The 57,671-nt window shown below is 65.0% G+C and carries 24 protein-coding genes (2 of these 24 running past the window's edge); 13 read left to right on the forward strand and 11 right to left on the reverse strand.

Annotated features, from left to right (window positions below; genetic code table 11):
- On the forward strand, positions 1–355 hold the 3' end of the coding sequence (locus ACQPYR_RS12590; RefSeq protein ID WP_433631426.1) for a tetratricopeptide repeat protein. Its footprint begins 2,066 nt before the window's first position; the window shows 355 of its 2,421 coding nt (coding positions 2,067–2,421); its start codon lies beyond the left edge, outside the window; its stop codon occupies positions 353–355.
- Positions 356–365: 10 nt separating this feature from the next.
- Here the strand turns inward: ACQPYR_RS12590 and ACQPYR_RS12595 are convergent, their stop codons facing one another.
- Complete coding sequence (locus ACQPYR_RS12595; RefSeq protein ID WP_433631429.1) at positions 366–722, reverse strand: DUF1707 SHOCT-like domain-containing protein; 357 nt, start codon at positions 720–722, stop codon at positions 366–368.
- A 168-nt stretch (positions 723–890) separates the two neighbouring features.
- Here ACQPYR_RS12595 and ACQPYR_RS12600 point away from each other — a divergent pair, with 168 nt between their 5' ends.
- Together ACQPYR_RS12600 and ACQPYR_RS12605 are read left to right on the forward strand one after the other, a co-directional pair.
- Positions 891–1,625 (forward strand): MerR family transcriptional regulator, encoded by a 735-nt coding sequence (locus ACQPYR_RS12600; RefSeq protein WP_433631432.1) that lies wholly within the window; start codon positions 891–893, stop codon positions 1,623–1,625.
- Between the two features lie 228 nt (positions 1,626–1,853).
- Positions 1,854–2,435, forward strand: a complete 582-nt coding sequence (locus tag ACQPYR_RS12605; RefSeq protein WP_433631434.1) for a hypothetical protein — start codon at positions 1,854–1,856, stop codon at positions 2,433–2,435.
- Positions 2,436–2,685: 250 nt separating this feature from the next.
- On the opposite strand, the gene ACQPYR_RS12610 is transcribed toward ACQPYR_RS12605, so the two are convergent.
- The 4 genes from ACQPYR_RS12610 to ACQPYR_RS12625 form a co-directional block, all read right to left on the reverse strand.
- The gene (locus ACQPYR_RS12610; protein ID WP_433631437.1) at positions 2,686–2,973 is read right to left on the reverse strand and encodes a hypothetical protein; all 288 of its coding nucleotides are present in this window, start codon (positions 2,971–2,973) and stop codon (positions 2,686–2,688) included.
- 296 nt (positions 2,974–3,269) lie between these two features.
- Complete coding sequence (locus ACQPYR_RS12615; RefSeq protein WP_433631439.1) at positions 3,270–3,689, reverse strand: threonyl-tRNA synthetase editing domain-containing protein; 420 nt, start codon at positions 3,687–3,689, stop codon at positions 3,270–3,272.
- Between the two features lie 9 nt (positions 3,690–3,698).
- Entirely contained in the window at positions 3,699–4,232 is a 534-nt protein-coding gene (locus tag ACQPYR_RS12620) for a hypothetical protein (RefSeq protein WP_433631442.1), read from the reverse strand.
- Between the two features lie 60 nt (positions 4,233–4,292).
- Positions 4,293–5,570: an aminoglycoside phosphotransferase family protein gene (locus tag ACQPYR_RS12625; protein ID WP_433631445.1), complete on the reverse strand. Its 1,278-nt coding sequence runs from the start codon at positions 5,568–5,570 to the stop codon at positions 4,293–4,295.
- Between the two features lie 138 nt (positions 5,571–5,708).
- On the opposite strand from ACQPYR_RS12625, the gene ACQPYR_RS12630 reads away from it, so the two are divergent.
- Complete coding sequence (locus ACQPYR_RS12630; protein ID WP_433631447.1) at positions 5,709–8,480, forward strand: ATP-binding protein; 2,772 nt, start codon at positions 5,709–5,711, stop codon at positions 8,478–8,480.
- A gap of 564 nt (positions 8,481–9,044) precedes the next feature.
- Here ACQPYR_RS12630 and ACQPYR_RS12635 read toward each other — a convergent pair.
- Complete coding sequence (locus ACQPYR_RS12635; protein ID WP_433635112.1) at positions 9,045–9,635, reverse strand: class I SAM-dependent methyltransferase; 591 nt, start codon at positions 9,633–9,635, stop codon at positions 9,045–9,047.
- A 185-nt stretch (positions 9,636–9,820) separates the two neighbouring features.
- Here ACQPYR_RS12635 and ACQPYR_RS12640 point away from each other — a divergent pair, with 185 nt between their 5' ends.
- Entirely contained in the window at positions 9,821–11,110 is a 1,290-nt protein-coding gene (locus ACQPYR_RS12640) for an IS256 family transposase (RefSeq protein WP_433624106.1), read from the forward strand.
- A gap of 161 nt (positions 11,111–11,271) precedes the next feature.
- On the opposite strand, the gene ACQPYR_RS12645 is transcribed toward ACQPYR_RS12640, so the two are convergent.
- Positions 11,272–12,165, reverse strand: a complete 894-nt coding sequence (locus ACQPYR_RS12645; RefSeq protein WP_433631450.1) for an alpha/beta hydrolase — start codon at positions 12,163–12,165, stop codon at positions 11,272–11,274.
- A 13-nt stretch (positions 12,166–12,178) separates the two neighbouring features.
- Positions 12,179–13,069, reverse strand: a complete 891-nt coding sequence (locus tag ACQPYR_RS12650) for a helix-turn-helix domain-containing protein (RefSeq protein WP_433631453.1) — start codon at positions 13,067–13,069, stop codon at positions 12,179–12,181.
- Between the two features lie 74 nt (positions 13,070–13,143).
- Here ACQPYR_RS12650 and ACQPYR_RS12655 point away from each other — a divergent pair, with 74 nt between their 5' ends.
- From ACQPYR_RS12655 to ACQPYR_RS12675, 5 genes are all read left to right on the forward strand, one after another.
- Entirely contained in the window at positions 13,144–13,296 is a 153-nt protein-coding gene (locus tag ACQPYR_RS12655; RefSeq protein ID WP_433631456.1) for a hypothetical protein, read from the forward strand.
- A gap of 44 nt (positions 13,297–13,340) precedes the next feature.
- Positions 13,341–16,067 carry a helix-turn-helix transcriptional regulator gene (locus tag ACQPYR_RS12660; protein WP_433631459.1) on the forward strand — a complete coding sequence of 909 codons (2,727 nt, stop codon included), beginning with the start codon at positions 13,341–13,343 and terminating at the stop codon, positions 16,065–16,067.
- Positions 16,068–16,202: 135 nt separating this feature from the next.
- A complete protein-coding gene (locus ACQPYR_RS12665; RefSeq protein ID WP_433631461.1) occupies positions 16,203–17,387 on the forward strand; it encodes an FAD-dependent monooxygenase in 1,185 nt (394 codons plus the stop codon).
- Positions 17,388–17,518: 131 nt separating this feature from the next.
- Positions 17,519–18,496, forward strand: a complete 978-nt coding sequence (gene egtD, locus ACQPYR_RS12670) for an L-histidine N(alpha)-methyltransferase (protein ID WP_433631464.1) — start codon at positions 17,519–17,521, stop codon at positions 18,494–18,496.
- Positions 18,493–19,899: an MFS transporter gene (locus ACQPYR_RS12675; RefSeq protein WP_433631467.1), complete on the forward strand. Its 1,407-nt coding sequence runs from the start codon at positions 18,493–18,495 to the stop codon at positions 19,897–19,899. Before egtD ends, ACQPYR_RS12675 begins: the two co-directional genes overlap by 4 nt.
- Before the next feature lie 439 nt (positions 19,900–20,338).
- Here ACQPYR_RS12675 and ACQPYR_RS12680 read toward each other — a convergent pair whose 3' ends face one another.
- Positions 20,339–21,073 carry a response regulator transcription factor gene (locus ACQPYR_RS12680; RefSeq protein WP_433631470.1) on the reverse strand — a complete coding sequence of 245 codons (735 nt, stop codon included), beginning with the start codon at positions 21,071–21,073 and terminating at the stop codon, positions 20,339–20,341.
- A 531-nt stretch (positions 21,074–21,604) separates the two neighbouring features.
- Here ACQPYR_RS12680 and ACQPYR_RS12685 point away from each other — a divergent pair.
- Genes ACQPYR_RS12685 through ACQPYR_RS12695 form a run of 3 tightly spaced genes read left to right on the forward strand, consistent with a single transcriptional unit; the run spans position 21,605 to position 23,650 of the window.
- Positions 21,605–22,057, forward strand: a complete 453-nt coding sequence (locus ACQPYR_RS12685; RefSeq protein WP_433631473.1) for a cupin domain-containing protein — start codon at positions 21,605–21,607, stop codon at positions 22,055–22,057.
- Positions 22,054–23,229 carry a PLP-dependent aminotransferase family protein gene (locus ACQPYR_RS12690; RefSeq protein WP_433631475.1) on the forward strand — a complete coding sequence of 392 codons (1,176 nt, stop codon included), beginning with the start codon at positions 22,054–22,056 and terminating at the stop codon, positions 23,227–23,229. Before ACQPYR_RS12685 ends, ACQPYR_RS12690 begins: the two co-directional genes overlap by 4 nt.
- Before the next feature lie 46 nt (positions 23,230–23,275).
- Positions 23,276–23,650, forward strand: coding sequence for a hypothetical protein (locus ACQPYR_RS12695; protein ID WP_433631478.1), 375 nt, complete (start codon positions 23,276–23,278; stop codon positions 23,648–23,650).
- A gap of 169 nt (positions 23,651–23,819) precedes the next feature.
- Here the strand turns inward: ACQPYR_RS12695 and ACQPYR_RS12700 are convergent, their stop codons facing one another.
- Positions 23,820–24,473 (reverse strand): Uma2 family endonuclease, encoded by a 654-nt coding sequence (locus ACQPYR_RS12700; RefSeq protein WP_433631481.1) that lies wholly within the window; start codon positions 24,471–24,473, stop codon positions 23,820–23,822.
- Positions 24,474–24,537: 64 nt separating this feature from the next.
- Positions 24,538–57,671, reverse strand: the 3' portion of a protein-coding gene (locus ACQPYR_RS12705) for an MFS transporter (RefSeq protein ID WP_433631484.1). 23,065 nt of this gene lie beyond the right edge of the window; the window shows 33,134 of its 56,199 coding nt (coding positions 23,066–56,199); its start codon lies beyond the right edge, outside the window — the gene reads right to left on this strand; it ends in the stop codon at positions 24,538–24,540.

Raw genomic sequence — 57,671 nt, forward strand, 5'->3', positions numbered from 1 at the left:
ACATCACGGCGTGGCGCATACGACAGGCTGCCTGCTGCTGGTCTCGCGGCCGATCGCCGATATCACCGAGGAAGATATCTGCACGGCGGCGGGTCGGTTGGAGGCGCTGCCCGACGATGCGCGAACGCTGCAATTGCAGGTCATCGTGGTCGGTGCGGCCTTGGAATGGCTGCGGGTCGGCGGGCGGCCGCGGAATCCGAACCGGACGATCCTCGGCTTCCCGGTGACCTCGGCCGGGCTGCGGCAGGGGCTCGAAACCAGCCTGCGCGCCCTGGCGAGAACGGCGCCGGATCGCTGGCACCGCTATCGGCTGGTCGATCTGGCGAATTCCATTCGGCCACGCACCCGCTGGTAGGTCGGACGGCTCAACGCAGCTGCTGCACCACGAAGGCGACGATGGTTCCGGTGCCCGCCAGCAGCCACAGCCAGTTGCCGGTGGCGACCGCCAGCACGACCGCGATGATCGAGATCACCGCGGCGATCGTCCGAAGTCGCTGCAGCGCACTACTGCCGGTGGGCGGGGGCGGTGCGGCCGGAGTAGCGCCGGGCAGGTCGGCGAATAATTCCGCCAATTGTGCTTTGGTGGTTGCCGCCGCGGCAACGGCGCTGCGTTCGTCGAACTCGGTGAGGCTCAATCGTCCGGTGCCGAGATGGTGCGACAGTTGTTCGAGCGCCCGTTCCCGTTCTGTCACGGTAATTCGGGAAGCCTGCGCCTCGGTCATATCCGAAGGATAAGCCCGCCGTCGCCGGTTCGGCGGATCGAATTGCCAACGGCGGGAATAGTTAGGGGGTGTCTTTGGGGGTTGACGGCGGGCCGCGAACCATAGGTGCCCGACATCACTGACGTATGCTTACCTACGGGTAATGTTTCTGTGTGGTTTCCTAGACATATGGCAGGGGACGTGGAGTACACGATCGATGAGCTGGCGCGCCAGGCTGGTACGACCGTGCGCAGCCTGCGGGTTTACGCCGAGCGCGGCATCCTGCCCCCACCACAGGTGAAGGGCCGCACCGGTTTTTACGGACCGGATCACCTCAATCGGGTCCAGACGATCAGCCGTTTGCTGGACCGGGGGATCAAGCTCAACGGGATCAGGGAACTGCTGGAGGCGTGGGATCGCGGTGACGATCTCGGTGACATCCTCGGCGTCGCGGAGCCCGGTGCGACGCAGTCCACCGCGCCGCCGGCCGGTGACACGATCGCGGCAACCGAACTCGAGCAGCGCTATCGCGACGTGCCCCATGGTTTGGCCCGCGTGGTCTCGGTCGGCCTGTACGAACCGGTCGACGCCGCGACCTACCGCATCGCCGATCCGCAGCTGATCCGCATCTTCGATCAGTTGGAGGGCGCGGGCATGCCGGTCGATGCGCTGCTCGGCGAATTGGAGCGGCTGCGCGCGGACTGCGATCGGATCGCCCGCCGCTTCGTCGATCTGTTCCATCGGTCGGCGTGGGAGCCGTATCAGCACTCCGAGCGCACCCCGGCGGATAGGGCGGTACTCGCGGACCGGGTGGCCGAGACGCGGATCCGCCCGGGGCAGGCAACCGCCGAGCTCGTGAACCGCTTTGTCGCGAAGTACCTCGAACAGGACAGCGAACTCACCGAGGCGCTGCCCGACGCCTGACGCGCTTTCGACTTGCGCCGACGCGTGCAATTTCTTGCTCGACATGCGGCCGATCCTTCGGTTACGCGCGTCGCTGGCCAGGCCTTTCCTTTTTCATCGTTCCCACAGTTGGCGATACTTCGCTCAACGTGCCGTTAAATAGCGTTACATTAGACAGCGGGAACAGCACCTCCCTCCGGTCCGTATCGACGTCGGCCGGCGGGCGAGACAATGATGAAGGAGACGTCGATGATCAACGTCAGCCAACTGCGCGACGCACCCAGACCTACGGAATGTCCCGACCAGGCTCGTAATGCCAGGGGACGCAACAAGATCCGAGCACTGTCCTTGCTTGCAGCGGTCGCGGCAGGCATCGGTGGATTCGGTGTCGGCATCGAAACGCCAGCGGCCAATGCCGATATCGGGGTGCGCTGCCTGTGGGCCGGTGAAGCCATTCCGCAGGGCGTGGCGATCTCCGCGGGCGGCTGGACATACCGGTGCGAGTCCGATTTCTTCGGCTTCGCGCGGTGGTCCCGTGAGGGCTACGCCCGCGGCCGCAGCTCCGTGTACAACCCGGGTACCAATGGCAATCCGGCCGGCAAGTTCAGCCCGGGGGCGCAGCAGCCGGGCACCGACTACATGGACTACTGCGTCGGCAGTCAGCTGATCGAGGGTCGCGAAGACATGTACGAGGCCGTTGCCGACGGCCGCGGCGGGCTGTATTGGCGTGCGGCCGGACCGATTTCGAACTGGACCTTCGATATGGCCGCAAACCGGCCGGGACCGTCCTGGCGGTCGTCGAGCCTGTGCGTCGACGGCAGTTTGACCTGAGTCGCCAACCGCGAATCTTTCTACCGCTGATGCCCTTTCGGGCGGCCGTGCAATTTCGCGCACGCCGCCCGGGAGGGCATCGGTCTTTGTCAACGGTCGATCGGCCACTGGTGGAGTGCAATTGACTGCCGGTGTGAGTCTGCGTCTCGAGGGGTACGACGCATCGGTCCAGTGCGCATACGAATACGACCGCCGCTCCTTTCGGAGCGGCGGTCGTATTCGTAATATGAAGAGCCGCAGGGGGAGTGGGTCAGCGGCTGCCCTCGGCGGGCACCCAGACCCAGCGGCCGCTGTCGCCGCCGCTTTCGTACGAGCCCCGGCTCGAGTTGTTGCCGGAGGCGGCGTGATCCTGATCGGCGACACGGCGGCTGCCCGAGTTGCCGTTGCTGTACCCGCCACCCCGGGCGCCGCCGCCATTGCTGTTGCTGTGGTTACCGGGCGCCGCGATGGTCGACTGAATCGCCATGGCGGCCGGTGTGATCACCAGTGCACCGGCGACCGCGCCGGCTATGACGACCTTCTTCGACTTGAGGTTCATGGTTACCGATATCTCCTTCGTCCCGCCGAGCCCGGACTTGGTCGGTAGTGGGTGTGCCGGGGATGCAGGTTGTCTGAGATCTATTGTGCCGCTATTTAGCGGCACAATCAATAGTGACCCGTTAGGAAAATTTCCACATTTACGGTAAATTTTCCCGCTTCTGCGGGCAGAGCTGGAGATTCCCGCGCACGGCGCTTCGGGCGCACCTGTGATCAAGTGCGGGAAGTGGATTCGGCCACGCACGGACAGTAGTGGGCCCGGTACCGGGATGCTTCTCAGGAGCGGGGACAGCCGCGTCAGGACAGGTGGACGACGCGCTGTTCCCATTCGCCGTCGAGGACGTCGGCCTGCCAGCGCTTATTCCAGCCGAACGGCATGAGATGGACGCGGGCGCCGCGGGCCTCGAGGGATTCGGCCAGATGCGCCAGTACGCGCAAAGCCGTCGGGATATCGGATCGTTCACCAGGGGTTGCCAGATGGGAGAACCCGTTGATGACGATATGCGACGCATCGGTTTTGGACGCGATGCGCCGCACGATCTTCGCGGCCGCCATCGACGAGGGCGAATCGCCGCGCTCCACGCCGACCATGAGCAGCAGGCAGTCGGAGAAGGCATTGGGCACCCCGATTGCAGCCGATTCGAGATCGACGGCGGCCGGACTTGCGGTGGTGACGGTGTATTCGAAAGTGCGGCAACGACTACTGAAGATCTTCATGCTCGGTGTTCAGCGTCGCCCACGCTCAGGGGTGACGCAGACTTTCCTTACCCGTACGGCCGGCGCGGTGTGCGCCAGGAACTGTGAACGCGGACCGGGCCAGCGCAGCACCGGCTCGCACTGCCGATTGTCGTCGGCCGACATATGGATCACCTGTTGTCTCCGGACCCCATCGAGCGGGTCGACACGGCAATTCTTGTACCAGCCGAACGGCATCAGATGAACCTGTTCACCACGTTCCTCCAGTCGCTCGGTGAGCTCGGTCAGGACGTCGAGTGCCTCGGCGAGTTCGGAGAGCACATCGAATCCCGTCGGGGTGCTGTTCCTTTTGTCGGGACGGGGCAGGCATGCGAAGCCCTCGACGACGATCGGTCCGGCATCGGATTCGCTGACGATGCGCCGGACCAGCCGTATGACGGCGCCCGCCAGCGCCCGGTCGCCGCGATCGACCCCGATCGTCAGCAGCAGGCAGTCGTGGAAGCATCTGCGTGCCCCGATCGCCGACGGTTCGATACTGATGGCGCACGGGCTCGCTGTCGTCACGGTGTATTCGATCGTGCGGCAACGATTACTGACGATGCGCATCGGCTACATCTGGTCCTTTCATCCGGCCGCCTCGACGGCTCCGGCCGCATCGAGGTCGAGTACGGCGGTGGCGGTTCGCTCGATGATGCCGAGGCAGACCTCATCGGGCTGATACTTGGGCTGAATGGCGCTGTGGCCGATGGTCGAGAGCCAGATGAAATACGGATACAGCGCCTGCCGGCGGTATGCGAGCCAGGCCGTGTCGAAGTCGGGCGCCGGCGCACCGCAGTCTGCCAGCCGTTCCAGATATCCGGTTAGTAGCTCGCGTTCCCAGGCCCGCCGGTCGGCCATGTCCAGCCCCGAGGTGACGACATACGCGAAGTCGTAGGCCCAGCTGCCGCGCAGCACGACCTGCCAGTCGGTGAAACCCATCCGGCCCGCGGGCGTGACGTAGGTATTGCCGATATGGCTGTCGCCGTGCAGGAAGGTCTGCGGTCCGGTGCTGGCGATCTCGAGCGAACGCTCCAAGGCGCGGTACAACCGATCATGTTGGGCGGGAAGTGCTTCGGGGACTACCGAGGCCGCGCGCCGAGCTCCGACCCTGGCCCGCGTGGACATGCCGATCAACCGGTCGAGATTGGCGAAATGTGCCCGCGGCGCCTTGAGCCACGTGTGCAGGCGGAGTCCTTCGTCGTTCCAGTAGCGAGCGTGCCAGGTCGCCATGGTGCGCAGCAGGTCCTCGATCTGCTCGCGTCCGATCGGGGTACCTGGCGTGCAGAAGCTGGCGCCCTTGGTGCTGACGATGTCCTCGAGCAGCGAAATCGAGCGTCCCGAGCGGCTGTCGACCGCGCTGTGATAGCCGCGCGGCGCCTCGATATCCAGATTGGGCCGTACATGTTTGAAGAAGCCGGGTTCGCCGTGCAGGATACCGGCCAAGTCGAGGGTCAACCGCTGTTTGAAATCCGCGGTCGTCTTTGCGAACAGGTTTTCTGGTAGACCCGCGACCCGGCCGATCTCGTTGTAGCCGACGGTGAGTTTCCACCGCGTCGAAGTACCGCTGCTCTTGTCCGCGATATCGAACGCCTCGACCACCGCACCCGGATGGTTGTAGCACAGCACGGCGGTCAGCCAATCGGTGGTCAATTCTCGACCGGTCACCGGCACGTCGGCCGCACGCAGGGCCTGTGGACGGGTGACCGCTTCCCGCGCGAGATGACCACCGACGCGGGTGATTCCGCGCACAACCGTGAGTGCGGGGTGCCGGGTAGGTGCCTCGGACTGCATCGGTTCTCCTCTGGTCGGCGGCCGATCGGATGCGCTGTACCCGGCCGGTTCCGGGTTGCGGGCGGCCGTCATCGGCGAACCCTAGGGCAGCCCCGTTTCGGGAACATCCGTCATAGCGGGTGGGAATATCCGCACCGGACGGCGAGATATTGCGCTGAGCGGGGGATGTGCATTCTGCACAACGGCGCGCAGAAGCATAGGATCCTCTGCGTGCAGGGTCCCCTTACCTCCGTGTTCGTCGGTCGCGATGCCGAGGTCGAGCGTGCGGTTTCGCTAGGTCGGCGCGCCGTCGCGGGAGAGGGGACGGTGGTGCTCGTCGAGGGCGAGCCGGGTATCGGTAAGACCGCGCTACTGGATGCGGCTGTTGATCGATTCACGGCCGATGGCCTGAGTGTGCGCCGCGGAGCCGCGAAGGAGTTGCAGCGGCAGGTGCCGTTCGCGGCGGTGTGTTCGTGGCTGGACAGTGATCGGGGTTCGGATCCGGTGCGTGCGCTGCTGCGCAGTGGGGATCGGGCCGGTGACGGGGCGGCGACGCACGAGTTCGCGATCACCGAGGCGATCCTGGATCTGGTCGATACCTGGTGTGCCGCAGGTCCGGTCGCGTTGATCATCGACGATGTGCATTGGGCCGATCGGCAGAGTCTGGCGGTGCTGAACCGGCTGTGCGGGGTCGTCGGCGTTCTGCCGCTGCTGTTGGTGCTGGCAGCGCGTCCGCTGCCGCGGGACACCGGATTTGTCGCTTTGACGGCCGAACTGGTGGAACGCCGTGCGCCGATGATTCGACTCGGCGCGCTGCCGGAACCGGCGGCGGCGGAACTGGTTCGGCATATGGTCGGTGCGGCTCCGGGGCCGGGTTTGATGCGGCAGGTGGTCGGTGCGGGCGGAAATCCGCTCTACATCACGGAATTGGTGGCCTCGCTGTTGCGTGACGAGGCGATCACGGTGGTCGCCGATACCGCTGATCCGACCGACCTGGCCGATGGTCCCTCCGCGTCGTTGGCGGGGGCGATCACGCAGCGGCTGGAGTTCCTGTCCCGGTCGGCGCGCCAGGTTCTTCCGATGGCCGCCGCACTCGGGCCGACCGTGTACGTCGCGGAATTGGCTGCGGTACTGGACAGTCCGATCCTCGAGATCTGGAATGTGGTCACCGAGGCGACCGACGGTGGATTGCTCACCCGCGCCGATTCGGAGTTGGTTTTCCGCCACGACCTGATCCGTCAGGTACTCGCCGATCAGCTGCCCGATTCGCTGCGTGCGGGATTGCTGCGCCGGGCCGGGCAGATCCTGCTGGCCACCGACGCACCCATCGAACGGATCGCCTACTACTTGCTGGCGGGAGAGAACGAACTCGACACCCCGACACTGGACTGGCTGGTCGCGACGGCCGACAAGCTGATCGTGCGCGCACCCGAGATCGCGGTGGGGCTGTTGCAGCGCGCCGCGGGCACGGCGGACCTCGGCGTGCGTCCGGTACTGCTGCGACTGCACGCCCAAGCGCTGCTGTGGAGCGGTCGCGCGGTCGAGGCCGAAGCTCTCGTGCGCACGGCGCTGCTGAACCGACCGGACGATATCGAACTGCAATGGTTGCTGATGCAAGCCTGCCACGCGCGGGGCGATCTGCGCGAAGTGGTCGCGATCGCCGAGAAGGCCCTGGCCACCCCGAATCTCACGGATGCGGACGCGGGCCGGTTCTGCGGGATGAGCGGACTGGATAACCTCTTCCTCGGTCGATTCGATGCGGCGGAGGCGGCGGGTAAGCGGGCGCTGGCGATCGGGGATGCCACCGACAATCCGCTCGTGACCGGATACGGACTGTTGACCATAGGGGCTGTGCGCCACACCCTGGGCTATCAAGACGAGGCGCTGGAATTGAGCAGCCGCATCCTGGCCGTTTCCAACAGCGGGTTCGGCTCCGACCAGTTCGATCCCTACATTCTCAACGCCCACTGCTTGATCGAGCTCGATCGACTCGCCGACGCGGAAGCGGTGCTACACAAGGCCATCGGACACAATCGCCGGATCCACGGTGTCTTTCTGGGGGCGAATGTGGTCGCCAAGGCGCGGCTCTACCTATTGGACGGACGCTGGGACGATGCGCTCGTCGAATGCACTTCGGGCCAGTCGGTGCCCGATGCCCTCGGCTACACCACGATCCTGCAGAGCCTGTCCGCGCTGATCGGCATCCACCGCGGCACCTTTCTGCCGGATCCGGACACCATCCCGGCACCCGATGACCAACTGGGCAGCAGTAGCTACGGCCAGTTCTACCCGTGGATCAAGGCCCTCATGCTCGAGACCCGCGGTGACCCGCGCGGCGCGCTGGATCTCCTCGTCGACGCACACGAGCGGCTCGCGGGCGGTCTGACCGGGGCCACGCTGTACTACATCTTCCCCGACATCGCCCGCCTCGCCGCCGATGTCGGTGACGAGAAGGCGGCGCGTTCGATGGTGACGGCATCAGCCGAGCTGGCACGGCGTCAACCCACGGCGTCCCGAACCGGTACCGCGCTGCTGTGCCGCGGTGTCGCCGAGCGCGACCCCGCGACCGTGCGCAGCGCCGCCGCCGAATTCCGGAAGGCGGGGCGACCGCTCTACGAGGCACAGGCATACGAGAACGCCGCCGTACTGTTCGCCGCGGTCGGGCACGGCTCTGATGCCCGCGCCGCCCTGGATGCCGCGATCGAGCTCTACACCGGACTCGGCGCCTCCTGGGATACCGCTCGTGCGGTCGCGCGTATGCGCCCGTACGGAATTCGACGCGGCGTCCGCGGACCCCGCAACCGTCCCAAGTCTGGACGGGCCTCCTTGACCGATACCGAACGCAAGGTCGCCGCCTTGGTAGCCGAAGGCTTCTCGAACTCCGATATCGCCGCGCAGATGTTCCTGTCGCGCCGGACAATTCAGTCGCATGTATCGAATATCCTGGCCAAGCTCGGCGTCGGATCACGCCGCGAGATCGCGGCGGCACTGTCCGGGAAGTAATGCCGCCCCGGAGCCGCACTCAGCTCGCTTCCGTGCGCCGGATCGTGTGTCGTGCGCCGGATCGTGTGTCGTGCGCTGGATCGCGTGCCGTGCGCTGGATCGCGTGCCGCGCGCCGGATCACCACGTGTCGCGCCAGATCACCACGTGTCGCGTACCAGATCACCAGGTGCCGTGTACCAGATCGGGTGCCGTGCGCTGGATCGCGTGCCGTGCGCTGGATCGCGTGCCGTGCGCCGGATCACGTGTCGCGCGCCAGATCACCACGTGTCGCGTACCAGATCACCACGTGCCGTGTACCAGATCGGGTGCCGTGCGCCAAACCGCGTGTCGTGCGCCAGATCGCGTGTCGTGCGCCGGATCACGTGTCGCGTACCAGATCGCGTGCCGTGCGCCAAACCGCGTGTCGTGCGCCAGATCACGTGTCGCGCGCCAGATCGCGTGCCGTGCGCCAGATCACGTGCCGTGTACCAGACCGCGTGCCGCGCGCCAGATTGCTTGCCGCGCATGCTTATTCACTCGCGCTGCGAGGGAAGGCGCGCGGTGCGCAACCTGCCTGCGAGGCATTAGATCCGTTTGACCGTGGCGAGCCAGGCAGGTGCGCCGGCGTCGTGATATCTCGTCTCGATCCGGTCCGGTTCGAGGGCCGTGATATTCCATCCACCGCCGGATTCGAATGCCGTCTCGAGGTCTTCCCTGCTGACGGGGTGCGGGCCGGTATCGGGACCCTCGTCACTGAAGCACAACACATACAGCGTGCCACCGCGCTCGGTCACCGTGGCCAGGCTCGCCACATATCCCCGCCGCTCGTCACCGTCTAAGGTGTGGAACAGTCCGCAATCCAGCACCGTCTCGAACTTGCGCCCCAACCGCTCCAGTTGCAATGCGTCGGCCGCGACGAACTCGACGTCCAGCCCGCGTTCGACGGCCTGCGCCCGTGCCGTCGCCAATGCCGTCTCCGCCACATCGACGCCTAGCACCGAAAACCCCAGCGCCGCAAGGTACAGCGCATTCTCCCCACTCCCGCACCCCGCATCGAGCACCGCCCCCGCGAATCCGCCGCCGGCCCCCAACCGCACTATCGCCTGCTGCGGCCCGCCCACATCCCAAGGCGCAGGCCCATCCTCATACGACGCATCCCAAGGCACCCCCGTCATCCGCTCATGACTCGTCGGACGCCGCCCCCCAAAAGAATCCTCCATACCCCAAATCCTCCCACCCCCTCCCATCCGACATAACCCCAACCCAGCTGGTCAGGCGATCACCATGCACCTTCGGGGGACTGTGGATTTAAGGGTGTTTCCGGCCTGATTCGCTGAGCGATGTTCAGCGGGAAGGTGCCGTGATGACGACACTTGATGCCGTGACGAGGAAGAAGAAGCCGGTGGAGGCTTCGGCCGAGGAGCTCGCCGCCCAGGAGCTGGTCCGGATGGCCAAGGAGCAAGGGTTATCGCTGACCGGGCCGAACGGGTTGCTCAAACAGTTCACTAAGACCGTCCTGGAAACGGCGTTGAACGAGGAGATGACCGAGCATCTCGGTTTCGACAAGGGCCAAGCCCCGACCGAGCGCGAATCGGCCAACGTGCGCAACGGGACTCGCGCCAAGACGGTGTTGACCGAGGCGACGGGTCAGGTGCAGATCGAGGTGCCCCGCGATCGGGAGGGTAGTTTCGAGCCGCAGATCGTCAAGAAACGCCAGCGCCGGTTGACCGGGGTGGATGAGATCGTGCTGTCGCTGTATGCGAAAGGGCTTACCACTGGGGAGATTTCGGCGCATTTCGCTGAGATCTATGGGGCGTCGGTGTCGAAGGAGACGGTGTCTCGGATCACCGACAAGGTGATCGCCGAGATGGCCGATTGGGCCAACCGGCCCTTGGACGCGGTGTATGCCGCTATCTTCATCGACGCGATCGTGGTGAAGGTCCGGGATGGTCAGGTCGCCAACCGTCCGATCTATGCCGCGATCGGTGTCACGGTCAACGGTGAGAAGGACATCCTGGGTTTGTGGGCCGGCACCGGTGGTGAGGGCGCGAAGTTCTGGCTGAGTGTGTTGACCGATATCCGTAACCGCGGCTGCAAAGATGTGTTCTTCCTGGTCTGTGACGGGTTGAAAGGTTTGCCGGACGCGGTGGGCAACGTGTGGCCGCTGGCTACGGTCCAGACCTGTGTCATCCATTTGATCCGCAACACTTTCCGGCTGGCCGGCCGTCAGCATTGGGACGCGTTGCGTCGTGATGTGAAACCGATCTACACCGCCGTCAACGCCGCCGCGGCACGGGCAGCGCTCGATGAACTCACCGAGAAGTGGGGCACGAAATACGCTGCGATAGTGCGGCTTTGGGAGAATGCGTGGGAGGAATTCATTCCGTTCCTCGACTATGACGTCGAGATACGACGGGTGATCTGCTCGACGAACGCGATCGAGTCGTTGAACGCCCGCTACCGGCGCGCGATCAAAGCCCGCGGGCATTTCCCCACCGAGCAAGCCGCCCTGAAATGCCTGTATCTGGTCACCCGGTCCCTGGACCCGACCGGCGCCGGTCGGGCACGATGGACCATGCGCTGGAAGCCCGCGGTCAACGCGTTCGCGATCACCTTCGCCGACCGCTGGCCCGACGCCCAAACCTACTGAGAGAAACCGCCGGAAACACCGTTAGCGAGATAGTCCCACCTTCGGCGGCATAGCCCGAGAGCGCCCCTCCTGGGTGACATGGTGATCATCTGTCCAGCTAGTCGGCTCGGGTTTTCGCCGAGGAATACCTCGCGGCTCGGGTTGCAGCGGGCGGTAGTGCGTCAGAGGTTTTGGTCGAAGTGGGCGACGGCTCGGTCGATGGCGGGCAATACGTAGGTGTCGTCGTCGTAGAGGTCGATGTGGTTGGTGGTATCCAGCACCAGTAGTTGCTTGGGTTCGGGGGCTTTCGCGTAGGCGGCTTCGGCATCGCCGACCGGGATCGCCTGATCGCCGCGGCCGTGCACGATCAGCAGCGGCGTGGTGAGCAGCGGCAGGTATGCATCCACGTCCAGGGTCAGCTCCTGTAGCACCGACATTGCGGTGCAGCGGTTTTCCCAGCCGGGGCGCGCACCGCGGTCGGTGCCGTAGTACTCGAATGGTTCGGGTCCGGGATTTCCCGCGGGCATCCCTTCCGGATTGACCGCAGGCCAGTACTCGACTGCGCCGGAGTCGGATTGACGCTGTGTGATCTGCGCGAACTGGTCCATCAGCGCGGCGAAATTGTCCGCGCCGAAGCGATTTCGGATCAGCGTCGGATTGTTGTACGCGGCGGCAACCAGCGCGACGGCCTTGATTCTCGGGTCGAATGCCGCGAGTTGCGTCGCGTAGATCCCGCCAAGGCACACTCCGCACACGGCGATCTTGTCGGCGTCGACCTCCGGCCGTGCGGCCAAGAAACTCACCGCGTGTCGCAGATCGGACACCTTGGCCGTGGCATCCTCGTGCTGGCGCGGCAGCCCGTCGCTATCGCCCCAGTTGCGGTGGTCGAACGACAAAGCGAGATAGCCGCGCTGGGCGAACCGTTGCGCGTAGTAGCCCGTGACTTGTTCGCGCACACCGGAAAACGGTCCGGTCAGCACCACCGCGCCACGCTCGGTGCCGGGTTGGGGCAAATGCAGATCGCCCACCAGACGATGTCCGTCACTGGAGAACTCGATCTTTTCGATCCGTGTCATGGTTATCCCTCTCTTATGACCGGACAAAGACGGTAGGCGCACTAGGCCCGTGCGGTCTTGTACGTTCTTGCGCGGCACTCGAAGTCCAGCTCCGCCGCACAGTGCCCTGGAAGCTCGACCGGTAGCTCGCCGGTGTGGTGCCGTAGGCTGCGCTGAACACCCGCGTCAGGTGCGGCTGATCGTGAAAGCCTGTCGCGTAGGCGATTTCGGCGATATCCATACCCCGGCGCAGCATCCATCTGGCGTGGTCCAGGCGCAGGCGCACATGCAGTTTGTGCGGCGGAAGACCGAAATGCGCCGTGCAGACCCGGACGAGTTGATACTTGCCTGCGCCCGTCACGCAGCTGAGCTCGTCCAGCGTCACATTGCGAGAGATATTCTCGCGCAGATAGTCCCGAACGATTTCCGGGATCCGGCCGAGGGCACCCGATCCGGGAACCGCGACACGGTCCGAGCGCAGCGCCAACGCGGCGACGAAGTCCAGCAGGCCGCCCTCGCGGCTCAGCGCGGAACCGATACGGCCACCGTGCAGCAGCATATGCAGCGACCGAAAATGGTTCGCCAGGACGCGATCACCGATGACGACATCCCCGAACCGCATGGCCGACGGCATGACCTCGGCGATCAAGGACGGCGACAGGCACATCATGCGCCAGCTCGCCGCGTCGAGATCCTCGGGTGCTCCGCTGTGGGCGTCATCGGCATGCAGCGCGATCAGCTCACCTGGCGCCGCCCGATGGACGGCACCACGTCTGCGGACCGTGAATCCGGAACCGGTCACCTGAACCAGCTTGATCTCCTCGTGCACGTTGTTCCGGTACGACCGCGCCGGCCCGGCAACGACCATCACATCGGACACGTCGTCCGGCACGAACGGCGTCCCGGCGGTTCGCTGTAATTCCATGCGAACACCTTGCTCGAAGTCGGCGATCGGGGCGAGCCGGGCAACGCCGCCCGCGCAGCCAGCGGGTGCAGCGGATGGCCCGACAGGATCCGCGCATCAGCCTGTCCACCAGTCCGCTCGTCTACGGACTGCTGACCCGGCTCACGCGGCTTGCCGGTGGGGTCGCCGCACGCAAGGCCGCCCGTCTCTGGAACTGGACCCCACCCACCGCCACTCGGAATTGTTAAGGTGCGCTTCTGATCGATGGTGTGCAAGGTGCAGGAGCGGGTGGATGCTATACGGCCGGATGGTGGAGCAGCGCAGGCTCGATGAGCTGCTCGCCGCCGCCGTGTCGGGGCAGCCGGGCGCCCTTGTCGTGCGGGGTGAAGCGGGCATCGGCAAGTCCGCGCTGCTGGAATACGCCGAGTCGGCGGATGCTCGACTGCTGCGGGTCACCGGGATCGAGTCCGAAACGGAATTGCCCTATGCCGCACTGCATGTGCTGTTGAGCCCGGTCCTGGAGACGGTCTCGCAGTTGCCGCGCCAGCAATCCGATGCTCTGCTGGCGGCATTGGGATTCGGTTCTGCGACACCGGCGGACCGCTTCTTGATCGGCCTGGCCATCTTGAGCCTGCTCACCGAACTCTCGATGGACGGACCGCTGCTGTGTCTGATCGATGACGCGCACTGGCTCGATCAGGAATCGGCCGACGCATTGCTGTTCGCGGTGCGCCGACTGCACAGCGAACCGGTGACGCTGATCTTCGCCGCCCGCGACGAGGAACGTCCCTTTCTCGCACCCGGTGTGCCCGAGCTGAATTTGGCGGGACTGGATCACGCGGCCGCCGAACAGCTCGTCGATGCCACCGTCGCGCCGTCCGCGCGCCACCATGTCATCGCCGAGTCCCGCGGTAATCCGCTTGCCCTGCTGGAGATTCCGCGCACGCTGACGCCCGGGCAGCGTGCTGGAGACAGCACCCCGCTCGCGTATTCGCTGGGTGGATCCGAGCCGCCGTCGAGCCGGGTGCTGACCGGATTTCGTGAACAGATCCAGGCATTGCCGTCGGCTTCGCGATGCTGTCTGTTGGTCGCCGCCTTGGATGACAGCGGACTCATCGAGCCGGTGACCCGCGCGCTGGCGGCGCTCGGTGCGGCGCTGACGGATTTCGCGCCGGCCGAACAGGTCGGGCTGGTTCGGGTTACCGCATCGGGAATCGAATTCCGCCACCCACTTATCCGCACCGCGGCACGGCTGGCGTGCGATGTCGCCGAGCGGGTCGCGGCGCATCGCGCATTGGCCGGTGCCGTCGACGACGATCGCAAGGCTTGGCATCTGGCCGCGGTGACCGCTCTGCCGGATGAGGCGGTGGCCGCGCAATTGGAGCAGGCCGCGGTGCGGGCGCGGCGGCGCGGTGGGCAGATCGCGGTGAGCACCGGTTATGCCCGTGCCGCCGAGTTGTCGCCTGCCGCTGCGGACAAGGCACGGCGCTGGACAATCGCGGCCACCGCTGCTTATGAGGCGGGGCTGCCGCAGCGGGCAACCGAATTGGCCCAGCGGGCAACTGATTTGGCGGCCCGCGGGCGCTCCGAAGCGCCGCCCATCGAGTCATCGATCGCCGCGGAACTCGCCAGGGTGCGCGCCGGTCTTGCCTTCGAGGCGGGGCATCCGCTCGAGGCCACGCGCCTGCTGCACGACGGTGTGCTCGCTCTCGCCGCCGCACGGGATCACCAGGTTTGGGCGATGCTCGGCTGGGCCGCGATCTATGCCTGGTCCAGCCGCCCGCATCCGGACCAACTCGTATTGGCCCGCCGCACTGAAGAACTCGCAGCCCGGGTATGCGGGCCGCAGCACGCGATCCACGCGCTCGCCCGCGATATCCGTCTGCTGCTGGAGGGCGATCGGCTGGCAGTCAATATCGCCCCGCACCATCTCGGTGATGTCGAAGATCTGCCGATAGACCTGCATGTCGTCGCCGCCTATCTCGGCTTCGCACGCGGCGATGTGGATGGGATGTACCGGGACGCGACGCGGCTGGTCGAGGCCTGCCGCAGCGCAGGGCGGATCGGACGGATGCCACAGGCCATGATGATGCTCGCGATCGCCGAACTCGCGACCGGCCGACATCGCGCAGCGCGGGCCACCGCGGCCGAGGGACGGCGGCTCGCCGAGGACATCGGCCAGCACTATTGGAAGTACTACCTGGCCGGGATCGCCGCCTGGTTGGCGGGAGTGGCGGGTGCCGACCAGGAAAGCGCGGCCCTCGCGGCGGAAGCGATCGAGGAGGGCGGGATGTGGATGACCGGCTTGGCCTGGGCCACCTACGCCCTTGCCGCGCTCGATTCCGGTTACGGCCGGTATGCGCAGGTGCTGGACCGCCTCGACAAGGCGGCGGCAGGTCCGGGCAGGCACGCATTCGTTTGGCGCTACGCCTATCCGGACTATGTCGAGGCCGCCGTCCGCACCGGTGATCCCCAGCGCGCGCAGCAGGCGCTTACCCGGTTCGCCAACTGGGCCAAGGCAATCGGCCAGCCATGGGCGCTCGCGGTCCTGCATCGCTGTCATGCTCTGCTGACCGATGGCGATGCGGCGGATCTCTACGAGCGCGCCCTTGACCTGCACGCGCGTGGCGATCAGCCCTTCGAACAGGCGCGAACCGAATTGATGTACGGCGAATGGCTGCGCCGCCACAACCGGCGTGTCGAGGCGCGGACGCAGTTGCAGGCCGCGATGGCGACATTCGATCTGCTCGGCGCGGTACCGTGGTCCGATCGTGCGGCTGCGGAATTGCGGGCGACGGGGATCTCGATATCGGACCAGAACCGGGAGTCGGATCCGCTGGCTTCGCTTACGCCACAGGAACTTCAGGTGGTTCGACTGGCCGCGACCGGGGCGACCAACCGGGAAATCGGCACGCAGCTGTTCCTGAGCGCGCGCACCGTCGGCTATCACCTGTACAAGGCGTTTCCCAAGCTGGGCATAGCCTCTCGTGCCGAACTCGCCAGGTACTCCATGACCTAGTAGTCGCGCAGAGCGAAAAGCCCCCAGCTAACGCGTGCACGGTCATCATGAGGTAGCCATCCGGGGGAATCATGCCGGCTACTACAGTCATTCGACAGACGCGGCCACGGTGTGCTCGTCCGTAGCGTCACCTGCATGAACATTCCCACTGAGACAGATGTGCTCGTTGTCGGCGCCGGACCGGTCGGCATGGCGCTGACCGCATCCCTCGCGGACAAGGGCGTCCCGGTCGTCCTCATCGACAAACAGGCCGCGGGCGACAACACCTCGCGAGCCGCCGTCGTGCACGCCCGCACGCTCGAGGTGCTCACCGAGTTGGACGTCACCGAGAAAATGATCGCGCGCGGAATCATCGTGGCGCAGGCGACCGTTCGCGAACGCGACCGGGTGCTGCTGCATGTCGGCTTCGACGATCTGCCCACCGACTATCCCTATACGCTGCTGATCCCACAGGACAGCACCGAGCAGATCCTGGTGGAGCGACTGGAGGCCACCGGCACCCGGGTCACGCGGCCGTGTGAGCTGACGTCGTTGGTCCAGGATCCCGACGGTGTCACCGCGACCACGGCCGCAGGCGAAGTGATTCGGGCACGCTATGTCGTCGGTGCCGACGGGATGCACAGTCTGGTCCGCGAGCAGGCCGGTATCGCCTTCGAAGGGGACACCTACGCACAATCATTCGTCCTGGCCGACGCGGTGCTGGGTGGTGATGTGCCGGATGCGGAGATCCGGCTGTACTTCTCTCCGGAAGGCGTCACGGTCATCGCACCACTGCCGGGCGGACGGCACCGCATTGTGGCCACCGTGGACGATGCCCCGCCGCAGCCCGACCATGTCCACGTGCAACACCTGCTGAGTACCCGGGGCCCGCAGCGGAATCCGGCCACCGTCGAGAAAATCGTCTGGAGTTCCCGTTTCCGTGTGCACCACCGCTTGGCCGAGCGCTACCGCGCCGGTCGGATCTTCCTCGCTGGTGACGCCGCGCACGTGCACAGTCCGGCCGGAGGACAGGGCATGAACACGGGGCTACAGGACGGGCTGAATCTGGCCGCCAAGCTCGCCGCGGTCATCCGCGACGGTGCCGATGACGGTGTACTGGATGCTTATGAAACCGAACGGCGACCGGTCGCCGAGAACGTCGTCGCCTTCACCGACAAGATGACTCGGGTCGCGACCGTCGGCAGCGCACCCTTGCGCGGCGTGCGCAATACGGTGTTGCGCGCGCTGGATTGGATTCCCGCGGTGCACCAGAAGATGGCCATGAACCTCTCCGAGCTCGGCATTGATCCGCAGCGCATGGCCAAGCTTAAGCCGATGTAAATGTGCGATTCGCCGGTTGGCGGGGGTGTGGTGGCTGCGTCAACAATTCCGTTGTCGGAGAAGTGGACCGCGAGGTTTGTAGTCCACATCTGATCCTGCGTCGGCGATTCAGCATCGATCGGAGTAAGCCCGTGCGGCCTCACGTCAGTATCGATATCCAACTCACCGAGGACGATCTCGCGGCCGCACTGCGTGCCGACGTCCTGCGGGGACTGACCGGGAGCCGAAAGTGGTTGCCGTCCAAATGGTTCTATGACGCACGGGGCAGCAAACTGTTCGAAGCGATTACCGAGCTGCCCGAGTATTACCCCACCCGCACCGAGCGCGCACTGCTTCGCAGCTCCGCCGACGCGATCGCGTCGGTGGCGACCGATGCCGGGGAACTGATCGAACTCGGCTCCGGTTCATCGGAGAAGACACGGCTGTTGTTGACCGCGTTGGGCGCGCACGGATCCTTGAAATCATATCTGCCGCAGGATGTTTCCGAATCCGCGCTGCGCGCCGCGGTAACCTGGATACACCAGGAGTATCCCGAACTCGCGGTACACGGGGTGGTCAGCGACTTCACCAGCATGCTGCATACGCTGCCACGGGGTGACCGGCGGATCATCGCGCTGCTCGGCGGTACGCTCGGCAACCTGGTCCCCGAGGAGCGCGCCGAGTTCTACCGTTGCGTCCATGAGGTGACCGAGCCGGGCGAACAACTGCTGCTCGGAGTCGGATTGGTGGTCGACCCCGCCGTCGTGGTCCCCGCATACGACGATGCCGCTGGCGTGACGGCCGAGTTCAACCGGAACATCCTGCATGTGGTGAACCAGCGGCTCGGTGCCGATTTCGAGCCCGACCGCTTCGCGCATATCGCGGTATGGGATCCCGACAACGAGTGGATCGAGATGCGGCTCGAGGCCACGGCCGATATGTCGGTCACGATCGCCGAATTGGATCTTGTTGTCGACTTCGCGGCGGGCGAGCAACTGCGCACCGAAATCTCGGCGAAGTTCCGGCTGACCGAGTTTCGTCGGGAGCTCGAAACCTGCGGCTTCCAGATGCAGTATTCGTGGACCGACTCCGATGATCGGTTCGCCCTTGTTCTCGCGCGCAGAGGATGAGCGATCTCGTCGCACCGAACCGGGCCGCGCCCGCACCGCCGCGCCTGCGTTCGGTTACCGGACGTTGGATTGTCGCCGCGGCGGTGCTCGGTTCGGCGGTAGTGGTGCTCGACGCGTCGGTCGTCAATATCGCTGTGCCGCGGATCGGTTCGAGTCTCGGCGACAATGTGGCCGACCTGCAGTGGGTGGTCGGTGGTTACACGCTGGCTTTGGCGTCGCTGATACTGGTGGGCGGAGCACTGGGGGATCGGCTCGGGCGGCGCACGGTATTCGTCTGGGGCAGTGTCGGGTTCGCGCTGACATCGCTGTTGTGCAGTGTCGCGTCCTCGATGGAAATGCTGGTAGCGGCGCGCGTGGTGCAGGGGATCGCGGGTGCGCTGATAACTCCGGGCAGCCTGGCATTGATCTCGGCCTCGATCGATCGGCGCGACCATGGTGCGGCAATCGGCTTGTGGGCGGGGCTCATCGGCGTTATCGAGGCGGTCGGACCGATTGTCGGGGGCTGGCTGACGGAGCTGGCCGGGTGGCGCTCGGTATTTCTCATCAACGTGCCGTTCGCCGTGGCAGTCGCCGTCGTAGCGGTGCGCTACCTTCCGGAATCGCGGGATGCGGATGCGCGGCCGCTCGATCTGCCGGGTGCGGCGACCGCCGTGGCCGGGCTGGGTGCGCTGACGTATGGGTTCATCGGCGGGCGAGGATGGATGGCGCTGCTCGGCGTGGCACTGCTCGGGTTATTCGCGTGGATTGAGCTGCGCGGTGATCATCCGCTGCTGCCGCCCGCACTGTTCACCTCGCGTGTGTTCACCGCGGCCAACTTGGTCACAGCTGCCGTATATGCGGGTCTCGGCGGCGTGTACTTCCTGCTGCCGCTGGAATTGCAAGTGGTCGCGGGGTATTCGCCGCTGGCGGCAGGCTTGGCGACGGTGCCGATTACCGGGATCATGCTGGTGTCGTCCGCTTCGGCGGGTCGCTGGGCGCAGCGGCACGGCGCACGGATCCCGATGATCCTCGGGCCTGCGCTCGCGGCGTGCGGTGCGGTTCTGCTGGCCGGGATCGGCTCGCGCGCAATGTATCTCAGCGCCGTGTTTCCGGGGACCGTCATGCTCGGTGTCGGATTGGCGGTGTTCGTGGCTCCGCTGACGGGTGCGGTATTCGCGGCGGTGCCCGCAGCGGATTCCGGGATCGCCTCCGGAGTGAACAATGCCGTCGCCCGCACCGCGCAGTTGCTCGCCGTCGCCGCGCTACCGGGGGTCGTCGGGATTTCCGGCGCGCGGCTCACCGATGGCGCGGCGTTCGGCAGTGGTTTCCGCATTGCGCTGTTGATCTGTGGTGCACTGTTGCTCACGGGTGCGGTAATTGCCGCGAGTCTGATGCCTCGGTGGTCGGAATCGCCGGTGCGGTGATATTCGGTCACTGAGTCTGATGCCGTGTTCGCCGATGCGGTGACTTCAGGTGGTTGAGTCTGGTGCCTCGGCGCTCGCAGTCGCCGGTGCGGGGGTGACTCGACGGGGTGATCGAGTCCAACGCCGTAGTGGTCGTCTTGCCCTATTGATCTGCGGCGCTTTGCTTCTCATGGGCCGGTACTTTCCGCGTGGCTGATACCGAGGTAGTCGGAATCGCCGGTGCGGTGATTGGTCGAGAGACTGATGCCTTGGTAGTCGGGATCGCCATGTGGTGATTGGTGGGGTGATCGAACATGGTGCCGCCGTCGTCGGGATCGCTGGTGCGTGGCCGGTCGGTGGGTGAGTCCGGTGCGGTGCTGGTCGGCGTCGCCGGTGCGGTGATCAGTCAGTTGGTCGAGTCTGATGCCGCGATGGCCGCGACCGGCGAGACCTGCTGCGGTCAGGCGGTGCGGCTCGCCAGAGCACCCACCGTCATCGACTCTTCGACAGCGACCGAATTCGCTATGGCGGCACCAGGATTCCACCGGTAGCCGTAGCTGTGGATGGTGGTAATCAATCCTGGCCGGTCCAACTTGGTGCGCAGCGCGTTGACGTGCACGTACAGCGCATGCGATACCGCGACGAACGCATCGCCCCAGATGCGGTCGAGTAGCTGCTCACGGCTGACGGCCGTACCCGGCTGCTCGACCAGCGCCCGTAACACCGCGAATTCGACCCGGGTCAGCTGCACCTGTCGACCGGCGACCTCAACCGTCCCGGCCTCCAGATCCACCCGAACATCGCCGGCGACGACCGTGGTCGTCGGGGTGGGGACGGCGGGCACGGGAAGCCGTCGGGTGATCGCGTACAGCCGAGCCGCCAACTCCGCCACCCGCGTTGGCTTCACCAGATAGTCGTCGGCGCCGCTGCGCAAGGCGCGCACCACCGAGCGCTCATCGGTATCCGCGGTGAGCACGACCACCGGCACAGAGCTGACCTCGCGCAGCTTGCGCAGCGCCGTCAGCCCGGACATATCCGGCAGCTCGAGGTCGAGGATGACCGCGTGATAGCGATGGTGGGTAACCAGCAGGTCCGAGCCCCGGCGTTTGCGATCGGCCTGGTGCCCACGCAGGCGCAACTTGTGCACCAGTGCGTCGCCCGCATCGTCGTTGTCGTCGACCACGATCAACCGCATACTCGATCCCTCTGCGTTCGAATGCTCTGTGCCCGGCCGGTTTCATACAGGCCGGGCGGTCGCATTTTGGACACTAGGCCAGCGGGGGAGCTGGATCATCCGCCATTTCGGGCGGGAATATCCGCATCTGTGCCCGGGGGTTCGTCGTCCCGCCGAGTCGGGACCGTCGCGGCCGGTCATCGAGCTCGAACAGGCGCGGTGCGAGGGCCGATACGGCGAACGAATAATGCGGATATTTCGGTCCGGTGCGGCGGATGTTCGCGGTGGGCATGTGCCATAGCCTGCCAATTGCCGAGCCTTCGGTCATATCCAGCGCGATCGAAGCTCGCCGAATAGAGGATCATCCATTGACGTCCCACCGCTTCACCCTCCGCCCGCGGTCGAACAGTGCGATGGTCCCGAATCCGACGTCGGTGTCGCATTGGTGTATCGGCCCATGCGCACCGAGATCGCTGAAGTCCGCGCGGAGCTCGACCAGTTGCGTGCGAAGACATGAATTTACCCTGTTCTAACGATATCTGGGATTGCCGAATGGGAAATACTGCCAAGGTCGTACGAGTTGTTGCCGCAGCCGACGTCGCGGAGGTCGTCGGACCACAGGAGCAGCATCTGCTGCCCTGCATAACCAGGGATACTTGTGGTGCCGAAGGGATTTCGGCGGCCATGGTGAATATGGCGCCGGGAAAGGTGGCGCGGGCCCACCTACACGCGCGCAGTGAAACCATCGTGTTCTGCGTGACCGGGCGCGCGGTAACCCTGATAGGTCCGGAATTGGAGCCGTACGTGCACGGACCGGGCGAATTCCTGTACATCCCGGAGGGGGTGGTGCATGTGGCGGTGAATCTCAGCGACACCGACGGTTTGCTGGCGGTGGATGTGCGCACCGATCCGCTGTTCAGCGACGATCTGGTGTTGACGCCGGAATTCGATGCGGCGGCAATGGAAGTGGCCGCGCGACTGCGGCAGGAGTTGGCTCGGGTATGAGCGCCGGTGTCGCGCTCGGCCGCGAAACGGCGATGCGCAGCGGACCGATCGACGACGCGTTCGCGACATTGGCGCGCCGACCGGACGTGATCTCGTTCGCGGTCGGCGCGCCGGATCCGGCGCTGCTGCCGGGGGAGCTGGTGGCGTCACTGGCGGCGGCCGCGATCGCGAAGTACGGGAGTACTGCATTGCAGTACGGACTCACGCAGGGATTCCCACCGCTGCTCGAACAGGCGCGAATACTGTTGTCCGGCCGGGGAATCGGATGTTCGCCCGAGCGGGTGCACATCGCCACCGGCGGATCCGGCGCACTGCACAACATCTGCATGGCGCTGCTGTATCCCGGCGGGGTGGTGCTGGTGGAGACCCCGACCTACGGTCCGGCCGTGAAGGTGTTCCGCAGCCACGGCGCGCTGGTGGTCGAGGTCGCCTCCGATGCGGAGGGCATCCTACCGGAAGCACTGGATAGTGCACTGGCACAACATGATCCGGCGTTCGTCTATCTGCTGCCGACCTTCCAGAACCCGACCGGGCGGACCATGTCCGCGGTCCGGCGCGCGCAGGTCGCCGAGGTGATCACCCGGCACGAGGCACTGGTCGTAGAAGACGATGTGTACACCGACCTCCGATACCGCGGTGAGCCGGTGCCGACGCTGTGGTCCTTCGCGCCGGACCGCACCGCTTACATCACCTCGTTGTCGAAAACCCTTGCGCCAGCATTGCGGATCGGCATCACGGTGCTGCCCGATGACCTGCTCGAGCCCGTACTCGCCCTCAAACAGGGCATCGACATGCAGACCTCTGCCTTCAACCAGGCGATCGCCGCCGAATTCCTCAGCACGCCAGTGGGATCCGCGCATCTGAGTCTGCTCGTGGAAACCTATGCGACCAAACTTGATACGGTTGTGACCGCGTTGCACAAACACTTGCCGTCTGGATTCAGCTGGACCGAACCCGATGGCGGAATGTTCGTATGGGTCGAGGGCCCAGACGATTTCGATGCAGATGCGTTGGTTGCCCCGGCGTTGAGCAGGGGAGTGGCATTCCTACCCGGATCCGCCTTCTTCGCCGCCGACGGTGCGCCACGCAACGCGATCCGGCTGAGCTTCGCCACCGTGCCCGAACATCGGATCGAACCCGGCATCGAACTCCTCGCCGGACTCTGCGGATGAGACGACAACCCTATCGGTCAGGGTTGCGAAAGGATTAGTGGCCCCAATGAGCATTGTCGGCGTCTGGGAAGTGGTTGCCGACGGCGCGCCGTTCGGTTACCACGTCATGACCTTCCACGCGGACGGCACCATGGCGCAATCGAATCCGGACCACGGCAACCGCACCACCAGCGACAGCAACGGCATGGGTACCTGGAGAGCCGACGGCGCAACGGTATCCGGCGCTTTCCTCGAATTCACCGTCGACCGCGCGGACCCCTCGCTGGTGCAGAAGGGAATCGTCCGCTTCGACCTGACCGTGCACGGCGACGAGTTCACCGGCTCGGCGAGCGCAACCTTCTATGACCTATCCGGCACCTCGCGTCGCGGCCCACTCCCTGCCACCCTCACCGGCCGCCGGTTCACCTGTCACAGGTCGTGAGTTCGGCTTGCGGAGTACTCGGACTCGATGCCGAACCTCCAGCGCCACTGCCTCGTTGACCAAGATCACCATGCGCTGGTGGTGGCAAACAGCGCTATTTGCCGACACCAGCGCATGGTGATCTTGTGCTGCTGTTGGATGTCCGGGTCGAAGTGGTTCGAGCTCGCGGTCAGTATTCGAGTTCGGTCCAGGGGATCGCGATGGGGAAGGGGGCATCGATCGCGATACCGTCCGGGTTCGCGTGGGTCCATTCGCTGGCCAGGATGTAGTTGGCCGGGCGCAGGGGGTGGACGCCGTCCGGCAGTTGGGCGTGCCCGATGTCGAGGCCGTAGGCGCGGACCGTTGCGATGGCGCTGACTTCGCGGTCCAGATGCACTTCCCAGTACCAGGGAATCCCAGCACCCGCGTAGCGGCCTTTCTTCGCCTCGATATCGGTCTGCGTGTTGGAAGGAGACAGGACCTCCCCGACCAGCACGACGTCAGCGCTTCGAAGATCCTGGTAGGCCGATCCAAGGCACCGATGTACGAGAAAGTCGGGTGTCAAGAAATCGGACTTGCCATTGCGTCCGAGGAAGACGTTTGTCTCGGTGGTCACCCGCCAGCAGTGCTCAGGATGCGCCGACATGGTCTTTCGCGCGCAGCGTTCGATTGTGCTCCAGAGACGGTTCGAGAAGGTCTGATGCTCGGCAGGGCCGCGGCGCACCCACACCACACGTCCGTTCCACAGCTCGATCTGCTGGGCGATCTCCTGGGGGAGTCGCTCCAGCTCCTCCCAGCTCATGTACTCGGGGAGATCCGGGCGCTCGATACGCGGACCAGACATGCCGCAATGATAGAGGTGGAGCGGCCGCATCCGGATCTTGTGTTCGGGGATGGTATCTATGCGTTCAATCGACTCTTCCGGAATCCATATCCTCGGCGTTCGGTGGGGTGCCCATCCGGCGCAGTAGCGTCAGGGTCTGTTCGATCGCCTCCCGGGTTTGTGTGTTTTCCAGGAGTAAATCGAGTGTGACCTGGTTCATCCTCTCCGCACGCAGATAGACCGGCAGGTCTTCGAAGAGTTCATCGAGTTCGATGTGCAGCTGGTGTATTGCGGCCGAGGCATCCTGCGGCGCCTGGTGCGATGACAGGTGGGTAGCGATCTCGGCCAGCGCTTCATCGGCTTGACGAATGAGATCGAGCCCGACCGCGTAGTTGCTGGTATTGACAAGGTAGTACGTTGCGGTTTCGAGTCGGCCCGACAAGTATGGCTCGGCCGCGGTGGCGAAATCTCGGGCCGACCCGCGCCGTGCGCGGGCGAATTCCGTCGCACTTTGGGGCAGCGACCGCAAGGCTTGGATCAGCACGGGGGAAAATCCATTCCTCCATCGCATCGCCAAGTAGCCGTCGGCAACGTCCGACCAGGACCGGATCTCCTTCCACAGCCAGTCGGATGCCACTCGGGCGTGAGCCGCAGCCACCGGTCCCCGATGCGTTTCCGCGAGATCGGAATCTCCGGTCAAGGCGGATTCTTCGTCCCAGGGGACAGCCGCCACTGCCCGCTCGACGAACTGAGCGTTTCGTCCGAGTATCGATGGCAGGGCGTGCAGTTCGGTCACATAGTGGGGATCCGTGGGATGAGGGATCATGGCCCCTACGCTGTCCCGCACCGCGTTCGCGCTGGCCGCGATCTCTTGTGCCGTCTGCAGGTGATCCGCGAGGTACCGCGCGACCTCGAAAAGCGAGGGGTAGTCGGAAACCGGCCCGGGGGCATTCGAGGCGAGCCGACGAGTTAATTTGACGACCAGCACGTTCAGGGCGCGTGCCGCGCGTGCCAACTCCTCGGTTGTGGACTGCGGCTGCGGCTCGCCACCGTCGAACGCCGCCAAGTGGGCGGTGATTCTGGCACGCAGGTCAGTCATCAATTGTCGGGCCTCGTCAACGGGAAGGCGACCAGCCCAGGATTCGAGTTGCGTCAATGTGGCACTGAGATCCGGAATTGCGATCTCGACTGTCGATGGCGTCGTGGGGACAACTTGGGCTGCGGGTGTAGTGGTCGGCGCTGGAGCCTCGTTTCTTGCGGAGGCAAACGCAGCGCCAGCGGTCTCCGGCTCGGCAGTCGCAGGCTCGGCACGCTCTGCTCTTGTCGCCGGTTGAACAGTCGGGGCGGTCCATTGTGCTGGGGGCGGGTCGTACACGCCGATCGCGTCACCGATTGGTGCGGCGGGAAGGCCTTGCGAGTGTCCCCACTCTGCGCGGGCTGTCATGAAAGCCTGCTTCAATTTGGTATGGGCGAACTGAATCTGTCCCGGTGTGAGGAGCCCGAAAGCCGCCGCGCGCGTCAGTCGGATGATGTCGTGGATTATTCGCTGGATCTGCAGAAGGATGATGTATATAGAGCCGCCGGACGGGCCAACACCTTCCAGGTGATAGAGGCGGGCCCAGTCGAAGCTGGTGGGCCCAGGTCGGGCCAGCTCCCAGTCCAAAACGGTTATGCGGCCGTCCTCGACGGTGAGGAAAACTTTCTCGAAGAGAATGTTACCGAAATGCAGGTCCGTGTGCAGTAAGCGGTTCCGTACGAAATCGAGGAACCACGACAATTTGATGACGGGTTCGAACGGATTCCGAGGTACTTCCAACTCATCGAGTATCGCACCGAACTCAGGGAGCGCGGCTTCGAGGATTTTCATCTGTTCGTCGACCAGCTGACGTATGAATTCTCCGGGATCATCCTGAGGTTCTCCGTCTACCGGGTCGCCCGATCCCAGTGGGATGGGACGCATTTGTCTGTGTAGTTCCTGGATGGCGGCAACCAACTGGTCGACCGGAGCATTCGCCATATCGGCAAACCGTTCGGCATTGTCCACGAATCCTTGGATCTGGACCCCATCGATGCGGCTGCCATCGGGCAGTTCGACGCCGTCGAGCACCTTGAACACCCGTGGTACGTACACCCGTGGCCCGCCGCCGACACCATATCGCGCGAGCAGTTCGAGCACCCGCCATTCCTTCTCGACACGAGTATCCATGCCGTCGCCCCCGGACTTGGCGAAGCGCACCATGAACTGGCCGACGCGAATGTTCAGATTGTAATTTCCTTTCATCGCCGAGGCGAGTGATGGCAACGCTCTCTCGATAATGGCCAGGGCGACGTCGTCCGGCATGTCCACGCCTGCTGTCCCACCGAGAAACCGATACTCCTCGATCGGCAGGAGGCCTGGTACAGGGTTCGCGCTTGCGTCCTCCGGACCCTCTGGTGCGTCGATGTCCGCACTGGCGGACGACTTGTCGGCGGCGAGAAACCTCGCCAATTTACTGATCGTGTTCGCTACCGACTTTTGCGGCTTCCTGCCGAGGTACACCGTGTCCGCTGCCACGACTTCAGGAAGCCCTTCCCAGAACTGCAGCAGAAGGTATTCGCGCTCATGAGGCTCGAGAGCATCGAAACCGCGGTCCCACTTCTGTCTATCCGCTCCCGCCAGTGCTCGGACCAATGGGTTCGAATCGTCCATGCCATTGGACATGAAGGTCCACAGCATCGCCTGCCGGAACCGCGCGTGCCGCACATGTTCCACCGCCAGTTTCCGGGCAAGGGTGACCAGCGCTGCCGGATCGTGATCGCCCGCCTGCGCGAATGCCTCGGCAGTAATGCTGTGGGCGACTTGGTCCACACCCACCAAACGCAGCACTTCGCGAAACACTGTGTCCGCGAGCGCCTCTGGGGACGCGTCGTCGGTAGGCTCGTGCGGCGGGTGCGTCGGCGGCTCAGGGTTGTCGGCCGCGCGGGTGTCGGCATCGGATTCGGAATCGGTGGTGTCGGCGGCCGTGAGGTTCGCCGAACGGGTCAGCGACTCGACCAACCCGATGAGCGAGTTGCGCAACACATCGTGCAGCACCGCGTCGCTCAAACCGAGCGACTGCGCCGTTTGATCCACCGTTGCACGCTGCACGAACAGCCGCGCAATACTGATTCGCCCCGACCGACTGCGCTCCACAAGGGCTGTTGCCATCGCTTTCCTATCCGCGCGCGCCACCACCGTTCGCAGGCGATCGGAATCCGCAAACCCGCCCCCTGCCAGCAACGCGGTGTAGAGCCGTTCGCCGATACTCGTCTCCGAATCCCAGCCCGCGGCAATGACGGTCTTCATTGCCGCCCAGTCCCCGAGTAGCGAAGGCTCCTCCGCTCCGAGCCGGCTCACCACCGTTGTTGCGCCGCCGTCGATCGTCAGATACCCCTGGTCGCGCAACCGTCCGAATACCCGAGACACTGTCGGCGCGGACAATCCGAGCTCCGCGGCAAAGTCCCGAGTCGAGGGGAGCCGCCAGCCCACACGCAGCATGCGCGAGCGGATCGCCTTCCGCAACGTCCGAAACAGATCCGGGCCACTCGGCGAGAGACCAGCCCCGCTGAGCGATCGATCCCCGAGTAGCCGCCGCAGTCCCGCCGATGAGACTTGCCCGCCCGCAACGAAATCGGGACCCATGGCCACCCAGGTTTTGACGTCGTCATGGGTCCCCGGACGCCCCTCGATCGCCAAACGTCCCTCGTCGCGCAACAAGCGATAGGCGTACTCAACGCTGGGCGACGGCAGCTCGAGCGCTCTGGCAACATCGTCAGCCGGCGGCAGCAGCCCGCCCACCGGGACCCTGCCGTCGAGGATCGCCGCACGCAAACTTTCGACGAGGATCGCGATGCGCGGGGTAACTCGTTCTGGCAGTGTGCTCGAAGACCAGTCCGGGAGTACCCCCACCAGATCTGCCACACCGACCACCGTGCGCGGACCGAGATCCAAATCATCGCCAGGCTCATGATCATCCGACCACCTGCCGGAATTCGCCACCACAGTTCCGATGCCAGCGCGGATCAGAACATACCGCCCGTCCCGCAACAGTCCGTACGCCGTCGTCACCGATTCCACGGACAACCCGAGATCCTCAGCGAGTTCGCGATCTGGTGGCAGCAGCTGGCCGGGACGCAACTTGCCCTCGATTATCCCGTCGCGCAAGGCATCCGCGAGTGCCAAGAAGTCCGGCAGGCCGGCCGCCGTCAACTCGCCGAACCCCCAGTCCTCGAGTAGCCGCTGCACGTCCGTCAAATCGGCGACGTCGCGCCAGGTCAAGTTCGAATAGCGTTCTGGCGCAATGCTATCCGTCCAGCTGTCGGTGCCGGTCAGGAATTCTGTGACACCGCCGCCTGCACGCGACAGCAGTTGCGACGGGCCGGTTCGCGCGCGGCCGCCCCCCTGCGTTTCATCACCATTCGCCACGACGGCGCCCGCACCGTGGCGGATCGTCATCAACCCCTCGTCGCGCAACCGTTGATATGCCTTTGCCACAGTCGATTTCGATACCCCGAGAGCAGGTGCGAGGTCCGCGGACGGGGGCATTCTCCAGTTCACCAGCAGTTCTTCGGAGAGGATGGCCGCACGCAAGCCTTCCGCGAGGAGCGCGACATTCCACGTATCAACCGCCCGCTCGGCACTGCGCGACCAATTCTCGAGTATTTCTCGCACCCGCGCGGAATCGACCACCCCACGCACGGTGAAATCCGAATCACCGCCGGACTCACGGCTGTCCGGCCGCGCGCCGGTCAACGCCACCACAGTCCCGGAGCCGTGGCGGCCGACCACTAGCAGTTCGTTCTTCAGCTGCTTATATACCAGCCCCACCGTCGCCTGCGACAACCCGAAGTGCTCGGCGAGTCCCGCCGCCGACGGCAGCTGCTGACCCGGGGCCAGCCGACCGGACCGAATCGCCGCACTCAGTGCGTCTACCAAGGTCGCAATCGCGGGGAAGCCCGCCTCCAGCTTCGCGCGCAGCAACCGATCGTCGAGTACCCACAGCAGCTCTGCATCGACACGAGACCCTCGGGACTTGCCGGTTGGTTCGACGATCTCGCCGACGTCAGGTTCCGTCTGCGCCTCGGAAACGGTCCGGTCACCCGGCTCGTCGCCGGTTGGATCGGATGCCAGCCTTGGCGACGAAATATTCTCGACTGCATCGGGTTTCGGCCTCGAACTGTCCTCGCCGCGGGCGGCCCGAGTCGGCGGTTGCGGTATCGGTGCAGCGGGGCCCCATTCCTGTCCGTTATCGGGGTCATGATGGAAAACAACTCCGCCGTCGGGGATTCCGGCGAATCCGGGCCTGCCCATCTGCGGTCGGCGTCGGGCGGGCAGATCGAGTGCCTCGCGTACGTCGAATTCGTGGAAGGGTACTACCGGCCCGGGCGGGTTGGTGCCGCCCGCGCCGCGCGGTTTCGCGGCATTGTCCGGCCCGGTCGAGACAGTCGGGGTCCTGGTGCTCGATATCGATGGTTCCGCGTCCGCTGGATTGTCCTCGGCCGAGGGCGGGGTGGCCGTGTCCGGATCCTGTTCTCGCGCCGCTATTGCGGGATCAGCTCCATGGCGCAGCGATCCGTGCGTTTCGTCCAACGCCTCGACGACCGGGCGGTCCGCGTCCGGGATGCTCGTTGTCGCGGGAGGCCGCGCCCCCGTCGCATCCTCAGGCGCCGTCGGCCCTGATCCGATCAGATTGTCGATGAACGGCACAGCAATGGTGGTGTTTCGCGGGCCGCGCCGCCGGACGGCATCCCTGACATCGTGGATGAATGCCTGCGTCTCGGGGTGTCCCCGGTGGTGGAGGTACCGACCGAAATCGTGCTCTCCGGCCAGCAGATCTCGCACGGTCGATACGAATTGCCGTACTGCTCGATCCTCGCTCGACAATGTGTCGGCGCTTCGGCCCTGCTGCGCTCGGAGGGCCTGGCGGAGTAGCTCGGGTGCGGAATCGGATGGCGCCGCAAGCATTTCCGCCACGGTGGTCGCGAACCACCGACCGATCCGATCCTCGGCTGATACCGCACCGTCGAAACTTGCCTGTATCTCATGGGCCTCGCCCAGCAGATAGGGCTCGACAACCGTGTTCAGGTACTTCTTGTCGACCGATGGGGAAGCGAGATGGTCTTCATAGAGGACATCGGCCGTACGTCGGGTGCGCAGGTATGTCGGTGATTGGCGCACGAGCAGCCGGCAGCCCGGAAAGTGCAGTCCGAACACCCCGCCCCGCTGGATCTGATTCCAGTGCGCATGCTCGGCGGCTGTGAGCAGGGGTGGCGCCAGCCAGTCGTGTTCCGCCGGGAGCAGCGGCCTGGGCGCCACCAACGGGAGGTAGGGATATTGCGGAAGTTCGTCGAGGGAGAGGGCGCGGGCAGTCCGGGCGATGACGTTGGACGATCCGTCCTCGGTCTGGGTCTGAAACTTCCAGACCGGGATCAGCACGTCGGGCAGTTTTTGCCGATGTTGCACGATAAGCAGCGCGCCAGGTGCCGAATTCGGCAGGCCCAGTAGCGCAGCCGCCTCCAGCGAGGCCGCAGTGATCGCGGCAAGCGTGCTCAATCGAGCACTGCGCTCCGCCAGCCAGGAGAGCTCCCAGGCTCGCTGTTCCGGGCTATCGATCCAGGCCCGGCCCCGTGGCTCGCCGGCCGCGGGCTCCGGCAGATCAGCGATGTAATCGAAGCCGTGAGCGAGCAACTCCGCTTTCAACTGGACAGAATCCGAAGATGCTGGCTGGGTCGTTGCCTCGGGAGTGTGCCGTGCGGCCTCGCTCGCGAACTGATCGGTCTGCGTGGCTGGATCCGCCGGCGATTCTGCCGGTGTGACGACGGTAGCGGCGGGCTCACGTGATGAGGACGGTTGTGCGATCCCACGTGCGCGTATCGTTGCTTCCTCGGGAAGTGGCGTCGACGCCCCGTTCTCTGACACCGCGGCCGACCCACGTCCGATCACCTCCGCTGTGGTCGCCTCCGGAAGGATCCGACCGAAGGCCGTACCCGGCGAATCGGTTCGCGTCTCACCCCCCGCGGACGGCGGAGCCGAAACCCGGTTCTCCGACACTGCTCCGGGTTCGCGTTTCTGCTGGCCGTTCTCCGGTCCGGCGGCCGAACGGTCACCCACGCCGTGGCCACCGTCGGTGTGGGCGCCAGCCGCGAAACCAGTGCCCGTTTCGGTCTGCCTGCGTGGCCCGGCGTCACCGAGCAGTAGCGCAGCAAGTCGCTGGATGGCCTTGTAGTAGGTGTTTCTGTGGTCCGACCCAAGTATCCGCGCGACTTCACGCTTCGGTTGGTTCTGGATGAGCCGCAGCTCGATCGCGGTCTGCTGCTTTTCACCGAGTTCAGCGAAGTGCGTGTCGAACGCCGCTCGATCGTGGAGCAAGGCATTCTTGACCACCTGCAACGGCTCGTTACCAGCGTCCGCCTCCAACAATTGAGCAAGGCGCAGAAAGGCAGCCCGTTGCATCACCTTGACCGCACCTACGTTGCTGCCCAGCTCCTTCGCGGTGGTCGCAAGGCTCTCCTCGCGCCGGAATCGGTGATCGAGGCAGGCGCGCTGGGCCTCGGTGAGTTCATCGATGCACTCTTCTAATGCAAGCCGATCGTTGTCCAACGCTTCCCGCACGACCGGTGGCAGCCGGTCGAGAATGAGGCTGCGGGCCAACGCCGTAGCGATTTCCGCGGCGGGCACTTCGTGGACCACCGGCGGTTCAACCGGGCGCGGCTTCTTCGGCGTAGCGGGCGGATCGTCGTCACCAATGATGTGTCTTTGCTTGGCCACCGCGACAAGCTCCGCCCGATCGCCACGGGTATCGAGCTTGCCCCGGATGCGTTCGATGTGGGAGTACACGGCGCGGGGGACTATTTCGTGAGCGTTCGCGATCTCAGCGGTGGTCCAGCCCGCCGCGACCATACGGAGCACTTCGGCCTCGACTTCGGTCAGGTCCCCTTGTATCGGAGTACGTTCCCGGTGCGCATCCGGCGCTTCGGACGGGGCTGAAGCTATTGTGGGAGTACGTGTTTCGACCTCGTCAGTGGATTCGTCATGAACTGGCCGCGGCGAAGTGGGTAGCTGCGCGCGGGTGCCTCCTGCGGCCGCAACCCTGACAGCCCATTCGCGGGCCGCGTCCCAGACCATGCGGGGCGGAATCGCCCCGACCGATTTCACCCCGGCCGCAGCCATTGCGAATCGAACAAGACGACCCCTGCGATCGGCTGTAAGGGCGTTGAGGCACCCCCGGACGTCCGAGGTAGACGCGTCGGCCCAGACCTGGATCAGTGGATCGGACTCCGCCAGCCCGGCGCTCCGGATGACGAAATTCCGGACATGATGCCAGATCGTGGCAGCCTGGCGATGCTGTCCCACAACATTTCTGGCGACGATGGTAACTACCCATTCCTCGATGCCCACGTCGTTGTCGATCTGGGAGAACCGCTTGATCGCGGTCGTGCATACTTCGTCGGCGATCTCCTGCGCCGATGAGCGTCCAACGGCCCGCTCAGCCAGCTGAAATACCTGCGCGCCGAACTGCTCACGAATGAGGGCGACCGCCTGCTCCCGATGGCCTTGCGCGACATGCCCTTCGACCAACTGCCTGAGTTGCTCCGGCGTCACCTCGCCGGTCATAGGCTGGTCGTCTCGATGGTGAGCTGTCGGTTGGCTGTTCGCGTGTTCTTCGCTGTCGCCGGGCGGCGTGGCAGAGGGTTTGTCCCACAGCCGGTGGTCGGCTGGGTCGTTGTCGTGCTGATCGGTGTGGAACGCGAGTGTTCGTTTCAGTGCTTCCCGTGCCGGGTTCGCACCGGCGAGGCGGTGGCGTTCGGTGCGGGGATCGAAGGGGTTCACGTCGGCGTGGTCGAAGGTTTCGGTCCCCATGGCCGGTCCATCGGTCTGGCCCACGCCACCAGCGGGTTGCGGTGCCTGAGGGTTGTCGGCTGCGCCCGGGGGCTGCCGGTTTTCCTGTGCGGGGCCGAAGTCGACAGCGCCGTCGCTGTCATCGGCGACCGAATTCGCGGTTCGCCACCAGACCAGATCCCGGAGTCGGCCGGGGCCGGTATCACCGAGCCGATGCGGCACGCGCTCGGCCAGGGCAGCGAGGCCTGCGCACACCAGGGAGATGTTGTTCAACGCCGTGGAGGGCACCTGGTTCTCCGGATCGCGATAGGAGAAGTAGCCCTGATGGATCCGTATGACGTCGCGAACTTCCGGTGGAGCCGCTGCGGCGAGACGGATCGCGCCCCAGGGGCCCGCCGGATTTCTGCCGTGGCTGAAGCCGAAGTATCGGCTGTCCGGATCCGAGGTTTCCCCGCTGGCCTTTGTCACCGGATCGCGGTCGTCGGCCAACGCGTACACGTTGTCGCCGATACCGAAATCATCGGCGCTTTCCATCGGGCCCGCGCCCGGAGAGGCGACGAGGATCACCTGGTCGAAGTAGTCGGCCAGGCGCTCGCCCCGGCCTGCGAAGCACAGTGTGGTGGACCCGTAACTGTGTGCGACCAGGTTACGCAATTGTGGAACTGCGGCGCCTCCGGGTTGCGCAGCCGCGGCGGTGCGTGTTGCGTCGTAGGCGACGATCCCCGCCGCCACGACATCTCCGCCCCGTTCGGCGAGTATCGAGGCGCGCACCTCGTCGACGGCGGTCGGGTGGTGGTAGCCGATATCGATGATGGCGGCTTGCCTGGTATCGGGTGCGTGCCGCAGCGAGGTCTTATGCTGTGCGAGTACGGATTTCGCTCGCTTCCCGAGTGTCCGCAGTGTGGTGCCGAGTCCACCGAGATGGCGGGACACGATCGACGCGGCGTCGGCATCGTCGATCGACACCGTGATGCTGCCGTTGCCGTCATAGGCGGTCGCGTCATATTCGATCAACTGCACTGGGGGAGAACCGATATCGCGCACGTCGTCGACGATGGCCGCCAGCTGTTTGAGCGTCGTGACGAGATTGAGCAGATGCTGGTGTTCCTGTTTGGACAGCGTGCGGCGCAGGAACCGTCGGCCGGTTGGCCTGCGCTCGAGGAATCGGTTGACATCTCGGGTGATCGATCGACGGTTCGCCACATCTCGAGCCGCGTACAGAACCCCGTCGGCATTGCCGATCTGATGTGGATGCACGGCGGTGATCGCTGCCTGTTCCGCATCGGTCAGTGCATGCCACCACTGCGACACCTCGGTCGCGCGATACCACGAATCCTCGATCAACCGATCTGGATCCACCGGTGCCGTCAGCGACGACAATGTCGCGTCCGGGCCGAGATAGCGCTGCAGTTCGACAATCGCCTGAGCGGCCAGGCGCTTCTCGGCCTCTGTCGGTTCCGGATCGGCCAGCGCCAATAGCTCCGGGCGATCCAGAATCTCCTGCTCGATCGCCTCGACATCCGCCTCGGTGGGCATACTCGTGGGTGGGGCCTCGGTTGTTTGCCGGAAGCCGTTGCCGACGAGGCGTTTCAGCGCTGTCCATGGGGTGGTGCCGTCGCTGGATTCCCTGCTGTGCACGGTATCGGAGGATCCGGGCGTGCTGGTGTCCGAATCGTCCGTGAGCCTCTCAACCGGTCGTTGCCGCGTGCTGTCACCCGCGGCGGGCAGCCGGCCCGCGCCGTTCCCGCTGGACCCGGCCTCGGCCATCAGCAGCGACAATATCCCCAAGATTCCGAGTGGGCCGAGTGGGCCGGGCTTGCGGCGATGTGGATATGCCAGCCGTTGGATGGCGTTCAGCACCTTCAGCCCGTCTCCCGACAGGGCCGACAGCCTCCCGTTCAGCACCGTGGCAATCGTCTCCGCTGAGACGCCGGATTCGTCGGCGATGGTGTCCGGCTGGGCCAGCACGTTGCGCAGCACGGCGGGAATGCCGGGCCAACGCAACTGCACCGCTGCGGCCAGTATCAGGAGTTCCTGCGGCTGGTGCACTGGCTCCTGCCAGAAAAGTACCTTTCGAACCTCAGAGTCGTGCACGCCGGCCGCCTGTGCCACTTCCTCGGCCGTGGCCACGGGGAACTCGGATACCGCGCCCGTTGCCGTCTGCTGCGGCAACGGCAGCCCACGGTGTTCGGCGGCGGCCCGCACCCGCCGCAGCGATTCCCCTTCCGGCAGTATGCCTTTGACCGCGGCGAGTACCTCGAGCACGTCGACGCCCGCATCCGCCGCGACCACGCACCACACCGGTAGCTCCGGCAGGCCTCGTCGTCCGAACGTGGGACCCGCGATCAGATCGTGATTGTCGTGCGGTTCGCCCGGCTGAGACTCCTTCTGGCCCGCCCGCCCGGGTGCGGTGCCGCTGTTCTCGGCCCATGAGATGCCCGAGTCGGCGAGCCAAGTCGTCAGCTTTTCGTGCAGCACCCCGACCGCCGCGCTGCCGCGCTGCCGGTCCGCTCCCAGGTCGACAGAGCTGTGGGCTGTGAAGGTGTCGTCGTGCGGGGTGATGGTGAAAATGACCGAGCCGCCGCCGACGAGCTCGATCGGCAATGTTATCGATACGGAATCGCCTGTCGACATCGTGCTCGTGCGTCCCACCCAGAAGACGACATCCTCGCCCTCGGCTTGCGGGCTGACCCCGTAACCCCTGAACAGCTTGTCGGCGTCGCGGGCGTGGTCGCGAACTAGTTGGGCGACCGGTATCTGGGTTCCCAAGCCGCGCCACAGCAATCCCTGGCGTTCGGCGCCGAGTTTGTCGAAGGCGCAGGCGCTGAGGTCCGCGCCGTTCCGCAGCAGTGCACCCAGAATCTGTGCGGGGACCATGGGGTCGGCGTTCCAGTCGCCGAAGTTCTGATCGAACACCATGACCTCGGTGGCTTGGCCATCGATCTTCCAGGTTCCGAAGCCGCTCAGCTCGTCGATCGAACCGCCCTGCGCGACATATGCGGCGAGTAGCTCGTCGTGAAAGGCGTTGGCGGTGACGAACTTTCCTGCGGTAGTCAACAGGAAGGGCTGACCGCCGCGTTCGTCGTCGGTGCAGTAGGGCAGATTATCGGGCCCGACAAACTGCCCGTCGGAGTCCACCGTCGGCCAGACGAGATCGATCTCCGTCGCATCGTCGGACGGGATGTTCGATGGGGTCACAGACTTGTATCCGGCACGAGTCGGCGCCGCGGAGCCGGATTCCTCCGCTCGACCGTCGGGCACGATCTCGGGACCGCCGGTGATCGATGAGCTGGACCGGGCCGCCGGATCAGGGATGTAGTCGCCGACCCAGCCTTTTCCTTCGTCGGGCAACAGGTAGCCGTATACCTGGACCTGGCCCTTGTCGACGAAAGCGCGGGTGATCACCAGTCGCCTGTCGCGAGCGGTGACGGTGTTCGACGCTTCGGAGGTCGATTCGGTTCCCAGTGCCGGAGTCCCATGCGGAGCACGCGCATGCGCGACGATGGGGCCTTGGTACCGAGGGGACGGGGTGCTGACGAGTTCGCCCTGCCAATAGAGCGGCACGGTGTGCATAGCGCCCCGCATGCTGCTGGGATCCGCGCTGTCGACGTCGTCGAGTTCGATCGGCAGGGCCAGCCAGACGGCATCGCGAAGACGGTGGGATGCCAGGGCCGCATCGGTGCGAGCGATTTGCGGCCGAGCTGGATCATCGGGCGCCCGGTGGCCGGGTGGCGTGCTCAGGTATTGATTGACCGTCGAGACCGTGGCCGTTCGTAGCTCGGCGCGCTCGGAATGGTTCCGGATGTATGCTGCGGCTGCTGCGGCATCGGGGAAATCGGCTATGCCCTCGGACAATTCGTTCTGCGCGATCCGGTGTTTCTCCGTGGGCGAGAGAGCGTCGAACTCCGCGGCCGACATCAATGAGCGGTAACGGAATTCGTGCGTGGTCGTCGATACGCTCGATTCGCCGATGTCCGATTCGATTACGCGCAGGCACGCGTCGGTCGCCGTGACGAGCGCGTCGAGCGCCATGAAGTTTTCGGCCGAACTGATCGCGAGCTCGATTTCCGAGGACACTTCCGCGCTCGCGCGTCGGCGATCCCACAGTTTCATCTGAAATAGCTCGACTCGCCTTCTGCTGAACGGAGTGAGCGCCGCACCGCCGAGTTGTGCCAGTTGCGTGCGCAGTTCGTCGCGCTGCCGGCGCATCTGTTCCAGCCTCGGTCGATCCCGGGTCAATTCACGGACCGATGGCAAGCGCTCGTCGGCGGGAGTTTCTGGGTTGGCCCGTACTGCTTGCGCCGCTTGCTCATTCGCCTCGGCGGCAGTGTCGACCCCGGCGGCTTCGGCGATCGCGGTCGCCAGGGACCGAATCGCTGTTCGCAGCGGAAGATCGCGGGTCTCGGCGTAGGTCGGTCGTTGTGGTTGCGTGGTCGGCGTGCCGGGTTGCAGCGGCCACAGCTGTCGGATCCTCTTCCGCTGGTCGGGGCGCAGGGCGGCGTGAATATGGTCATCGATGGTTTTTCTATCCGCCGCTGCGAGCGCCCGGCTGGTGGGTCCGTGCTCATCGATATCGGTTGGGGCGACGAACAGTGCCCAGACCCGCTGTCGGAACCAGAGGAACTTGCGATGCTCGGCCATCAGGATTCGGGCGTTGTGCACGACCCATTCCTCGACGCCGCGCGTACCGATCTTGCCTAAGCTGTCGACCGCATTCACGCACGCTTGATCGGTGATATCGCGCGCTGTCCGGTCGTCCTTGACGTTGGCGAATACCCATCGAAGAACCTTGGCGGCGAACTCCTGTTCCTGGATCAGGCGGACCGCCTCCTCCGTAAGGCCCTGCGCGACAAGCTGTTTCGCCTGCTCGCGGAGCTGTTCCGGCGGTATCTCCTGGCCGGCTGCCTCGGGTTCGGAATTCGGCGGTTTCGCGGGTGCGGCCGACGGGTGCACGTCGGGGTCGCCCGCGTCTTCGGGGCCACGTCGCCGGGCCGCACCACCGCCGTCGGCGGGGAACGGCGCGAGGCCGGGCACTTGCTTGTTGCGCTCCAGCCCCAGCTTTACTTCTCCGCCATCCCAAGGGTCTCCGACGTTTCCGTAGCCGATGACGGTGTTGCGCTGTGCCTTCGGCTGTCCGGTAGCTGTGCTGGCGTGGCCGTCGGATTCGCGCTTCGACGGCGTCGCGGGTTGGTCTGCTGCCGGCGGCCGCAGGGCGCCGGTCCCGCCTGTCGGCCCGTTCGGGGGAATTTCCGGGTCCGGTTGTGGCGTGGTGTCGCCGCCGTCACTGTCGTCGTCATCGTCGACCGTTTGGGCTTCGGTTGTGAGACCGAGCCGCTCGGCCTCGGCGGCGGCCTGTTCGACGAGGGCCTCGTGTACCACGCGTTCGCCTGCTGTGGGTGTCAGGCCGTCGACTTCACCGGCGACGGTTGCTTCCGCCACGACTTCCTCGAGCTTGAAATTCGTGGTGGTGGACCCGTAGGTGCTGAATTCGCCCGGCGGCAAATGCAGGAAACCGTCGTCGGTCGCTCCGGGAATTCCCGGGAAGTGTTCGCGCAGTTTCGCGAAAATGTCCGACTCGGTATTGCCCGCCATGATCTTGCGCAGCCGGTGCGTCAACTCGTGGATGGTCAGGCAATACCACACCCGATCGAGGTCGGCGCGCCAACCCCCGTTGGCTACCATCGCGGCCGTCTCGCGCCGTAGCAGCTCTGGCGCGGTGGCCCACTGTTCGTTGAATTCGACGACATTGCTCGGCAGCGTATGGGCGAATGTATTCTCCCGCAGCGGTGTGACCAGGAACTCGGGTTTGCCGATCACCGGGAATCTGCCGACCATATGAATAGTGCCGTCGATTATTTCACGAACGGTCTGTGCCCTTATTCCGGGGTTATCGAAACCGATCATCCCAAACCCGCGCTCAGCGCGCACTGTTGCGATCATCGCGTTCTTGATCGCCTGTTCGGCGGGCGACACGGGGTGATATTCCGCCGCCAGTGCGCGCCGTTGATTCCGCAGGTTGGCCTCCGCCGCGGCGGCGCGAACCGACGCGTGATAGAGGATCGCTTCCGGCATTGTCGTGGCGGCCGGATCGTGCTCCATCGCCGCGAACGATCCAGCCTTGGCGTTGGCGATATCGAACTCGCCGCTCTTATCCTTGCCGTAGGCCCGGAACTGGCCGTCCCGCCATGCTCGGAAACCTTCGATCGGGGAATAGTCGTTGGTCGTGACTCGATAGTGGTCGTTCAATGCCGCGCTTGCGTGGCTGTTATCGCGTATTCGGCCGGCATTCTCGACAATATAGCCGAATTCGCGCAGGATCAGTCCGCGTTCCGGTTGATCGACTGAACCGACTGCTTTCCCGGCCCGCACCATATGTCCCCAGGTGGTTTTGAACAAGGTGGGGTTGCTGATGATCGATTCGCTCAGCGTAATCGATCGTGTATAAGGTGAATATCCTTCGTCGCTCCCGGCGATATTGTCGCTTGCCGCGAATATTCTGTTGGTAGATCCGAATCCGATCTGATGCAATTCGAGGTGGGGGTACTTGATCAACATCGCGTGCACCGCCCGCGCGAACTCCCTGGCCGACTCGACACCGAATTCCGGGTTGTCGAACCCGAGGACCCGGAGCCCATACATGCGCGTCAATGCCGCACCGACCTCAGCGGCAGTGGCACAGTCCGCGAACGGGTCGGATACCTGCGTGTCCAGGCCCAGGGATATCGGCCGGTCCACCGTGACGAGGCCGATTGCCGCGCGCACCACTTCCCGATCCAGTTCCCGCTGCTCTTCGGAGAAGCCGGGATCTTCATACGGAAGCCGCTGTTCGTCGGCGGCGGTACGCCAGTTTCGCTGGACCCAACCGTCGTGCACCTTGCCGCTGGCTCGCTCGAGGAATTCGGTACCGGCGATATCGACTCCGGACCGCACCGCATCGAGCACCAGAGAAAGCGCCACCTCGGCCGACTGCAGACCGTCCCACTGCACTTCCCGAGGCAGATCGAAGAAGTCGGTGCCGAGGAACTGCTCCGGGACAAGCAGCGCCTCGCGCAGCCGCGATGCCACCATGACGACACTCGATCGCGGGACGGCGGTATGCCACAGCGTGATCAGGTCGGGGTGTGTGCCATCGGTTGCTGGTTCTGTTGTGCTGGTAGGCGTTTCGTCAGAGCGAACCTCGGGGGCATCGACAGTGGGCGGCTCGGGGTCGGCCGTCTCGCGTTCGGTCGCCGCGGTGGCGCGCGGCGTAGGACGGGTGTCGTCCGGTTCCTGGTTTGTCGATCCGCTCGATCCGACTACGGCCATGCCTGGGGCTGGTTCGCTGACATGCGGTGCGCCGCGCCGGAATCCGGTGTAGTAGCCGTCGGTTCGGATGAAATACGCTTCGATCGTCGGCTGGCCGTCGGTTCCGCCGTCGGCCGGGCTCAGTCGATCGCTGATTGCCGGCATGTCGGCCGTGACATCTCGGCCGTACTGGCCATTGAGATAGCGGATCGTGCCGTGGTCGTTGACCACGTTCACCGCATGTCCCGTTGGCAGCCGGTTTTCATCGAGTAGCGAATGGTCGTAGTAGACGACGATGCCGCGAGCCAGATGGTCGCCGTCGAGCAATTCCTCCTCGACGTCGGTCAAGCTGCGGACGGGCTGGAATGTGTTTCGGTAGTGCGCCTCGACAAAGGGCAGGTGATAGCGACCGTCGGCGTCGTGGTCACCGGTTCGGCCCGTTTCCGACGGCGCCGCAACCATATTCGTGCGGCCGTCGATCCGGAGGTCGGTGACGATCGCGCACTCCGCGCAGTTGTTTTCGCCGCCCAACGGGTTGACATCGCGAATCAATTCTTGCAGCGCACCGGTTTCGGTGGTCGCATCGACCGCGGTCTGCTGTTGCTTCGATTGTGACGCGGCGGGCGCTGCGCTCGGCTGCTCGGTGCCGGCCTGCGCCGTTGCTGCGGAAGGGGGCGTATCACTGGAGCGCGGGGTCCAGGCGACAGCGAGGGCGACACCGTCGCGGGCGGCGACTCTGCCTTGGAATGTTTCCGGAAGTTCGAACACGGTCACCAGGTCGGGGGACAGGTGTGCCACGAAGTCGCCGGTGTCCAAATCGATGCGGACGTTGTAATCGCGGAAGAAGATTCCACTGATATCGAAATACCGGTAGACGGTCTGGTCGACAGCCCGCTTGGCCGCCTGCAGCAGCGATATCAGGTTTACGCCGTTGTGTGACAGTTGCACCATGCCCGCCTGGTCGGTGGGTGCATCGTCACTGTTGGCGCGTACCCACGCCCACTCCTCCGGATCGAGCGCCCCGGCGTAATGCTCTTCGACGAATTCCGCCGGGTTCTCCCGGGGCATTACGTACTGATGGTGACCATGGGTGGCGATAGTGATTGTCTCGTATTCGCTTTCGAGCGCGACGACCGCCGCCGCATACATCACCACGGAATCTTCGATGATCGGGCGCCCGGTCGCATACTGCACGACGGTGGCGACCAGCGCGCCTTCTGGCGCGGGGGAATATTCATAGACGAAGCCGTGCTCGGTCTGCCGCCTGCTGGTGGGCCTGGCGAAACCGGCCGCGTGCAGTGCATCGCCGGCGCACGCCAATTCCGGATCGTCCCTGCCGAATATGCGGACACGTTGTTCCCCGAGAATTTCGGCTCCGGTTACGCCAGGGGGTAGTAGCCCCTGAACGAGAGATTCGTGTAATTCCAGCCATGTGCTCTTGGCATCGGCCAATCGCACGACGCCGGTACGGGCGGCCGTGCCTCCAACCGAAATACCTTGGGTCACAGGCGTTTCAGGTGCGTTGTCGATAACTTCGAGCAGCAGCGTCCGGTGTCCATGGGTGGTCGTTCCGACTATTTGCGCGGTGAGGAGAACCTCGCCGGTGCTGTTGTCGAGCGAATGCCGGACCCGCTCGATGGCGGCCGACTCCATATCCGCGATCTGCTCGGGACTGAGCCACTGCTTGACCTGCTGCAGCCACTCGACCAGGGCGGCACCGGCTCCGAGGCTGGCCATCAAACGCTCGGCGTCGCTGAGCCGGACACCATCGACACCGCGCGGGCCCACCGACAGCTCCAGCTCGGGGCCGCGCTCTCGGCGGCCCGGCAGCACCGCCATGGCCTGGTCATCCGGGCCCGGTTCGAACAACAGGTCCGGCCAGGTCGTGTCGTCCGGACCGACACGTAGATTCCAGAACTGATCGGTGCCGTCGCCAGGCAGTCGCTGTTGGAGTCCGACACGGCTCACCAGGCTGTCCGGGTCGAACGTGATCAACCAGACCCGATGCTGGGCCGCCATGTCTTCGGGCCGCTGTCGCGTGGTAGCCAGGCCCACCAACAGATTCGTGACATACCGCAGCTGTTGTTGTTCGGTATAGGTGAGGTCTTCTCGCGGTCGCGAAGACAGTGAATGCACAAGCAGTTTCAGCCGCTGTTCGTTGGCGGCGGCGAGCGTTTCGGGTTCATGCGCCATATCCATGGCGAGCACAGCGGACGGATTCGTTTTGATGAGCGCCGTCCGCTCATCCGCGATCAGCTCGTCCTCCCACCACGTCTCGTGGTCGGTGGCCTGGTCCGGATCGGTGAGCCAGGCGACCGTGGCGTCCGGTCCGAGCTTTTCCAGCGCTTGCCGCACCAACTCCTCATCGGCTGGTGTCGGCAAGTCCAATGCGCTGACCAGCGGAGTGTCTGTCGTCGTACGGGGTGGTTCGCCGCCACTAGGGGGCGTCGCAGCCTGCGTTTGCGGGCCGGGTGCGCCGTGGTTGTCCGGCGCCGTGTCTTCGACAGTCGGCTGGGTCTCGCTCTGGGCGGCGCTGTGCTCTCCAGCTTCGCGCGTGTCTGTAGCGGAGGAAATGAATCCTCTGCGTAGCGCCTCAGCGGTCGTCGCGGCTCGGCCATCGGTGCGGAATTCCTGCGCTGCGTGCCGCATGGTTGTCCCTACGAAACCGAGTGAAACGCCTAGGTGTGCTGCGATGTCCCGGTAGTGCCAATCCTGTGCGACCAGGCCGAGCACCGCGATCTCCTGCTCGGTAAACGTATCGCGGGCGTTCGCCTGATCGGCGGACTCCTCTGTGGTGGAAGGTGTTCCGGCCGCATCGTCGCGCGTGTCTGCCGGGTCCGGCGGGGTGGCCTCAGCGAGTAGCGCGGCGACGCGCGCCCACAATGCGGTTCGGGCAGCCGCGGTAGGAGATGAGCTGCTGTCGATGTCCGCGGTCTGGAAGGGGTGCGTCGCGTCCAGCAAGGCTGCTCGGTCGGGGGCACCGAGCTTGGCCACCAGGTTGTCGAGGTCGTTGCGTACGGTGTTGTCCGATACGCCAATTGCCCTCCCGATTGCCTTGAACGACAGCCCCTGTGCGGCCAGCCGGAGTACTTCTCGCTCGCGGTCGGTCGGCTCGGTCCGGGGTACGTTCGCAGTCCGTGTTTTCGCGGCATTGTGTTCGTCCATCTTGGTTCGGAAGTGCCGCAACGTGTCCGGGGGGACCGTCGTCGAATCGTTGTCGGTCGTGCCCGAAACGGCCCCGGCCACGACACGAAGCATGTCCAGCTGGCTGGGGGACAGCTCGATGAGATTCGTCGGCGCCTCGGTCGAGGCGGGATCGCCGACCGGCGGTGTTACCGCAACCGCGTCGCTGGTCCCGAACTTATCGGCCAGCTGCGCAAGTAACCGGTCGACTTGGCTCGGCGACATGCCCAGCACCGCCCCGATCGTCCCGCGCGACTGTCCCTGCGCGACCAAGCGGACGACGTGCGCTTCGCCGACGCGTTGGTCGAACAACCGCATGGCCGCCAGGATTTCGGTGTCCGATCTGCCCTCGGCGGTCAGTCGCAGTACCTCGGCCTCGCGCTCCGAGGGTGTGGGCGGTGCTGTTTCACCAACGGACGCGGGCTGTGTTTCCGTTGTGGTCGAGCCACTTTCGTCACCGGTGGGCGGCGCGGGGGCCGCTGTGGGTGTTCGGGATAGTGGGCCAGGTTCGTCGCCCTGGCTTTTGCCACCGCCGTCGACATCGGGTGCCGCCAGGTCTGCTGCCACCGATGTATTGGTCGATGTATCTGGCGGCGTGCGGGGTGGTTGTCCACCACCAGGGGGTGCTGGTTGCGGGCGGGGTGTATCGGGACTGAGCTCGCTGGTCTGGGTCTCCTGTGAGTATTCGAGCAGTTTCATCCGTCGCTGATCGGCGGCGGCCACGGTCTCCGGCGAATGCGTCATATCCATCGCGAGAACTTCCGATGGGTACGCCCGGATCACCGCTGCTCGCTCGGCCGGGCTCAGCGACAACGTCCACCACGACTCGATATCGGTTCCGAGCGGGCGCATATCGGGGTTGGTCAGCCATTCGAGTGTGGCCTGCGGGTCGAGCTTCAGCAGGGCATGTGCCCACAGGAGGCCTTGGTCGGCGAGGAAGGACTCGATATCGGGGTTCAGTCCGATCAATCGGCGCAATGACTCGGCCAGATTTGTTTCTTCCGTAGCAAAGACATTGTCGATGATAAAGTTTCCGGCCTTCGGCGTAAGTCCATTCTGTTCTTCGAGGATCGGATCAATATGTTGCGCGAAGACCATCAGGGCGAGCATATCGCTCAGCAGATACGACCAGAATTGCCCGAAGTATGTACCGAAACCGCCCATGTGAGCGAATATGTGACGGAACCACTGGGACGGGTAGAGCTTCCCGAACTCGCGGAACGGTCCGAACTCCGCCAACGCGGCCTCTTCGAAAGCGCTTACCACCTCCGAAGGATCCTCGCCGTAGTGTGAGGAGGGCACCTCCTGGGACGGCAGGGAGCTCCACGCCAGGTCGACGATGGCACCCGCCATCCGGAAAACTGTGGCAACGCCGCGGTAGGCCGTCGTCCATTCTTCGAGCTTTTCGATCATCTCCGGTGGAATCGGCTCGCCGGTTTCATGATGCACGGCGAATTCTGCTATCACATCCGGATGCTTCCGGAAGCGCTGGAATACCTTGGCGACAAATTCGAGCCAAGCGAAAACCAGGTGACGGTTGGCTGGATCGTAAGGGCCCTCACTGAGCATGAAATGGAATGCATGCCCGAACTCGTGGAATAGTGCGTCCGCCTCGAACTGGCTCAGCAGTACCGGCCCACCGTCGAGCGGCGTGTCGATGTTCAGGTGAACGCCCATCAGCGGGGTCTGGCCGGTCGGTGTGAACTTGAGCCGGACCGGGTCTGTCCATTCTCCGCCGTTCTTACCCTCGCGCGAATAGGGATCGAAGTAAATGTGCCCGAGCCACTGCCCCTGCTGGTGGATCACCGCGAATACGCGCACGTCCTCGTGCCATACCGGAGGTTTGTCAGCTCCGTGCAGCTCGGTAATGACGAGTCTAAATAGTTTTCGAGCCACGAAGAACACGCCATTGTTCAGTACGCGATCCAGTTCGTGGTACTCGCGGATCTTCTCCTCGTCGATCCCGACTCGTGCGCGGAGCAGGGATTGTGTTGCGTACGGCGAATCCCACGGTTGCGTCTCCGCCACTCCGAGTGCCTCGGCGAATTGCCGATGTTCGCTGCGGGCTACCGTCGTCACGGTAGGCGCGATTGCGTGCAGGATTTCTTTTATATTTTCAACGGAATCGAAAATCCCCGAAGATATGATGTATTCCGCATAGTTCTGGTACCCGATCATTTCGACGCGTTCGCCGAATGCCTTGGCCTGATCCAACACGTTCTGCGAGTTGTCGTGCTCTCCGCCGACACATTGTGTCGAGACCTTCTCGTAAACCTGCTGCCGCATCGCACGATCTGTCAGCCACGCCAGGTCGGGGTACCATACGCCGCTGATCGCGGCGGGCTTGGACAGCGAGTAACCGCCCTTCTCCCCTGCGCGCGATCTGGCATTGTCGATTCTGTCGGCGGGCAGTCCGTTCAACTTGTCGACATCGGTCACGTGGATCTCGAAGGCGTCGACTGCGTTGATCTGATTCGCCTTGTATTCGGCCTGAAGTCCGGACACCTCGGAATCTATTTCGAGGATTCTCGGCTTTTCCCACGCCTCGAGATATGCTCCGGCGTATTTGAGTCGCTTTTCCATGCGCAACACAAACCATCGCTCACGCGCGCTCAAGTCCAAGTCGTAGACGCTTGCTTGCATTCGGGAAAAGAGGGTGAGCAATGAGTTGCTCGCCAGGACCTTTCTGTCGTGGGCGGTATTCAGTTCAGCGATCTCGGATTCCAGGGATGCGGTCTCAGGATCCCGGTCCACTGCCGCCTTCTGAGAAAAAAGCTGCTTCACCGCGCCGAGTAGCAGGCCCGACTCGGCAAATCTGCGCAGAGTATCCGCGGGTGCTGGACCCGGGTTCGCGACGATATCGTCGATCGCGTCGAGCTGCGCTTGCATCGCAAATTCGAAAACGGGCGGAAAGTGCCGCGCCTCCATGCGGTCGAAGGCCGGATTTCCCGTTGGATTCAGGACCGCCGCGAGCACAGGATTGGTGTCGGGGTCGAGATCGGCCGATCCGGAACCTGGCGCGTCCCCGCCGGAGCCGACGCCGCTATCGGTCCCGGAACCCGACGGGGGCTCCGGCGCGGATTCGGAGGTGGCTGGCTTCGGCCCGCGGTGCAGCTGTTTCGGGTTGTTCCACGGCACACGGTCGCCCGGAACCTGGTCGTTATCGATGTGGCCCAAGCCCTGGTCGAAGAGGTACTTCGGCCGGTTCAAACCCGCGGCGCGGTGGGGTTTGTCCACAAATGGGTTGTGGCCTGGGTGATGGAAGGCCATTTCGTCGGGGGGTGCGTCGTCTGTGGTCGCGCCGCGTGCCTGGACCGGCTCGGCGTCCGGCGCGCTCGCGGGCGCGCTCGCCGAGGCGGCGGGGCTGTCGGGGACGGGCAGTGCGGCACTGGCTGCGGCCGATGGTTGTCGCGGACCGATTATCCGCGGCTCGTCGGATCGGTCGGCGAAGGATGCTGCTTCGGCATGTGCTTCGCTTTCGGTCAGCTCGGCGGGCGCCGCATCAGGCCGTGCGGGCGCGTCTTGTTGCGGGGCAATGGTTTCCGTTGTAGCCACGCCGCGTGCTTCGACCGGCTCGGCTTCGCGTTCGGCGGAGACATGAATCCGGAAGTCCTGCACCGCGTTCGGCGAGACTGTCGTCGAACGGCCATCAGCCGTGTCCGGCAGGGTTCCGACGACGACGCGAAGCCTTTCGAGTTGGTGCGGCGACATGCGGTTCGACGTGCGATCGGCCTCCAGCGGAGCGGGTATCACCTGCACGGGGCCGTTGGCGCCGATCTTCTCTGCCAGTTGGGACAGGAACCGATCGACCCTCCTCGGCGCCATGGCGAGGACGGCACCTACGGTCGCGCGTGACATGCCGTCCGCTACCAAGCGAAGAGTGTGAGCCTCGACTTCGGTCAGCGCGACCGTGCGTACCTCCGGCGTCACGACCGACTCGCCTGCTGACTGATCGGCCCCGCGCGAATCGGTTGGTTCGGATATGCGGGCGGCTGGCTGTACGGTGGTATCGCCGGTCTCGGAACCGATTGGCGCAGAGGGTGATTCGACGTGCATCGCGGATGAATCGGTCGCAGTCGCGGACGGCATGGGCCTCGCGGGCATCGGGGCCGTGGTGCCCGGCTGCGGCGATTGTGTATCCAGTACCCCCATCCGCAGCGCCTTCATCAATAGCGGGGTTCGCTTCTGCACCCCGAATTCCTCGGCCATGCGCTCTCGGCGGCGGATTACTGTTCTGGTGACGATTCCGAGCCGCGCTCCGATTTCTATGTCCGACAAGCCTTCCGCCATCAGACGAAGTATTTCGAGTTCCTCGGCGGACAGCCTGACCATATGCGACGGGATAGGGTTCAGCCTGGTGAGCAATCCTTGGCGCCGTGCCTCCATGACCGTCTGAACCGCGCCGGTGGTCCGGAGCTTCGCGGCGGCGTTGGCCTGGTGATTCTTCACGGTCCGCTCATCCACGTGCAGCCTCGCCGCGATCTCGGTATGCGTCAGGCCCTCCTGAAGCAGGTCGAGCACTTCACCCTCACGATCGGTCAGCACACCGCGATCGGGAGGCGCCGACGGTGCCGTCATCCGCGATTGCGGTGACATCGGGAGCTGCGCATGCACACCGTGTCTTTCGGCGACCGCGAGGACCAACTCCCGGGCAGCAGCCCATACCGCACGAGGCTCGGTTGCCGGATCAGGCGGGGCATCGCTACGCCTCGGGTCGAATCGACTGAGCAGTTGTCGGCGGTCGGCGTTGAGCGCGTGCAGGCGTTGGCGTACCTGCGCAGGATTCGCTCCAGCAAGCACTGCCCACAGTGGGTCGGACGATGCTATCCCGGCGCCACGGACTACGAAGTTCCGGATTCGGCGCCAGAATTCGGAGTCGAGACGGTATCTGTTGAGCAGGTTTCCGGTATTGCGGATGACCCATTCTTCGACGGTGCTTCGTTCGTTGATCTGGTCGAGACGTCTGATTGCGTGGGCGCATGCATCGTCGAAAATTTGCTGGGCCACCCGAGATTCAGGCACCTGCGCCTGAATCACCGGGAATACGTTGCGCGCGAAGCGTTCCCGCAGCACCGCGACCGCCTGCTCCGGATGGCCCTGCGCAACATACTCATCGATCAGCAGCCGAATTCGAGTGTCTGACATTTGGTGGATGTCGGCTTGCGCGGGGCTGTTGTTGGATGGAGTCGGGGTTGTCGGCGCGGCGGCGGGTTGGATACCGCTCCATGGCGTTGGCCTGCTGAAGTTGTGAGGTTCCGGCTCCTGCGGTGCGGCACTCACGGCGGCGGATCGGCGCTTGCTCCACGGTGTTCTTTTCGGAGCCGGACCCGACGATTCCGTTGCGTCGACAGCGGTGACTTCCGCCACCGTGTCGTTGTTGGGCACAGCCGCGGAATCAGTGGGCACATCTGTGCGACCGCCTGGCGTGGCTAGTGGTGCTGGCGCTCCGCGAGTTTCGTGCGGCGATTGGGTGGTCGGAGACGGGGTCCGGGCCTGGGGCGGGGCGGGTTCGGGGGTGCTGTCGTCGGGCTCGTCCTGGGACCCCATCGGGTGGATCGGGTAGTCAGCGAGTGGTTCGCCAGGGATCGCCGCGGGATCGGTATCGGGGTCGAACCGGGGGATGGGCTGAAGGCCGGTGCCGTCGTCGTTCGGGACGAAGGCGACCCCGAAGTAGGACGCACCGGGCTCGTCCGGTGTGCCGCGCTCGTACCGCGTCCAGTGTTCTTCGCGCGGACGGTACTCCAGCGGCTCTTCGCGGGGATCGTAGCCGACCAGTTCGCGTTCCCAGACATAGCCGTTCTCATCGGTCTTCGTCAGATACATGTGTGCGCCGAGGCCGCCGGGACGGTCGAATACGACCGCGACCCGCGCTCCGGGACCAAGGCCACGATGCAAGTCCGCGACCTTGTCGCGCGCGGTGCCGTACCGGTCGGCGACGAAACCACCTGGCACCCACCCCGCGCTCGTCGCCCAGCTGAACTCCTCCGCGTACATTTCCCCCGGCGGGCCTTGATCCGGCCGCCGACGGACCGGCAGGCCCTCACGTTCGAGCACATCTCTCACGCTGGGCGCGCAGTCCTTGGCGTTCGCGCCTTCCAAGAGCCATGCCACCGCGAAGTCGTCCCAGGAAACCGGTGGCCCGTCCGGGCTTCGGAATCCGACCGACCCGTCGCCGCGCGTCGTCGAATCGGTTTGCGGCGCAGGGGTTTCCAGCAGGAGGCCAGCCAGCTCGGGATTCTGCTTCGCACGCAGTACCAACTCGTCGGCACCCTCGTGCCCGGAGACGAGATGGAAGCCGGCTAGCGGCGTCCGCCCACCCGGCCGGGTGGCGTAATAGTCGCGAATTCGCTTGCGTGCTACGAGATCTTCGGTCAGCGCCGGCAGGGCCTGATCCACACCGGCGCCACCTGTGATGCGCAGCACCCAGGCGACTCGTTTTCCGGGATTGTCGCGTGCGGCCGCCGCGATATCCTGCGCCGACTGCGCGACCGCGGCGATCACGGACGCCGCGGTGAGGTTCTGATCGAAGACTCGAATATGCACTTCGTCGGCGACATCGACATCCCCGATGGCTAGTTCGAAATGTGCCGGTATTTCGAAATGTCCTGAGTAGTAGTCCAAGACGTGCACACGCGGGTGTCCGGGTAGATCGGCCGCGAGTTCCGCCGCGGCGGCCATGCCGAGCATCGCCGCTTCCAGCCGCATCCGCTGTCGAAGGAAATCGGCCTGCTCGAATTGCAGCTCGAGCGCCGCCATCGAATCCGCGTCATCGGGCTGTTGCAGTGCCAGCTGCAGGTCGCTGTCCAGCATCTCCCGGGTGATCCCCAACCGGACGATCCGGTCGCGCCAGCGCGCGGGCAAGGCCCGCTTGTCGTCGTGCGGTTGGGGAACAAGTGCCCAGCGCTGCTCCCGATCAAGCGAATCGAAACCCATTGCGGCTGCGGTGATCTCGTCGACTTCGCCGCCCTGGGAAACATCTGAGCGCACCGTGGACAGTTGATACCACGCGCCGTCCGCGATCTGATCCAGTTCCGGATGCTCCGCGGCCCAATCTTTCGGCAGCACCGGCCGCGGCTCTGTACGCGGGGCGACCATATCGTCGGCGAGTGCGCCGAGCTGCTTGTCCAGATTATGAATCTGCTGATCCCAGCGCTGGAACGCGACGCACTCCGGTGCGGTCAGTTCATCGGGCTGTGCCGGGTTGGTCAGCCCGAGAATGACCAAATCGGCCTTGGCGCCGATCACCGCGCGGGCTTGTTCCCGTCGCAGTTCGGCTGCCTGTCGCTGCTGAGCGAGGGCGTCGAGCCGACCGCGCTGGTCTTCCAGGACGCGGGCTTCCTCGGCGGCCTTTGTCCGCGAATGGAATTCGACGAATTGCTTGGCGTTGTGGAGTCGGGGGTCGTCGTCTTGCGTGCCGTTGGTCTCGAGGAAGGTGACTACCCAGCTGACCCACGCGCCCAATACCGCTTGGTCCACACCGAGCTGTTGCGCGAGTTCGGCTGCCGCCTCGTCTCGCTTGCGTCGCACGGCTTCCAAGTCCTGTGCTTGTGCCGCTGTCGAATCGGCATGGCCACGGGCCGCGTCGACCTTGTCGAGCAGCCGAATCTCGGCATCCAACGCATTGACCCGCTCAGCTGCCGCCAGCAACTCGCGGTGGGCCTGGAACGCCTCGAGATATGTGCGCGTTATCTCGTCGGGCGACCGCGGCGGGTCGGCGCGCCTGTCGTCGTCCAGCCGCGGAGCCAGAATCGCTTGCGCCTGAGTGGAATTGGCGCGCAGAGCCCGCAGCACCTCGGAACCCGGTGTCAAGTGTGTCGGATCGATGCTGTACCGCTCGGCAAGGTGGGCGAGGCGAGCGCGAGCCTGCTCCAGCTGTGCCGCGAGGCGTTCGCGGGCGCCGGGCGGGTTCGCTCCGGTGCTGTCACCGATCGAGACGTTTTCGGCGCCTCCGCGTTGCTCCGAATTCGGTCGGTCCGCAGCGGTTTTCGGCGCAATACGGGTGCTGGGGGCCAGCGGGCTGACGCCGGGCGCGCCGCTTTGGAACCCAGTGTAATTACCGTCGGTCCGCAGGAAATTGGCGTTGAACGCGGGCGGGTCGCCCCGACGCCGCTTCCGCCAGCGCAGCGGCAAGCGATACTCTACCGAGCGCATGTAGGTTGTCAGGTCGCGGCCGTACTGTCCGTCGAGGAAGCGAACTGGGAGGCTCTTGCGCGCCGCGAGGACTTTTGCGCCCGGCTCGTCGGGGGTGTCCTGTAAGGGGCCCTTGACTTTGCCGTCCTTGCGCGGGGTTTTCAGGCCGGGCTGATACGGGTAGAGGTTGGTGAGGTTGTCTTCGTCGTCGGCGGTGAGGAAGGCGACGAAGGCTTCTTTGATGTCGGCGTCAGGCTGCTTCCAGTTGTCGAGGGTGCGGACGCGGGGGATGCGGTCGGGGTCGTTGGGGTCGGTGTGGGGGTCTTCGGGGTCTTTGATGTTGGTATCGAAGATGACGATGTTGCCGCCGGGCTTGTTGTCGGTGTTGGTGATGGTCAACGCGTGCATCTTCTTGCCGTCGTCCAAGAGGAGGACAGCGGTGTCTGCTCCGTCCTTCAGGTTTTGGACGTCGACGATGGTCTGGGTGACAGGGTTCTCGGTGGCGGGGTCGAACTCGATTTCGACGAGTTGGGTTCCGATGGCTCTTTGGAGGTGCTCGGGGCTCTTTTGCCACCATCTGGGTTTGATACCGGTATCGAGGCCGAGCGCCCAGGTTGCTCGAGATGTTTGGTTGATGCAGTCCAACAGCTTCCGAGCTTTGAAGAGCCGCTGGAGAGACCAGCCCGCGAGGGTGCCTAACGCCGCCGCGATGCCTGTGGCGGTCGACGGGTGTCCCAATAGCCCGAGTGAGAGGCCGGTGATCCCTCCGCCCACGGCGAGTGCACTTCGGGTCGTTATGTTTTGGAAGGCGGTTGTCCGTCCCCGGATTTCGGACGGAATCGTATTGGCCATGTAGGTGCGCACGGGTATCCCACCCACACCGAGCACGGCCCATGTAGCCGCGAATCCTGCCGAGGCTACCCAGATGTTCGGCGCGTTTGCCTCCACGACGGCGGTCACCGCCAGGCCCATTGTTCTGGCGGTGAGCAGCGTATCGATAGAGAATTTTTCCAACCACTTTCTGGGTATCAGGCTTCCGATCACCCCGCCGAGCGGAGTGATCAGCAGCGCCGCCCCTTGCTGGAAATCGTTGAGGCCGTAGTGGGCAACTAGCCATGTGAAGTCGATCCCTTGCATTCCCAGGTAGAAATTGGTGAGGGCGTTGTTGTTGTTGACACGTCGCCGCAGGGGGTGGTCCTGGATGGCACGCACGCCCTCAGTGATCGACTTGCCCACCTTCTGCTTCTTTGCTGTCGATATTTCCGGCAACCGTGCCAAAGACGCAATGTTCACGATGTTCGTGCCGGTATCTATGAACGGAGCCAACCACGGAACACTCGCCACCCACGGCCCGAACCCCTTTCCCAGAACCCGGGTGGCATTCATTTTGAAATTGTTGAATTGAGTCAGCGCTCCTTGCGCCTTGCCTACCATCTCCTGGAATGCGCGGCCGGCAGCAGCGCTGGATATTACCGTGCCGATCGCTTCGGCCATTGTTGCTACGATAAGTACGGGAACAGCATGTGATGTTCCAGCCGCGAGTACACCCGCTGCTGTCAGTCCTGAAAACGCTGCCAAGCCATTGCCGACCAACACCAGCTTCTTGGCTGAATAGTGGTCGGCCATATGTCCCGCGAGCAGTGCGCCACCGATATATGGCACCTGGACAACCCAGACGACGGCTCCCGCCACTCCCGGTCCGGCTTCTTCCATCAAATACAGGGAGGTCATCGTTTGCATGATCTCGAAGCCCGCCGAGTTGAGGAACTCGGCGCCGAGGCGTATGCCTAGGACGGAGTCGGTGCGAACGAGGTGCAGTAGTGATTCGCTCTTCTTGTCTTTTTCGGTATTTTCTGGTGCTTCTGTTTTGCTGTATTCCTCGGATCCGGTCGGATCGGCACCGGACTTATTCGCCGTGGGAGACGGCGCCTGAGTGTTCGGTGACTCCGGTACCTGCTCGGTCGTGTTGTGCTGCTCGGAATTCGCCGCGGATGCCTGCGGTGGCGTGGTGGCTTGGTACCCGGCCGCAGCAGCGGTGGAACTGCCTGTGCCCGTGGAGTTTTCGTTGTTGGCCGCAGGTGCGGAGTAGTGCTGGGTATCGGGTGCTGACGCTTCGTCCGGGTTTTCGGGGGCGGGTTGTTGGTTGCCGGGGAGGTTGTGGAAGAAGACGAAGGGGTCGGGGTCCTGTTGGCCACCGCGAGTGGGGCGATTACTCAGGGCTTCGAGCTGTGCCATGGCAGCCCGATGTTCCGCGAGGACGTCCTCGGCGATCGCGAACAGTCGTTCCGTGGCGGTCTCGGTTTCCCCCGGTGCTCGTTCAGTGGCGGCACGAGCGTGGACCCTGGTAGCGAGGTTGCGTGCGATCAGTGGGTTACCGAGGGCGGCCATAAGCCGGTGGTACACCCGGCTGTTTTCCGCTGCGGGCGCAGCGGAAGCAGGCGTGGGATCGCCGGAATCCGTTGCGGTGTGCGCTGACTCGGGGTCGGTGGAGTCGGTTTCCGGGTAGTCGCTCAGCAGCTCGTTCGCATCGGCGACGACCGCGGCGGCATCGCGACGCGGCGGCGTGGAGGTCGGCTCGTCCTCGACTCCTTCGGTACCGACGTCCTCGCCGAGGACTTCGGCGATGGTGTCGATCATGGCTACCGGCCCAGCGGTGCCCGTTCCCGGCCCGTTGGAGCCGGAACCGGTCCCGTTACCTCCGCCAGCGCCTCCACCCGCCGGCAACGGCATCGCGGCCCAGGTGACTGTCACCTGTCCCAGCGGCATCGCCCCCGCTCTGCTCGCGCGTCCCGGGCGGACGAGGTTGTGCACTTGCCACCCCCCCGGCTGGTCCGCGCCGTTCGCCGGGTTCCGATTCGCCACTGCGGCACGGAATTCCAAGCCTTGTGGTGTCATGACGATGGCCGCGGTCAACAAGGTGGGCGCGTCCGCGTCCAGCACCAGGTTGTTCACGAGTTCGATGGTCTGGGCCACCGCTTCCTGCGGTGCCTCGGGTGCCAAGGCTTCGTCAGGCACCTTTGCGAACACGCCCCTGATCAAATGGGTGGCCCGACCGAGTGCCTCCACATCTGTACCGGCGGCGAACAAATATTCCGCCTGCGCGTACGTGTCGGTCCCACCGAAGAGCGGGTCGTGCACACCCGTCTCGTCCCCGGCCGCCCAGTGCAGATCGGCCAACCACGGGTTGCCGTAGAAGCTTACGGCCGCAGTGGAATTCGGTTCGGTCGCGGTCCGCTGGAACAGCTCGACCAATGGAAGGTAATGGGCAACTCCCGGGTCTTCTTTCGCTTTGAACGCAAGGACCTTGTTTTCCGGTGTACCGGATACGGACACGTACAACTGCCACCACCGCGCACGGACCGCGCGGCTGTATTCCGAGACTCGTCGCGACACCACTACTTCTGCGGCGGCAAGCTGCTGCGCATCGGTCCAGCCATGGCGCATCATCTCGCGCTCGGCTATCTGCCAGGCATTGGCGGCGACGGTGTCAGCGTCGTCATCGTGGTAGACGTCCAGGCTGGTTTCGGTCGGACCTGCCGGCCGAAGTACCGCGCCCCAGCGGCGCCCAGTGGTCTCCTCGACAAGATTCAGAGTCAACAAGCCGGATGGTGACAGCAGCGCCGTCAATGCCGCGCTGTGGTGGGTCACCCCGCGCGTCAGCGTTTCCACGAGGTTCATGGCCTCGGCGATGTCACGGCCCCCGGCGCGGTCGGAGCTGCGGAGCAGATCGCCAACGGTCCGCCTGGCCCTTCGAACGGATGACCGGTCCGTAGTGATCTCGAGTGCTTCGGAATTCGGATCGGGGTCACCGTTGGTCGGCGCGACCGAATCGCGGGCGAGCATGCTCACCCTGTCGTCGATTCGCCGGAATTCGAGTACAACGCGTCGAAGGTCCGGCCATAGCACCGCTTGCCACGCCGTGGCGCCGAGATCCAGATTTCGCACCAGCTCCGGCGGCATTTCGGGGTCGCCGCGGTGGGTGACGGTGACTCGCAGCCCTCCTTGCCACCGCTCGATATGCACCTCGGCCTCCGATTCGGTGGCGCGAGCGAGCACATCGGCGAGTACCGCACCGACCGTGTCGGCCGCCGCGGTTCGCACCGTATCCGGCCACGTGGGCGGCGCCATCTCGGCGATCGCGGCCCCGGTGCGGTCCGCCGCGTCGGGATCTCCCGTCGGCAGCATCAGGGTCAGCTGCGTCGGCGGAACGTTCGCGCGCAGGACGGCGAGGTCTTGTTCGAGGTTGTCGTCGTCCGGCTGGGTGCCGACCGCCGCGGCACTCCACGGCGGATCTTCGGCCTCGGTCGCCGGCAGGTCGAGGTCGACTGTGGAAAGGCCGAGCGGCACAACCGCAAGGCGCACACCCGGATTGCGCGCCTGGTTGTCGCGATCGGCAAGTGCGGCAACAAGGTTCGCCGCATCCGGGGTGCCGTTACCGAGAACGGCCCAGGCGATGTAGCCGTCTGGGCGGTACTCGACGCCGTGTCGATCGGCATAATCCGGGACCATGCTCAGCCGCGCGGCGCCCGCGCCGCGTACCTGCACTTCGAGGCCGAGCGCCGCACCATCGTTCGCCGCAAGCCCGGTCACCACCAGCGCCCCGAGTGCCTCCGGGTGGTTCAGGACGGTATCCACCAGTTCGTCGACCAATAATGTCGCGGTCTCCAGCTGCTCTTCCGACCAGGCGTTCGCGGGAAGCACTTGTATCATCAGCTCCGCGGTATCCGGTCGCGATCGCTGGCGAAGCGCCTGTGTCGATAGCAGGGTCCGACCGTCGAACACACGGAACTCTATGAGCCGATCGCCGGACTCGCCGGAAAGCTCGATATGGAACCAACCCGTGAGATGCCGATCGTCGGCTGGGCGAGCTTCCAGCAGCATCTGTTCGGCCGTAGCCGCCATCAGCCGCCGTTGATTCGGCGGCGAGGCCACCGTCAACTCGTCGACAACTGCCTGCACCACGGTGGTGACCGGTTGCTCCGGATCGATTGCGATCGCGATCCGCACCACACGTCCCGTCGCATCGGCGGAACGATCGGCGGCCAGCGTCAACCCGTTCTCACGTCGATCGGGATCTTGTCCGTACGCGATCGATAGGGTGTCGGCCCCGTCCTCGGTCTGGACGGTGTGGAGGACGCACCAACCACCCCCGCCCGCGGCGCGAGTGAGCTGGTCGAGTGCTCCCCAGACCAGCTCGGCCACCTCGTAGTCGAGCCACTCCGACAGAATCGGGGCGACCCGAGTCGCCAGATCCACATCCCCGTCCCCGCGCTGCACATCCAGGGTCCGCTCGATCCGGATATCCGCGGCCATCGGCTGCTCGACCATGGCCACATAGCCGGCCACGCGCCGACCCCGGTTGTCTGCCATCGCGACCCGGAGCGCTTGGCCCCCCGGCCGATCTACGACCCGCACCGAGAGCTGCGCGCTGCTGACCATCGGGTCGGTGAAAATGGCGTTGACCACCCGGCCCGCCAGCATCCGTCCTGCCTCTGCTGCCTGTGCCGACCCGTCCACCATCAATTGGTCGACAAGCTCGTTGACCGACTCCTCGAGTTGCTCCTGCACATCGTCGGCACTGTCGCCGGCGTGGTATTCGACGACCGCGGTTTCCGGCGATGTCCGAACATCGGATACGGGATGTTCGGGCGCGGGCGCCGAATCATCAGGACGTGGATTCGGCTGTGCGCCTTCGGGATTCGCCCGTGCGTCTGGGCCGACCCCCGGGGCGTTGGCGAATCCGAGCCACGGGGCGGCGATGTCGC

It is taken from the genome of Nocardia sp. CA-120079, assembly GCF_050955745.1.
Lineage (GTDB): Bacteria > Actinomycetota > Actinomycetes > Mycobacteriales > Mycobacteriaceae > Nocardia.

Coding starts and splice junctions, on each gene's coding strand:
- ACQPYR_RS12595 (WP_433631429.1), bottom strand. CDS start 722: ATGACCGAGGCGCAGGCTTCCCGAATTACCGTGACAGAACGGGAACGG.
- ACQPYR_RS12600 (WP_433631432.1), top strand. CDS start 891: ATGGCAGGGGACGTGGAGTACACGATCGATGAGCTGGCGCGCCAGGCT.
- ACQPYR_RS12605 (WP_433631434.1), top strand. CDS start 1,854: ATGATCAACGTCAGCCAACTGCGCGACGCACCCAGACCTACGGAATGT.
- ACQPYR_RS12610 (WP_433631437.1), bottom strand. CDS start 2,973: ATGAACCTCAAGTCGAAGAAGGTCGTCATAGCCGGCGCGGTCGCCGGT.
- ACQPYR_RS12615 (WP_433631439.1), bottom strand. CDS start 3,689: ATGAAGATCTTCAGTAGTCGTTGCCGCACTTTCGAATACACCGTCACC.
- ACQPYR_RS12625 (WP_433631445.1), bottom strand. CDS start 5,570: ATGACGGCCGCCCGCAACCCGGAACCGGCCGGGTACAGCGCATCCGAT.
- ACQPYR_RS12635 (WP_433635112.1), bottom strand. CDS start 9,635: ATGACGGGGGTGCCTTGGGATGCGTCGTATGAGGATGGGCCTGCGCCT.
- ACQPYR_RS12645 (WP_433631450.1), bottom strand. CDS start 12,165: ATGACACGGATCGAAAAGATCGAGTTCTCCAGTGACGGACATCGTCTG.
- ACQPYR_RS12650 (WP_433631453.1), bottom strand. CDS start 13,069: ATGGAATTACAGCGAACCGCCGGGACGCCGTTCGTGCCGGACGACGTG.
- ACQPYR_RS12655 (WP_433631456.1), top strand. CDS start 13,144: ATGGCCCGACAGGATCCGCGCATCAGCCTGTCCACCAGTCCGCTCGTC.
- ACQPYR_RS12660 (WP_433631459.1), top strand. CDS start 13,341: ATGCTATACGGCCGGATGGTGGAGCAGCGCAGGCTCGATGAGCTGCTC.
- ACQPYR_RS12665 (WP_433631461.1), top strand. CDS start 16,203: ATGAACATTCCCACTGAGACAGATGTGCTCGTTGTCGGCGCCGGACCG.
- ACQPYR_RS12675 (WP_433631467.1), top strand. CDS start 18,493: ATGAGCGATCTCGTCGCACCGAACCGGGCCGCGCCCGCACCGCCGCGC.
- ACQPYR_RS12680 (WP_433631470.1), bottom strand. CDS start 21,073: ATGCGGTTGATCGTGGTCGACGACAACGACGATGCGGGCGACGCACTG.
- ACQPYR_RS12685 (WP_433631473.1), top strand. CDS start 21,605: ATGGGAAATACTGCCAAGGTCGTACGAGTTGTTGCCGCAGCCGACGTC.
- ACQPYR_RS12690 (WP_433631475.1), top strand. CDS start 22,054: ATGAGCGCCGGTGTCGCGCTCGGCCGCGAAACGGCGATGCGCAGCGGA.
- ACQPYR_RS12695 (WP_433631478.1), top strand. CDS start 23,276: ATGAGCATTGTCGGCGTCTGGGAAGTGGTTGCCGACGGCGCGCCGTTC.
- ACQPYR_RS12700 (WP_433631481.1), bottom strand. CDS start 24,473: ATGTCTGGTCCGCGTATCGAGCGCCCGGATCTCCCCGAGTACATGAGC.